This is a genomic window from Flavobacterium weaverense (assembly GCF_003688495.1).
GTDB classification, from domain to species: Bacteria; Bacteroidota; Bacteroidia; order Flavobacteriales; family Flavobacteriaceae; genus Flavobacterium; species Flavobacterium weaverense.
On the sequence record NZ_REFH01000013.1, the window covers coordinates 57,672 to 105,766 of the forward strand.

The following is a 48,095-nucleotide window of genomic DNA, read 5'->3' on the forward strand; positions in this document are numbered from 1 at the left end:
TAAAATGTACTTCCCATTCCTACTGTACTTGTTAGTTCTAACTGACTATTCATTAAACCTAATAGTTGGTTCGAGATTGTTAATCCTAATCCTGTTCCTCCAAATTTTCTTGTTGTCGAACTGTCTTCCTGTGAAAATGCTTTAAATATCTTCTTTTTATTCTCTTCAACAATTCCCATTCCTGTATCAATTACGGCAAATCGAATGGTTTCAGTTGTATCACTAGTGCGTTCAATTACGGATACTTCTAATTTGATCCAACCTATTTCAGTAAACTTAACAGCATTTGCTAAAAGATTAATTAAAATTTGCTTTAATCGAACGCTATCAATCCAAAAGTATTTCGGGATATCATCAGAAATATTTAGCTTTAAATTTAAATTTTTCTGAGAGGATTCGTATAGTATTAAGTCGATAACTTGAGTTAAAAGGTCTCTGATATTATGTTTCTCAATGTATAAATCTAGTTTTCCCGCTTCAATTTTCGAAAAGTCCAAAATATCGTTGATAATATCCAGTAACGAATGTGCTGATTGATTTATCGTAGTCATATACTTTTCTTGAATTTTTTCAAGATCAGTTTTCATCAGCAAATCAGTGAATCCAATAATTCCATTAAGCGGAGTTCTAATCTCGTGACTCATGTTAGCAAGAAATTCCGATTTAGATTTATTAGCAGCTTCTGCTAATTCTTTTTCTTTTACAATGGTTTCAGCGATTTTTCTTTCAGTAATGTCAATAAAAATACCTTCTAGAAATGCGATTTTACCGTCTTTGTAAATAGTGTCACCAAACTCTTCGACCCAAATTATACTTTTATCTTTATGAACAATTCGATACGTTAAATGTATTGGAGTTCTATTTTCAATTGCAGTTTTTTGAGCTTCAATTGTAAGCAACTTATCTTCTGGATAAATTAGATCAATAAATGAAATTTCATTATTTAGAAAAACCGATTTTGGATAACCTGTTAGTTTTTCGATTTTGTCATTGATATAAATCTTAGTATTGTTAGCATCGTAATTGGAAAGATAAACGGTTCCGGGAATATTATTTGCTAGCAGTCTGAATTTTTCTTCACTCTCGTAAATTGCAGTTTCATTTGTAATTCTATCGATAGACGAAGCAATATTACGCGCTAATGTTTGTAGAATGTTTACTTCGTCTTCGGTCCAAATTTTTTCTTCTTGCGTATTATCAAATCCTAAAAAGCCGTGAAATTTATTTTTGATAAAAATTGGAAAAAGAATTATAGAAACCACTTCAAGATTTTCTAATTTTTTTCGCAGAGATTCGTTCTCAATTTTTGAAATTATTACTTCAAATCTCTTATTATTCAATAATGGTGTTAAAAGTTCTTCAAAATAATTATAGGATATATTTTGTAGACCAGTATTATTCTCTGTTAACGTATCGTTTTCACTAATCCATCGGTATTTCTGACTTATAGTTTTTTCTTCACCATTGTTTTCATAGTAATACGCACGATGAGAATTTGTCGCTTTTCCCATGATAATCAGTACATCAGAAAATATGTCGTGAATATCATTACTGTTTAGAAACTTCTCAGTACATAAAGTCATTGCGGACAACAATTCACTTTTATATTGCAATTTTTTCTCTGCTTCATAACGACTCTGAGAGATAACAGTCAGCGAAATCAAATCTGCGATACTCCTAGCAAAAATAATATCTTCATTGTCCCAATCTCTTGTGTTTTCGGCATTTTCGAAAGCTAAAACACCCGTTAAATTTCCATTGATGAAAATGGGAATATCTAGTTGAGATTTTATATTATTAGTGCTGAAATAATCATCAGTAAATTCTGAAAACTCATAATTATTAAAAACATCTTTAGCACTGATGACAGAGTTTTTCTTAATGGCTTCAAAATAGATTGGATAATTCTTTTTAGCCAACTCTTCGCCTTTAGTGTAACTGTTCGTTGATAGAGTATATAAGTTTTCACAAATAATACTTTTGCCGGTGTATCTCCAGTATCCAACTCTACTACAATTTGTAACTTTTGCTGCAGTTTCAGTGATTTGTCTTAAACTGAGCTCTAAATCGTGGTATATACTATAATTAGTCGATGATATTCTTTTTATTGATTCATTGTAATTTTCTATTTTTTCGTGACGAATTTTTTGCGCTGTATCAATTGCTTTGTATTTTGAAATATCTCTAGCAATACCAGAATAACCGACTATTTCGCCTACATCATTTTTTCGAACAATAACTTTTTGGGAAATCCACAAGTAACTACCGTCCTTTTTTAAAATCGGAAATTCAATTGTTGGAAAAAATTCTTGATTATCTAATGGCTGTTGGAAAAAATTCATAATTCGATCCATATATTCTTCTTTAATAAAATCAGTATAGTTTTTATTTAAGATTTCATCATCCACATAACCCAGTGATTTCAAAGTATATTCATTTACAAACGTAAAGTAACCGTCGCAATCTACTTCATAAATGAGATCTATAGCATTTTGAACTAAATCTTTATATTGATTTTGGATTTGGATTTCTTTTGTTACGTCTTGACCTATACCAACAAGCAAATCTTCTGAAAATCGCTTGTCGTCCCATTGAATATATTTATAAAGACCGTTTTTACATTTTATTTTTCGAATGAATATTCGATCATCCTTAAATTTCTTATTATAATAATCGACATCAAAGTCATTTTCTCCCGAAATTTTCCAATAGCCGTAACCCAAAATTTCTTCGACAGTATATCCTAAAATTGAAGTTACATTTTCACTGCAGAAGACGACTTCTCCTTTTTGATTTGTTGCCAGTATAAGCGAATTTCCTTTATTTATGATTTGGTTATTGAATTTCGATTCATTGTTTCGATTCACCCATAATGTAAAATGGATGTAATTGATTAGCGTAATAACTAAAACATTGATTAGTAATACAATAATTACTCTTAATTCGACTAGGTTTAAAATATAAATAAGCCACAAGAAAACATAGACAGATGCTACAAAACTCCAATATAGTCGTATGGATTTAAGAGCATAATAAGCGAAGAAAAAGGTTACTGGAAATGCGACAATGGGAATGATGTCAAAAGTATGAACAACTACGTTTCTAGAAATAGATCCGAAATAAAGTAGAAAACATACAGTAAAAATTTTTTGTATGTGTTTAAAAACTAATGCTGATTTAGTACTGATGTAATAAATTAATATTAGAGTAAAACCGATAATAGAGTTGAGAAAAAGTAGGCTCTCTGGTCTTAATTTTAGGGATTCAAAAATAATTTCAATTATTAGCAACATCAGACCTAGAAAGAAAAGATAGATTTGATATTCCTTCTTTTTTGTATAAGCTCTATTTGTTTTTTCTAATAAATTACTTTTTAAACCAGTTCTAATCTTATAAATGCGATACACTAACGTGATAAATAATATAGGAATAGCAATTTTAAATAAAGCGCTTCCTATACCTGAATTAGGTATAATTGAGAAAATTAATTCTTCCACAGAAATATATAAATGGCTATAGTAGAATACCATAAATTAAAATAATTGATTTTAAAACTAAATTTGGGATTCTAATTTCGTTCAATTTAAGGAATAAATTTTAATAAAAAACTAAGTCTAATCTAAAATCAAACTTAGTTTCTTATAACACTATTTTACTAAAGAATTACGTCAACTTTATTTTCATTGTCAAATCCAATGATCTCGTTATAAATTGCGTAGTATAGAGAATACAAAAGTGGCAAAGTAAAAAATATACCAATACAACAACCAATAAATCCTAACATTGCTGCTATTACGCACACTACTAGTAATCCTAAAATTGTTAACGGCTGCTTAGACACAATTATCACACTCGCCTCAATTGCTTGAACAGCTTTAAGTTTTCCGAAAATAATAAGAGGAATCATGATAATTGTAAATAATGCTATTGCAACACTAATAATAAAATTTAATACTGGTATTTGAGCGTACGTAATTATAGAACTAATCACATTACTTACAAGTGAAACTAAAAAAGTAGCGATGAAAAGCTCTTTAAAATACGGAGCTTTGTAAAATTCGAACATAGTGGATACATGGAATTCCTCATCGTGCTCTGCGCAATATGCCATTTTTATTAAGCCAGCAGTAAGTGGACTAAGTAATGCTCCTAATACAATGGAAGCAGTTGAAACTATTAGTAACGAATTGAAATCAAAATTTTCTATTTTTAAATTCTCAGGTTGAAGAAAGGCCATCACTGCAGCAGCACCAAAACTAGCAATTACAACTCCAAATATCGCTATGCTGATAATAACGAAAAACACAAATAGTACTAATCCTCCATATAAAGCAATTTTTTTATAGTTTTTGAAAGCGTGCTCAAAGACGCGACCAAAATCTAAATCATATCCTTCTCTTCTTATTGTCTCTATGCGATTTTGTATGCTGTTGTTCATTTGGTTTGGTATTAATTAGGTGGTTATTTATTATTATTTAAATATTTTCAATAGTATAAAAATTCCTGCTTGTCAATCTCTTTTGGTTTAACTAGTTTTTTTTAATAGGTGGTAAATGTAATATTTTTTTTAATTAACATTCAATCAAATTAATCTGTAAATATCTGTGAGATTTTTTATCAATATTTTACAGCTTCTCCTTGGTTTTAATAGTACTTCTAATAAAGTAAAGTAGCGAATAGTTAAGATTTGTTACTTTTTAATTCTTAAATCCATTTTAATAACTGTCGTATTGTTTTCAGTTTATCATTGTAAGGAGCATAACGTAAAGGAACATCTAGCCAAGTTCCTCTTTTTACGATAGACTTTTGATGAGAAAAGATGTCGAAGCTTAATTTTCCATGATAGGCGCCCATTCCGGAATTTCCAACACCTCCAAAAGGTAAACGATTGTTGACTAAATGCATTACTGTATCATTTATGCAGCCTCCTCCAAAAGAATATTTCTTTAAAACTTCATCAATAAATGATTTGTTTTCAGAGAATAAATAGAGCGATAGTGGCTTGTCAAAACTAGAGATGATCTTTTCGATGTCATTTTCCGACTCATAAGAAAGGATGGGAAGGACCGGTCCAAAAATTTCTTCTTTCATCACTAAACTATCCATACTAGGATTATCAAGTAGTGTAGGAGCGAGGTATAATGAATCTTTATTTGATTCTCCTCCAAAGAGAATTTTTTGTCCTTCGAGTAAACTTAATTGGCGTTCCCAATTTTTTAAATTAATTATTCTCGCATAATCTGGTGATTCTTCTGGATTGGGTCCAAGAGCTTTTTGTATTTCCTGAATCAGAAATTTGACAAAAGTATCTTTCATTTTATGGTGAACTAAAATATAGTCAGGAGCAACACAAGTTTGTCCTGCATTTATTATTTTCCCCCAAGCAATTCTTCTTGCGCTTAATTCTAAATTTGCAGTTTCATCAACGATGCAAGGACTTTTACCTCCCAATTCTAACGTAACTGGTGTTAGATTTTCTGCAGCTGCTTTCGCAACTATTTTCCCAACGCCTACACTTCCCGTAAAAAAGATATAATCCCATCGTTTTTTTAATAAATCTGCTGCTATAGTAGCATCGCCTGTTATTACAACAACATCTTTAACAGGGAACGTTTCGCTTATAATTTTTGAAATTATGGCTGAAGTATTAGGTGTCAGTTCAGATGGTTTTAACGTCACTTTATTTCCAGCAGCAACTGCCGCAACGAGTGGACATAATGCTAATTGAAAAGGATAATTCCAAGGTGAAAGAATCAGCACGTTGCCATAAGGTTCGCTATAAATAAAATCAGAAGAAGGGAAATTCAATAGCGATCCCCAAACTTTCTTTGGCTTTGCCCAAGAACTAATATTTTTAATAGTTTCTTTTAAATCACTAATAACATAGTTCGTTTCTGTTAAAACAGCCTCAAAAGCTGGCTTTTTAAAATCATCGTACAATGCTTTTATAATTGCGTCTTCATTTTTAGTGATGACGTGTAATAATTTCTTCAGTGATTCTTTTCTGTAATTTATGTCGGTTCTATGGTTCATTGGATAATTTTAATTTTAAAAATACATAATATTATCTTAATCCTACTTTCAACACCGAATAAAATAAAAAAAAACAGGATTGATTAGTCCTGTTTTATTAGTAGTAAGTATGTAGAATGTTATTTTTGTTACAGTAGCAGTGTAGAAATAAAGAATTTTTAGATTGCATTCCAAATCACATCGTCTGGAGTGGGAGCGGTGATAGCAATGTTTTCTTTAGTTACAGGGTGAATAAATACTAGTTTCCTCGCATGTAAATGGATTCCGCCATCTGGATTACTTCGATCAAAACCATACTTTAAATCCCCTTTTATAGAACAACCTATCGCTGAAAGTTGCGCTCGTATTTGATGGTGTCTTCCCGTATGCAAATTAATTTCTAAAGCAAAATAGTTATTGAGTTCTTTAATTATAGTGTAATCTAAACTGGCTAACTTACTATCGGGTACTTCTTTTAGATGCGCTTTTGAACTATTATTTTTCTCGTTTCGTTTTAAATAGTGCACTAATTTATCGTGCGATAAAGGAGGTTTGTTTTTAACAACGCACCAATACGTTTTTTGAGTTTCTCTGTTGCTAAATAGCTCATTCATTCTAGTTAATGCTTTGCTAGTGCGAGCAAAAACTACAATTCCGGTTGTAGGGCGATCTAAGCGATGTACAACTCCCAAAAAGACTTCGCCAGGTTTATTGTATTTGTCTTTGATGTATTCTTTAACCACATCAGATAATGGCTTGTCACCCGTTTTATCGCCTTGAACAATGTCACCCACACGCTTGTTAACCACAATTAGGTGATTATCCTCGTGTAGCACTTGGAGATTTGATTTATTAGATAGTATTTTCATAGAACTTACCCTTAGAAAAAGGAAAGGGTTTTAATATTGTTCATTAGAATTTGGGAAGTCACTTGATTTAACATCTGCTACATATTCACCTATAGCTTTAGTCATATCATCGTATAAATTCATATATCTTCTCAAGAAACGCGGACTGAATTCGTTGTTCATTCCTAGCATATCGTGAATTACAAGAACTTGACCGTCAACGCCACCACCAGCACCTATTCCTATTACTGGAATCGAAATGCTTTTAGCAACTTTCTCTGCTAAGTGAGCTGGAATTTTTTCTAATACTAATGCAAAACAACCTAAACTTTCAAGCAATTTAGCATCTTCAAGAAGTTTATCGGCTTCCTCTTCTTCTTTAGCTCTAACCGTGTAGGTTCCAAATTTATATATCGATTGTGGGGTTAAACCCAAATGTCCCATTACTGGAATTCCTGCGTTTAATATTTTTTTAATGGAATCTTTTATTTCTTTTCCACCTTCTAATTTAACTGCGTGTCCGCCACTTTCTTTCATAATTCGAATAGAAGAGCGCAATGCTTCTTTAGGATCTGACTGATAGCTTCCAAAAGGTAAATCCACAACAACTAAAGCTCTTTCAATTGCTCTAACAACAGAAGAGGCATGATAAATCATTTGGTCTAAAGTGATTGGCAAAGTCGTTTCATGACCTGCCATTACATTTGAAGCAGAATCACCTACAAGAATGACATCGATTCCAGCGCTATCAACAATTTTTGCCATTGTGAAATCGTATGCCGTAAGCATCGAAATTTTTTCACCATTAGCTTTCATATCGATAAGCGACTTAGTGGTAATTCTTTTATAATCTTTTTTAGCTACAGACATATTTCCTTATTTAAGGTTGCAAAGGTAGTGAAATGTATATTCGATGATGAGAATTGTAGGAGTAAAATTATCTTGGTTTTAATTTGGTTCGAAAATTTTAATGCCTTCAAAAAATGTCCTTGTTATTTATCAGTAAATCCAAAGTTAAAAGTCCAAATTTGCTCTTGTTTTTAATGTATATTTTAAGTGAAAAGAAGTGGGAAAATATTATTTCAATTCCGTCACAATCAATTCGCCATCGTCAGTTTTATGAACAATAATAGCAAAAAAAGGAACTGTCTTGTACGATTGTTTATCGCCTATCTCAATTTTATATTTTAGTGCAATTTCACCTTTTTTATTCTTTTTTAAACTAACTGGCTCGACAGTTGTTTTTAGATCAGTTTCCGGTAAAATAACTGCGATAACATATTTCTTAGCAAAATCAATTGCAGTGGGTTTTCCATTTATTCCCATCGTTGTCGCCATTCCAAAAATTTGATTGAATTGTTCAGCAGTTTTAATTTTAGGATTTTGTATTTTTTTTACTGTGCTTTTTACAAAGTAGTTTTTAGCTAAATCGTAATGTATTGCCGTTGGCTGCTGTTCTATCACTTTGTCTGAATTAATTGTTGTATTCTTAATTTTTGATTGACATGATACTAGAATCAAAAATAGTAACGTCGCAAGTCCAAATATCTTCTTAATCATTTAATCGATTTTTTTTAAATTTCAGTAACTGTTTCATTTAGATATATTTAAATAGAAGATATTTAAGTTTCCACTATTAATGCTTACACATTAGTATCAAATTTTAAATCTTCTCCTTTTAGATTCGAAGAAAAACGGGGTAGTAACTGATTTCGAATCATAAATTTTGCGTTTAATATCAAGATTTTTCTAAAATTTTAATAGTGTTGCGATCACTTTCTCCATTGTAATATTTTTTTATTACATCTTCAAAACAGTTAAAATCAATATGATTCTTGAACTGTTCGCTGGATGAAACAACAGATTTAAAAAGTGTCATTGACGAGTGAAATTTCATGTAATCTGGAAACCCAAAAATCTCCTCGGCAGTTTTACCATCAATGTGGTAAGCTAAAATTTTAGTAAGTTCAAGTAGTCTTTTCGAAAGTGTTGAATCAGAAAGATAAGCTTGAGCTTCTTGTAAATTGATAATTTCATATTTTACAGCGGTACTAGATCTACCTAATCCAGCAATTTGAGGAAAAATAAACCACATCCAGTGAGTTCGTTTCTCACCATTTTTGATTTCTTTCAAGACATGCTCATAACAGCTGTTTTGTGCATCTATGAACCTATCTAAATTGTAGCTTTTATCCATTCTTTTATTTTAAAATTGTACTCAAATACTATTCTTATTTCTGAAAAATTATAAACAAAAATCTATATTTTTTAATTAAATAATCGATAAATCAATTAGTGAGAATCGTAATTGACAAAAAAAATAAGTAATATAAATGTTTTCAAAATCTATTATTCGAACTACAAGTACATCCTTTTTGCACTATTTTATTTGCAGTTTTTTATAGATATAGTCATCAATTTTTTTATCACTATTTAGAATTATTTTCGCCAAATTAAAATCATTCAACTTTCTGTATTCTGTTTTTTTATTTATCACCAAATGATGCGGAATTCCACTTATATTAAATAAATTTCTTGTTTTTGCTTCATTATTTGACAACAATTGAATTCCTCCTGGATTATGTTTGTTGAGAAAGTTTAGCCATCTCGCTGTGTCTTTGTCGATAGAAACATCTACAAAGATAATACTAAGGTTATCTTTAAATTCTCGTTTTAGTGCTTCTAACTGTGGCTTCTGTTCAATACAAGGCTTACACCAAGTTGCCCAAAACGATAAGTAAATTGTCTTATTTTTAAAATCTTTTAACTGAACTATTTTATTATTGAGATCTATAAAATTATCATCTGGTAACTTGTTTATTTTCTCCATATTAAAGTTCCAAATGGTGGTTCCATTTTTAATTCCGTCATATATGTCATGTTCTACAACATTTCCTTCTCTTAAAATTAGAGGTTGCGATAATAAAAAATAGACAAAAGTAAATGTCATAAGTACAAATGAATATCGCTTTATAGTTTTGTTATATTCCGTTCGAGTCAACAGTAGACTTATTGTAGCGTATATAAAAAGGTAAAGTGATAATGGAAAGTAAAAGTAACGAAGCGGTATAAAAATTAATAATGCTAAATATAAAAATGGAATGAATTTTAAAGGAGTTTTTATATTAATTAAACCTGAAATGTAAAAACCTAAAGAACATATAAGAATGGCAACCCATTTTAAAAGTGCGTATTCGTGAACTTGGACTACTTCGTTAATTAGGAAGCCAACAGCCAGTAAGGGAATAATTATAGATATGATACCAAGAAATAGTCTTAAAAATATTTTTTTAGTCATTAAATTAGAGCTTTCGGTTAAATTATAATTTTTAATCTTAAAATTAAATTACCAATTTTTTTTGCAAACTAAAGTAATGAAAAAGTTAGTAATATGAGTTCATTGTTTTGTATGCGATTGACACAAAATATTTTTAATTTGCTTATTAGCTATCTCTTAAATGAGATTTAGTAACTTAAGATTTTAAATGTTGTCAAATGAAAATATTAATTACCATCAAGAACTTATTCTTCGTCGTTCAGCATTTTTTTTAAGTCATTACTGTACGAAGGATAAGTGAAAATTTGCTTTTTAAATTGAAGAACCGTCATTTTCTGTTGGATAGCTATTGAAAATAAGTTGATTGTTTCATTAGCTTCAGAACTTAATAAATGGGCACCAATGATGACACTTGTTCGCTCATTCACTAAAATTTTGTAGGCGTAAATTGGGTTGTTTTCTTTTTTTGCATTGTACCAATGACTTGCATCGCCTTTATAAATCTTAATTTTTTTGAATTGTTTTTTAGCATCTTCTTCAGTGTAACCAACACTTGATAGCTGAGGATTTGAAAATACGGTCGAAGAGATTGCGGGAACTTCAAATTCTTTAGAATTTTCTTTAACAACATTATTGCCAACTATATAACCTTGTAAACCGGCTAACGGCGATAAAGCCAGCGATTTACTGCTAACATCTCCGCAGGCATAAAAATTTGGGTTGGAAACGCTTTGAAGAAAATCGTTGACAAGAACCCCGCTTTTATCAAACTTTACATTAGCATTGTCTAAAGCTAGCATTTCAATAGATGGAACGCGACCAGCGGTGTTGTAAACTTTTCTCGATTTAACAGATAAACTTTCACCATTTAAAACGTAATTAACTTTTAAGTTTTTTGTTAACTTTTCTATTGATAATACTTCGGCCTTAAATATGAAAGTGATACCTAGCGTTTCAAGATGGGCAACTAATTTATTAACTAAATATTCGTCAAATTGTATTAATGCTTTTGGACCATTCTCGATCATAGTTACTTTGCAACCCATTGTGGCTAACATACAAGCGAACTCAATTCCAACATAACCCGTGCCAATAAATGTTGCTGTTTTAGGTATTTTTTCTAGATTTAAAATATCATCGCTAGTATCAAGAAAAGCACTGCCTTCCATATGCAATTCGCGAGGAATCATTCCCGAAGCAATTACAAATTTATCAGCTGAAATCAGTTTTCCCTCAACTAGAACTTCATTCCCATTTTGGAATATAGGAGATTGATGGTAATAATCTATCCCTAAATCAGAAAAGTTATTCTCAGTACGTGAAGGAATATCATCGGTATAGATTCTTTTAAAGTTTTGAACGTCTTTCCAATTAACTTGTAGTTTTTGAGAAATTCCTTGATTGACCAAAAGTTGACTTTTGGCGACCATTTCTGTGAACTGCAATAAGATTTTTTTTGGATCACAACCTCTTGTGGAGCAAGTTCCACCAAATTCTCTGTTGTCAGCTATTGCAACCGTCAAATTGTTTTTCACACAAATTTCGGCAGCAGTTTGACCTGCAGTGCCAGTTCCAATTATGAAAACATCATAATGTTTTATTTCTTTCATCGAGTACTAATCTAAATAGTTTAAGCTAAGATAATACTCTAGATTTATAATTTATTAGGTTTTTTTCTGCTTTGTGTTTTAATTTGGATTAACGCAGCGTATTATTTGACTGAAAACTTGTTGAATATTATTAGACTGCTTTTTATCTAAATAAAAATATCATAAACATGATAATTCTTTTAATCTATACTATTGAGATCAGGCAATGAGTTCGATATCTCCAAATTCTTTCAGCCGTTTCTTTTCTATTTTATTTCAGTGTAGATTTTGACAATATAAATATTTAGATATTCAATAAAACTATGGTAATTCCCCAATATTTCATCAGAAATTAGATTTACTTAAAAAATGTGTATTCTTTACTAACATTTGAAGTAGAATCATTCATTTGTATGTAAGTCATATTGTTTTTTTTAAACAACTTTTAGTTTTTGCACCTAACTTATTATAATTTCAAGTTATTTAAAGTAATAATTGCGCTGTTGCTTATATTAAATTTGTTTACAGCTATTTTATAATTCATACCTCCATTTATTAGTATCCAAATCATAAAAAATCCAAATATGTCTTATGTAAGGAACTTTAATTCCTGTGAGTTGGTGCTTTTTAATTTCCCATATTTTAACTTGAGTAACTAATTCAATTGCATCTTTTTCAAATTCAGTAATTGGTTTTTTATTCGAATCTCCAATTTCTGTTATCAAATCAAAAATAGAATCTTTCTTTACAATTAGTTCCTTTCTTCTGATAACTGATTTTAATTTGCCATCGGTGTCAATCGAAACATTTAGTAATGTAATTTGGTTTTCGTAATTTTTTATTTTTCCGCTCTCCAGAATAGTATTTATATCTGTTATATTTTTACAGTAATTAAATCCACTTTCATTTTCAAAAATATAATTTTCAATCTTAAATGCTTTTGCATGATCTAAAATTGTTTGCTCTCTTAAACTAATTGGTGCATATTCCGTGATTTTTTTTGAATTAGAACATACACCGCTAAAAGATAAAGTTCCTCCTAAATTGCGGGCGTAAACTAACCAATTTTGATTTTTTTTAGCGCTCCAATCGCAAGAATCAAAGATTCCAGTAAGTTCTCCTTCAGAGGTAACAGTAAATTCAAGTGTTTTAGGGGCATCGCCTTTTTTATAATGTTTTGAAATGTCAAAAGTAACTTTGTAAGTCAAACTGTCTTTTGAATAAACCTTTGAAATAATTTTTCCTTCAAATACATATTCTGAAGAATGGAATTCTATCATTGGATGAATTTCATCGCAGGAACAAGCAAAAGCTAAAGCTGAGACTAAGAGTGTTAAGAGTGTGATAATTTTTTTTTTCATATTTTTGGTAGTAATACAGCGTGTAATTAGAATTTTCTAGTGGCAAGGGAAATGGAGCTATTTCTTGAAAAATAGTAATTTTTCAAGAACAATTTTCATCTTTTTCTGTAAATGTTGTTAGTTTAGTTATCTTCTTTTTTCTGGAAATTCTTTATTAAAGTATTTGTTCCATCTGTTATTTTTAAAGTAATTTCTTTATCATTTTCTGAAATGTACCAAACATTTTTAATATCCCAATTTGAAATGCTCAAACTGTCGTTCACTTTCAATTCTGAATCACTGCTACTAATTTCTTTTTCGAAAACACCAAGATTTCTAATTACTTGCAGGGGAGCATATCTTGCCATTATACTGTAAGTTGCAATTTGAACACGGTATTCTGGCGTTATTTCCTTTTCGAATCTAAGTCCTTTTCCTGTAATCGAAAGATATATTCCCCAAAAAGGAACTCCCATTGGTATTATGCTTAATATGATTGTAAAAATGAGTAGTGCAAAGTATACTTTTACTAATTTCTTTTTCCAAAATAATATAATAATGATACAAGTCAAACTAAGCCAAATCCAAAATAAAATTCTGTCACTCCAAAATCCTACAAAAGTTATATTGTACTTTATATGTAGAAATATAGTTGCCAATGAGATGAAGCAAACTAAAATGTAAACTATAAATATTTTCTTCATTGGTTGCTATTAACTATTGAACTTTTTCAATTTTTTGAAATTAGATTTATTGTTTTTCAAATTCGCAGTTCGATCGGGATGTGAATTTCGAAGCTTTATTCTCCAATATAACTTCAATTTAATGAATCAACTTTATCTAAGAGTCAAATGCAATGTGGATAATAATATCAAGAGCGCTGCGGTATTTCTAAACTAAATTTTAGAAAATATTCTATTAATCTTTTTTATATTACTAATCCGAACGTATAATAAAAAGTTGGCTTTTACATTATAAACACCTTTTTTAAATTTGCGAACAGTAGAGTTAATATGAATATTAATTTTAGGTGCCAATGTAAAAAAAACTGCGAGCTGCAGAGTTATTAATAAACTTATCAATAATAGTACAGAGTTAGATAACAGGAAATAATGACTATAAATATTATTTACAACAATTAAATCACTTGTTCCATGGCAAATGTCTTAACGTAGTTTGTACTTTGAAAGAACTAAGGTATCATATCTAACTTCCTTTTTTGTCAACATTCGAAAGGTTTTGAATTTGATTATTGTATCTTTCTTCAGTACTGCTTTTTGATTTATATATTCTCCGCCGCCATATTGCTCGTAATACTGATACTCCAATTTATCATCGATCGTTTTAAAGTATCCTATTCTTGATGCATTTTTCCATGAACTAATACTATCTATTTTTGAAACATTGGAATCTTCTATTGCAAACAAAATCATCCTACCATCTGGATAAAAGCCTATAAAAGATTTTAAAGTAGAATTTTCATATTTTGATTTTCCGATATACGTATATAAATACTCTGTATTCAACAATGGAGTTGGAGTAAAATTCTCTTTCGACATAGTGAATTTGGGGTTTTTAGGTCTAAGAACTCCATTTGACAACCATATATTTTTAGTACAACTCACTAAAAGTAAGAACGTAAGTACAGAGAAGATTTTTAAGTTTACTTTAATCATTGACATCTGTTTTGATTTTTCATAGCAATGTTTCGAATAGCAGAAATGGTTTGTATTTCTCACTTAATGGTTTTTATACTCTCGATGTTTCGGAGATTGAGGCTCCAGAATTAGAAGAATTTCCAAGCAGAAAATTTTAATAATTCCTAAACTTTGTAAGAAGCACAAATCTTCGAGTTACAACTAAACGCGCGATTTTTTTAAAAAGATATTATCTAGTGTTGTTATCTTCTACCCATGATAAAAATTCTTTAAAAACGTCTGTCCAATGCGACTCCCAATTTTCGTTTTCATTCATAGGAACTTTATTAAAAGAATGGTCATAATCAGGATAAAGTTTAAAAGTTAAGTTTGTTTTTCTATGATTCAAAAACTCTATTGGAATTAATAGACCTGATTCAACTGGAACAGATTCGTCTTTTGCACCTAATGCAACAAAAAGTGGTTTGTCAATTTTTAACAGGTTGTCGATTGCTGGTTCAGAAAACTGACTCCATCTTCGATACGTATTTCCTTGCCATATGTTAGTTATCGAATTAGCATTCGCTTGAATATTTTTAATTTCATTAAATAAAGAATCCATTTTGACTTTTGCTGTTTTCTCATCAATTTTGTTTTCACTTACTTGCTTTCTTATGAATAAAGCAAAATCATAAAATTGTGTATTTCCGCCGCCTGACCAAAATCCAATGTGAGTGATTTTTTTATTAATTGTGCCCAGTTTCGCTACAACATCACTCCCTTCAGAATGGCCAATTGTTAGAATCTTTTTGACATTTTTAATTCGTCTGGAAATAATATCATTTATAACGGCATCATTCTGCCAAACTCTATAATTTAGACCTTCGTTTTCAAAGAAGCATTTTGGAGCTTTAAATTCTTCATTTGTAATGGAGAACGGGATACATTTTTTCGAAACAACTACAAATGCATATTTTTCAGGAATTTCATCTAAATTAAAAGGTATTTGACTAGCTATGCTTGTTGATTTGCCGTCTTGATTTATCGTAAACAGAGGTTGTGAACCTGAACCATGGATAAAAAGGATGAAATTATGCACTTCGTACAAATTTTTCTTAGAATAAATATGATAGTTAATTGTATCGTTATTCTTTTTAATAGAAAAATGTTTATACTCATCCGGCTTTGGATAGAATTGGCCAAACGTCAAATTTGCACAAAGGAAAACAAACAGAAAATTTATAAAGTTTTTTTTCATACAATATTTATTTTAAAAGGCATGTAAACTCTGGGCGATTGCCATGTGGTGGCAGTGGGAGCATAGATTTGAAACAAAACCTTCACAATTATATTCAAAAGTTCTTTGTCCATTCTTATATTCAACAAACCTATTTTAATTCCGGTAAGTTTCTAAAACCTCATCAAATGTTCCAGATATGATTTCTTTGATTAAGTTACCAGATTTGTCAAATGATGTTTCTCGCATTTTTATTATGCTATCTTTTTCGTTTTTGAATTCGGTTATTGTTTTGATCTTTTGGCCAAAATTTAAAATAGAAAATAGAAGTACGGATATATAGATGGTTTTTTTTGCATTCGCTGTAACGTTGAGTTGCTTGGCGTCTTTGGCTAATAAGTATGCGCGATTTTTCTACTATCACAAATTTTCCTGTCACAAACCATTTTTAAATTAATTCTAAAATCTCAATCTTGCTAAATTGTTTTTAGCCTTAATTTTTTGCTAATAATAGGTGATTTTTCTTTTGATTAAAGTTTTAGATTCTTTTGTTGATTTATCATCAGTCGAAATGTTATTATTTTCCTCTGTTTTTTCTATCCAGTTGTTGTTGCAGTCATATTTGTATGTTATCAATGTGATTTCATCCGGATTTGAAACAGCTGTCTTTTTTGTTACATTGCCATTTTGATCATACTCATAACGAAATTCGTAGGCGCTGTAACTACCTTCATGTGAATGTCTAACAAGTTGATTTTTACTATTGTATTCTAATTTGTTTTTTTCGTAAATTTTATTTTCATTATCTATTGAAATCTCTTCAGTTACTTTGTTATTCTGATTTAAGATGTTCTCTACACGATGCGAAAAATTGAATGTTTTACTATCTTCATCATAACGAAAAATAGTTTGTATTTCTTTATTAGTTTCGTACGAATAGTCTACGTAAAAGCAGGTTTTATCTAGAATTTCTTTATCATTTTCAATGTTTTTGAAGATTTCTTTTTTCAGTTTATTGTTGTTTTCATATTCGTAAATCCACTCTTTATTTTTCACACCACCTCTCAAAGCACTGAAGCGATTGTTTTTTACCAAAAGATTATTTTTATAAAAAAGTTGACTTACTACAATTGCTGTGTCTTTTTCATTATTATTTAAGACAACTGATTCTTTGATGAGATTTCCTTTGGAATCATATTCGCAGATTCTATCTTCTCCAAAAATATAATCTCTTTCAGGCTCCGATTCGATATAACTATAATGAGTTATTTCTTCAATTTTAATTTGAGATTTTCCTTTAATGGGTATGCAATCTTTTTTTTCTTGTCCATTACATGATAGTATAAATGAAATAATAAGCAGTATTAAAAGTTGTTTCATCATTTATTTATTGTTTTGAAATTGATATTTTGGTTGTTGTAAATATCAGGATAATTATATTACGCATTAAAATTACGGATAACGTTTTGTGGTTTCCCATTCCAGCGGATAAATATGCCAAAACTTTCTATAGTAGTTAGACTTTTAAGTCTTCGAAATCTCTGATTTAGCACTATTAATTTCCTCTTGCCAAATTGATGTTAGCAGTAGGCGTTGTCAACCTATTTTTTTTGTTATAAAAAATACTAAAATTTTATTTTAATTCTGATTTTTTATCAAAAAAATCCTATCGAACTCTTTAAATGGAGCTTTTCTTTTCGATAATCAGTGTTCAATTTTATCTCTGAAAAACTATAATTTTTAAATTAGATAAGTTTGTTAATTGGTCCAAAACTAATTCTTCAACTATTAGCGGATTTATTGCTTTTTAGAAAGAATTTAAATTTTTAGTGATCAAATCTATTTATTCCTGCTCATTGCAAAAAATCATAAACAACAAAATTGGAATTGGCACAAAATTTTTGTCATGATTTTTACAGTAGTTGTAATTGTAGTCTTGCCCAATTAATTAGAAAAAGTAAAATCAAACTTCCCAAAATAATAAATTGAACTTTATTTACTTTTTTAACTCCATATTTTCTAATCAAAAATCTGTCAATAATTAGTACTATTACAACAGGTATAATACCAAGGATCATAAAAATGCCTAAAATCCCGTCTGCTGCGGAATTCCCATTTATTAACCAAATACAATAAGGTAATCCAAGGAGAATGAGTAAGATTCCAATTGTAAAAAATAGAGTCACTTTTTGTAAAAATCCTTTTATCATCTATATTTTGTGTTTACTGCGCTAAATTTTCCGCAAACGATTTTATGCTTGACGATGCAGCGAATTAAAAAGCATATTGTACGATATGATACTATTTCTTGCAAAAGAAAAACTTCGATTTAGCGCATTTCTCGCTATAAAGTCAAACCGCTTTGGTATACGTTTTTTTTTATTTCTCAACCTCCGTAGATAGCTTTCCCGTCTTGTTGGATTACATAACCTTTCCAAGCGATGAGTTTATAATTTCCATTACTCCAGTTACCTTCAGCAGTTTTGGTTAATATTATGCCTTTATCTTCAAAACTAAAAAATACCTCTGCTTGTTTGCGGTTGTTGTCAAATAATATCTACGCAAAGCTCCCTTTTGTTTTAGCGTCGTCTTTTAAAGGATTCAGTTTAATGTTTAGGGTATTTAATTCTAAACAAGTCTGTTTTAACTCAGAAAAAGATTGACCTTTTTCAAACAAACAGTCAGATCTTCATTTAGTACAATCTACCTTTGTTAAAGGCATAGTAGATGTATATTGAATTGTTTTTACATCCTTAAATTTAGTGCCATCTTCATTTAAGTCTCCGTAACCTTCGATTAGTTGGTTCTCTTTAATCATAAATGCTAATTCTCTTAGGCTCTCTTTTCCTTCAGAATTAAATGTGTAAGTTCCTAGAAGTTTGTCGCCATTTATGGTTCCAACAAATTTTCCTAGACTAGCATCTTTTTCGACGTAGGCAATTTTTAAGTCTGCAATTACATTCTTGTTTACCTCAGTAATTTCCATTTGAATGATGTTTCCATCGCTCTTGTACTCGTAACAACCAACTTCTACCAATGCAGTTTTAGCTGCTTCTTCTACTTTGACTTCTTTTACTACCGTTTCACTTTCTGTTTTTTCATCTTTTTTACATGCTACCATACTAACAATTGCAAGTATTATAATGGTCATTTTTTTCATAATTGGTATTTTTAGATTATTCTATTTTTTTTAATATTAATTATTTTTCAGAGGGATTCGAAAGCCAAAGCTTTTTGTTTTCTATTTTATTTATTTTCTTAATTATTTGATTGGCACATTATTTTGGTGTTACTAAACTCTTGGCTCTTAGTTAGGTTGGGGACTTAATATTAGAGTATTTTCTGCCACAATGAAGATATATTAAAAAACAGTAATTTTTATAACTTTTTATCGTGCTAAATAGCTATTGTTGATAGTTTAAAAGTCAATAAAATTTCTTGATTATTAAACTTAAATAATAGTAGGGCGCGTCATTTCAAAAATAAAACATCCAAAAATTATCGCAAAAATAATAACGTTAACAAATCCTTTTTTATTGGTGCCTTTTACAAAAAAAAACTATTGATTCTATCAATATCCAACATGACCAAATAATCATAATGATATAACCCAAAGAAGAGGTTATCGTAATGCTGGAAAAAAAACTATCAGGTCCATTTCGGTGAAATGTTAGTATATTATACAACATTAAGAGTAGTGGTACCATTCCAATTAGAAATCTTAGCAAAAAGTGTTTTCTCATATTCAATATTTTCTTTAACTATTTTCGACTTTTATTTCTACAAAATTACTGTTAACCGTTTCTCAGCTTGGTGATGTTGCGTTAAAAAAATTGAAATCTTCCTTTTTCACTTAACGTAAAGGATAGAACTATTGTTCGATTTAGCAGAAAACCCACCATAATGCCAAATCAACTTTGTAAGTTGTTATTTCTCGATTTTGATAGTGATACTATTACTTTCGATTTTGTGTATATACAAACTATTAAATTTAGCAATAATTAAATTTAGCTCTTCTGGAGTAGCGTTAATTATATTTGCTTTATAATCTTTTTCATAATTCTCTAAATATATTTTTTGATCTGCAATTTTCTTGCTTTCCACACTAGGACTTGTTGCTAGACCCTTAATTTCTTTTTGCAGCGTAATTTCTTGTTCTTCAGTTAATTTAGTTTTGTAATTATTTAAAATAAAGTAGCTATTATTCGTGTAATTATATTTTTCTTCATTACTATTATAAATTAAATTCAATTTAATTTTACCAATATTATTTGTTTCATCGCTATAAAATTGCGTCAGATACGCATCTCCATTGATATATAGTTCAATAGTTTGATTAGGTAGTAATGTGATAAAGTCATCACTTTTTCTACTTTGTGGTTTTTCTGGATTTCCTTCAAAATTAAGTTTTCTACCCTCAAGGAAATTTACAGTAAAGTAATCAGTATTTATTTTTGAAAATCCTTTTGGTTTTAGGATTGTAATGGGATTTAATGATTTATTAGTTAGAACCGCCTTTAAAGATAAGAATTCGCCTTTTTTCCATATAAAATTATCTTTCGGATTAATTAAAACTAATTCTATACTATTCAAATTATCTGTTGAAATTTTAGATTTTTGATTGCCGATATTTTGTGTGGCACAGCCTGTAAAAATTAGGATTATTGTAAAAAGTAATAGTATTTTTTTCATTTTTAAGTGAGTTTTGTTTTTAGAATGTACAAGCTTTTATCGCTTTGTGTAGTAAGGGATTAAATAAGTGATGTCTGACAATTTAAAACAAATTTTACAAGTACAAAACCATTTTTAAATGCAGCAAAAAAACACAATCGTGCTAAATCGCTGGAATCGTTATTTTTATTTCATTTTCAGACTTATTCCTTTTTCATCACATTCATCAAAAATAATGTAGTTATTCATAGCGTTGCCATAATTCTGAAAATATAAAGTTTTTTCTTCGATGTCAAATGACATATCAAATTGCTGTGGTTTTTCGACAGTATATTTTTCATAATTATTTTGAGTCATATCGCCTTGATAATCGTCCCACTCAATGGGAAAAATAATAAATATGAAACCGTTTTCCTCTATTGACATTTTTGCTATGCCGCTAATTTTTCTCTTTTCTGTTTCTATATAATATTTTAATTTTTCGTTTTTTACACAGAGAGTGAGTTTGAATTTACAATGAGAACCTTCTTCGTCATTTGTATAGTTTCCAACAATAAAATTACGGAGTTCTTTTACTGTGAATTTTTCAATAGATTTAGTAGATATAGCTGAAACGTTGTCATCATCATTTTGAATTGTTTCGCTTTTTAGTTGAAGATTCGTTTTGTTTTTAATACCTAAGCTCTCTTTTATAACCAATTGGTTTTTCTCTTTAATTTCGGCATTTTTACAAGAAAAAGCAGAAATAAGCACTAGTACTAATATACTAATTTTATTCATTTGAATATTTTTTCATGTGTTAGGCAAAATTACTGCTGAACGCTTCTTAGCTTGACGATATGAGGGATAAAAAACCCTAAACTTTCTGTAAAAATTGAAATTTAAAGGAAATATAAATCTTATCTCGATAACTACCCACATAGCGCGAAACCCCAATTTTCCACACCTTTCTTAAAGGTTCTTTGTTTTAAAGATTCTTATTTTTTATCCATTTTTATTTTAGTTTTCTTACTTTCAATTTTTATTGATGTTAATTTTTCTAAGATTGATTTTTCATCAAATGTTAACCTGTCTTTCTTATCATCTTCTATTAGTTCAGAAATATCATACTTGAGTTTTACTTCAAATTGGTCAGACTGACAACTAAGAGAATTTGTATTTAATCGACCATTTACTTTAATAATTAATTTAGATTTTGCTGCAATTAGTAATAAATCTGAATCGTTATAATTGATTTTTTTAGTTTCCATCGCAAACCACGGCGATCTGATTTCACAATCCATTTCAGAAGTGTAATATCTCCATTTTTGATTAAAATCTGTAGAAGGTTTTAAGATCGTAATATCGTTTGTAGATTTATTAATGACTTCAGCATACAATGTGACAAAACCTTGTTTGTCAACTTCAGTTTTATCTTTTAATATTTTGAAATTTACCTTTTGAGCAAACGTCAAATTTGTTACTAAAAGTAGTAGGGAAAAAATAAGTGTTTTCATTTTATTTATAATTAATTTAGTATTCGAATAGTTTTGTTATGATTGTTAACGTCTAGTTTCTTTGCGTGGTTACGGACTTTAGAAAATAAGTTCTTTCGGCTGAAGATATGTGTGTTAAAAAAACGGTAATGCCACTAAATCCCCAATTTTGGTAAACGACGGTCAAATGCTGTATTTTAGTTTTTAATCACGTTATTTCTCTCAAAAGCAGGATTTTCAAAATCTCTTTCCAATCCTTTTTCTATTAATTCTTTATGCAACTCAGAGTTATGTTTTTGTATTTCTAAATGTTCACTCTCTGTTTTTTCAGGATCATCTGGATAAATAGTTCTCCCGAATTGTCCTTTGTAATTATTTAGTTCTATTATATTTCCATCTTTTTCAATTCTCTTATGAAAACTTGAATAGTCGTCAGAGCCAAAAAGGTCAATATAGAATTCTTCAAGTTCGTTTTTCTTTACAAAAAATCTAACCTTATGTCCGCCTCTCATTCCTTCGGAATAAAATTCGATTTCTGTTATTTTTTCTAAACTAACTACTTTTGGTAGATTTATAAAACCAGATGTTGCAATTTTAAATGCTTTTCTGAAAATAATTAATTGCTCTGATGTCATTTTTAAAATTTCTGTTTTTCCGTTTTTTTGTAATATAGTAGTAACGTTTGCTATAAGAATGTTGTACGGGTTAAACACCTAAAATAAAAAATTAACCGAATCTATGAAAATTCTTCAGAAATTTTCAAGCAGGCGTGAACTAGCAATTTTTTTTACACAGTGTTGTAAACCGTTTTATTTCACGTAATCTTTGTTTTCAATATCTAGTGAATTCAGTTTTATTTTAAGCACCCAAAAAGATTCCTTACTATATTCTATGTCAATAATATCTCCAATCTTAATTTTGTCAAAAACACTTTGTTTTACTTGATAATGCTTTATATCATTATTTCCCTCAAATTCTAATTCATAATAATTCGTTGCATCTCTACCTCGTGTCTTAATATTTTTATTTAGGACTATTACTTTTGTAACAATTTTAATTCTATTTTTTAAATCTTTCCTCGAATTGTTTCCAAATATCATATGAAAGACCGTATAACCAGTTATAGCAAAGAAAAAATATGCAATAATCTTTAGAAATAGTGGAGTCGAAGATTCCATAAAGTAAACAATAAGGGCAAGAATAAAAAAGGCAATAAAAAAAGCTATATTGGACTGATTTCTTTTGGACTTAATTTTATTAATGTCATCTTCTGTAAAATTCAATTCAAATTTCTCCATTTAATTTATATTCGATTTCTTTCAGGAAAGTTTAGATTTTTTAATGATTTACAAAGTTTCTCGGCATAAAGATGTGGCGGATCAGGAAGCCCAAACTTTCTATTATCACTAAGCTTCAATGAAAGCAAAAATCTTTGATTTTGCATTAAACCCGCAATTTTTCCAAACTGATGTTGTGAGACTGTGCTTATTCTTCTGTTACTTTATCAAAAATAGAAATATTTACAAGTATTTTAGTTTCCTTTTTCATCCCGTTTGGCATTTCAAATTCGATAATTATAAATCCATTCAACTTTTCAAATTTTCGATTTAGTGTTATTTCAATTCCTACATTATGAAATAGAATGCCATTGTATTTCCATAAAGCAAATTTTTGCAGATAATCTCCAATTGCGTTTTCTACTAAATTTACCTTTTCCTTTTTTTCGTTTACAAGTTCGTAGCTTTTGAAAGTAAAGGTTGTAAAATCAGGCAAATCGTTAAAGGTGTTTTTAATAGTACCATTTTTATTATATTCTTCAAGGTGCTTTTCCGATAATGGAAATCTAGAAACAAGTAGAAAGTTATCAGTAGGTTTTTTTTCGTTTTCTGTTATGAAACTAATTTCGGTCTTTGCATTTTTAGCAATAGCAATTAAAAATTGTTCTGTTTCTTTGTCTGAATATTTAAATTTATCTTGTCCACAAGATTGTAGAGATAAAGCTATGAATAAAAGTGTGAGTACGTTTTTCATCTGTTTTTCTATTATTTAGTTTTGTGCGGAATGTTGGTTTAGCATATCGCATAACGTGTCGCTGCTTTTAGATGCTGGGGAATTCGTAATCGCTCAATTTTCCACTTAACGAAAACTTTATGCGATACTTTAATTACACTAAACTCCAGCTAGCTCAGAACAGCTGTTGTGCCATCGGCATATTAGTGATAGTTATAGAATTCGATTTCTTTTGAAACTTTTTCCAAGCGTAAACCATATTCTTTTAAGTCATTAATTAATTCGGGTAACGTACCTTTTCTAATTATAAAGTCTAAGTTCTTATCTTGTTTTGTTTCATCAAATATTATGATTTTATGATAATTAGCAACATCTCTAATTAGTGTTTCAATATTAGAATTTGAAAAAATAAAATGTGTTGTGTTGCTACCACTATGTTTTTGTTTCTCCTCTTGATCAAGGGAAAAGTTTAATTTTCCAGTATTTTCTACTTTTAGATTATAAACTTCTACTTTTTTAACTTCTACTTTTTCTTTTAAGTTTAACGAAGTTAATAAGTTGTTTTTTAATACTTTACTATGTTCGTTTATCTCGATTTTATTTAAATTTTTGTAGAAAATATTATATTTATTTTCAACTAACTCCTCTGGAATAGTAATTTGATATTCAGGTTTTTTGATGATTTTTGAAATCATGGACTTTAAATTATTATTTAAGTCAATATATTTTCCTTTCCATAAGGCATCGAATGCCATTACATCTTCATTTTCAGCTGCATTTATTACACTAAAAATATAATAAGCTTTACTGTCTTTCAAAATTTCTAAAGTGGCATCTGTACTGTTTGTTGGTTCTTGTTCTTCGGTTACTTTTTCTTGCTTCTTTTCTGTTGGTAAAGTTAAATTTCTATTTGAAATGTTTCTTCCGTTCAAAAAGTTATCAATTATTGCACTATTTAATTCTGTTGGTACCCCAATCCATTTGATGATTCCTTTATTATCTATTAAGACAGTATGTGGTATTTCGTCAACATTAAAATTAGCTTCATTTAATTTTGTTTGATCAGAAACGACTATCGTTTTAAATGGTATTTTTTCGAGTGTTCGTTTTGTTTTTTCTGGTTTTTCGTAAGTCATAGAAAGAAAAAGTAAATCTTTTCTATTTTTAAAATTATCATTTAATTCATTTAAATGCGGCACAGAGCTTAAACAGGGTGCACACCAAGTTGCCCAAAATTCAAGTACTATAAATTTACGGTCAATATTTTTATCTTTTGGAGTATTTAAGATATAATCTGTGATGATTATTTTTGGCGCTTTATCACCAACTTTTAAAGTGTTTTGCGAATACATGTTTCCGGTTAATAAAATAAGAAGGATTAGAACATTGATTTTTTTCATTATTTTGGTTTTGGTTATTTTTTTTCTCTAGCAAAAAACTGTCGTACGACGTTAGTCTGTGAAGAAACCACCGTATCGTTCTTCCAAAAATAGTTAAATTATTTTAGCAAAAGGAAGAAAAGTTGTATAATTAATATTGTAAAACATCACAGGAATACCGTGCAACCGAATGTGTTTTTCTATCTAAGGTTCGGTATTAGAAGACAGCATTTCCTTAGAAAATTCTCCTAGAACTTCGGGATCGCTTTATAAATGCTTTTGTAGGAGCTGTATCTTTAGAAGCGTTGGGTTTTCGGTTTAAACGATTAAAACCTAATGTCGTCGTAGTTTTGATACTAAAATCTACCTTGTTATAAAAAAGGCAATTTGCATCGGTTATCAGTATTTGATCAGCGTGGTCTGCCTCCTGAAGCGTCGGGATGGTATCTTGGCAGTAGCCATAGTTCTCCCGAAAGCTATATGGACCCCAAAAATTAAATTTATCGGTAAGGTATCTAATAACCAATCCCGAAGCTTGGAGTGAAGGAAATAACTATAAAAGCAATTATGTTTATACTGCAAAAAAAAAGAGGCGTTTTAGCCTCTTGATCCCGACCATTCGGGACTCTAATCATTTTACGGTAACTCGATAGTGTTGACGGCAAGTAAGGGGTTCCAGCTTGTCCGCTTTGGAGGATTCAAGCGCGGCTTCATTGTTCGTCTTTCAGACGCAACGAATCCTTAGCTGTTAGCCGTAGTTTTTTTCTTTATTCCGCTTTTCTTGTTCGTTTTCTAATTCTCTTAATTTTTCAATATAACCTTTTCGATTTTTCTTATATAATTCTGTAAAATCCATTTCGTTATAATGTTTAATTAGCAGTTCAAGTTCATTTTCGTTTAGATCGCTTGGCTTTTTGAATTTAATTATCATAATCATCTTCGTATTTTTCATTCAATATTTCTGTTGCTTTTTCTTTTGCAGGAACATTATCTAATTTAACTACTTTGAACTTACTTTTAGGTAGTTCTGTTTCGTTAATTATTTTCAAATATTCTTCAATAATGCTTTCGTCAATTTCAATTAATCCTTTTCCAAATTTATGTCTATCAGTTCCATTTTTTTTAACTCCCGAAATCCAAAAACCATTTCCACTTTCAATATCAAAATAGTTACTTGAAAAACCTTTACTTTTTCGGTAAACATTTCCATTAAAATAAATTGTTTGTTTAGTCTTTGAAAAGAAACATTTACCAATCCAAGCTTTTCCGTCGTGATTTGCCTCATTTTCAATTTCTACATAAACAATATCTGTTTTTATTTTAATTTCTTTAACTACAAGTAGTTAAATGTCTGTTTTTTAGTTCTCTACGGTAAAATTACGGCTAACGTTTCGCGACTTTGCGAGGTTGCGAACTTCGTAACCGATATTTTTCTGCTAAGATAAAATTTCTTGCGAAAGATAAACTTGAATTTACCACATATTTCGCAATCTCGCAAAACCGCTGTTAGCAGAAGCATTTATAATAAAATTTTGTTTAACCAATCAATTGATTTCAAAACACAACCTCCACCATAATTTGCCAGAGTTTTAAGCTTTTGTGTGTGTATATTATTTTCTTCACAAAACTTTTAGATTTCTGTCCAACTGTTTGCTATTTGGTTAATTCCATTCAAAGTTGAACATGTAAGATAAACTCCTTTTACTGTTTTTATATTTTTCAAAATCAGCTTTTTGATATTCTCAACATTAAATTCTAACTGATAATTATTTAAAACATTATCTGAAAATCTAGTTGTCAAATTTAAAACATCAGCTTGGTTTTCTATTTTTGCGTTTTGAACTACTTTTATTAAAATAAAAAATTAACGTATCGTTCAGAAAATTTATTTATTAATTCCTGAAAGAACCGATTTTGGGGTTCCAAAAGAACCGATGAATGAAATCCAAAAGAAATTTCCTTTTCCATTTAAAGAAATTAACGGTAACTATGGAATGAACATTGATAATGAAACTATATCAATTGCAAGAGTTACTAACGCAATTTCTTTTTGGAAAGATAGAATTATGTTTATGAATTCTTTAAAACAAAGCAATCTAATAAAGATTTAAACTATTTATTATTACTAAAAATACTTCCAATAACTTTAGGCACAACAAATATCCCAAAAAAAAGTACCATACCCACAATAAAATCTGCTGACAAAATAACTATAACTAGCATTACACCAAACATTAAAAATATTAAAATGTTGCTAATGATTTCATTTTTAGAGTTAACAGCTAAAAGTAATAAAACCCAATATGCTACTAAAGCCTCAATTGCTAGTTCTATTCCAATTTTTAATTCATCCATATTCTGTAATTATTATTAATGTTCTGTAACACCATATTGCATAAGGTAGTAACACGATGAAACTCTTGCCATACCGCCTTTTTCATTATTCCACATCATTAATGCTAGATCACGATCATCATAAATATGTGGGATTAGTGTAACACTATTACCATAAAATTCTTTATAATTTTTAGTCAAACAGAATTCCAAGTTCTTCTGCATTTCATAAGTATAACTTGAAATTGAGTATAATTTAGAATACTCATTTTCTTTAATTCGTGGCATACCTGATATGTTATCACTAAAGTCATATCTGGTGGAACTTGAAAGGAAAGTAAAATAAATCCATTTGACTTCGTTATTAATTTTTTTTGCTGGTTTAGTAGTTTTTTTAGCAGTCTTTTTATTAGCTACACTAGTATTGCTAGCATTAGAGCCAACTCGAATTTTTAAATTACCTCTATTACTATAACCATCAACTATTTTATTAGTAAAACTAACGCTACTGCTTCCATACATAAAAGTTGAATAATTGCCCGTTCTCATAATAGAACTTGGTTGTCCTTGCACTTGTAGAACTTTGTCTTCTGAAGACCCTATTGTAAAATAACTATTCTGAGCTTTTAAGCCCGTACTAAAAACTAACCAAAATATTAATAATAAATTTTTCATAGAATTTTTTTTATTGTTTATAAATTTATGTTACTTGCTAAACTTGTATTCGTACTTTAATAAAGAAATTAGTTTGTCATTTTTATCTAATGTTTTTTCTTGTATTAAAAGACCTTTTTCATTGTAATAGAAGTATTGTCGTGTTGTATTTGTTTTTCTATTCGAGGTAATATTTGTTTCTTCATTCCAGCTTGATGAAACTTCTTGTGTGAATGTTTCAGTTACTTTCTTATTATATTTATCATATGTGTATTCAAATTTTTGGATAATATCTTTATTATCATCAGTTAATTTGCTCGGTAATTCCGATTTTATTTCTTTCTATGTAATTTAATTTTACAATTAAGTTTTGGTATTTCAAGTTTTCACCACCAAAAACTATTGGCAAAATGCACCAGAAATTATTTCTTATTCTCCCATAAAAATAGTCAGCTTGCACTGCATTGTTTAAATTCCAGCTTGGATTGAATGTTCCAATAAAAAGATATTCAATTTTCCATTCAGGAATTAATTGATTTTCAAATCTGTGCGGACACGGCATATTTGTATTTTTACTTTGGTTGTTGCGGTGGAAAAATGTTTCTGCTAACGTTTGGTCGCTTGGCGATGTGGCGGATTAAGGAAGCCTAATCTTTCGGTTAATGACCAATTTTCCAAGTACAAAACCATCTTCAAATTAAGCCTAAACCCGCCATATTGCCAAACGACGGTTATGGGCTGGTTTTAATACATCAGATGTTTCTTTTTAGATTCTTTCCAACCTGCTTGATTCTCATATTCTACAAAATATATTTTCAAGTCAGCTTGATTTTCATATTTTACAAAATATATTTTTTTCTTTGCTTGATTAGCATATTCTGTAAAAAACCACTTTCCATCGTTGTCACCTGATTGGTTTTGGTTTTTTATCTTGAAAACGTTTAAATCTGCTTGATTTTCATACTTAACTACAAAAACTTTAACATCAGCTTGGTTTTCATATTCGACAGTGAATACCTTTTGTGCCAACGAAATGTTTGAAAGAACTAAAACAAAAACCATTGTTAAAATATATTTCATTTACATTTTTATTTATATTAAAAATAGTTGTTTAATTTTATCTTGTCAATTTATATAGACCACGTGCAACGCGAATAAAATATTCAGTGTATTTTCCATTACCAACAGCGTGTTTTGAAATAAAACTTGGACTACTACTTAAAAAATGAAAGTCAGAAGATTTGAAAGTTTCTTTTACTTTGCCACTTCGAACAGCATCTGTGATTTGTTGAACTAAATTACTTTGTCTCATAGGTCAATTTTGCTTATTATTTCGTCAAGTTGAAATTGAAAATTTTGCTCCATCCAGTCAAGAAGTTTATTTAGGTTATATAGGTCTCCTTTTAGATACTCTTGATTTGTATTTGAATGTGTGGGAAAAAACTTTGTGATTTTAATTTGATGAACCTTACTTATTACTCTTACATTACCTGTAATTGTTATGATGAATAAATCTTCCTTCTCGGCTAGAGAAGTCGAAGAAGTATTAAACTCTTTTTGATACAATGGATTGAATTCACTTTTCCATTCCTCAAGTCTTTCAATTACACTCATATTATTTTAGTTTAAAGATTTATCTTGTGGTACCATATTTTCAACGATAATTCTGTCGCTTGTTACTTTGAAGTTTTTCATCGCATCAACAAACTCATTAACAGATTGCTTTAATTCGCCAGCTTTACCAATTGGTTTAATCATTAAGTAGACATATGTGAGTATCACAATTAAAAAAAGTGGTCCGTTATCTTCTTTTGATAATATATTTTCTGGAATAGTGGCAGCCAAAATTATTGTAATTAGCAAAGCAGCGCCACCAATAATATGCATTTTATTTACTGATGATTTAATTTCACTCCCGTCTATTTCTCTTAATTTTAGCATATGTGCTTCAAGTTCTTTGAATTGCGGAATTGAATTTTCGATACCTAATATTTTTGAGAGGTAAATAAATTGAGTTGCTTCAGGCGCGGTCACCATATTGATTGAAGCTTCTCGAAATGATTTAGTAAAGACGTTTTTCTTTTTAAGTTCTTCACCGTAAACAAGTAAATTCTCTATTACTTGTTGATATAGGAAAGCAAGAGTATTTATCCAGTTTTTAAGTGTCGTAGTTGCTTCATCACGAACTGCGAAATCGAGTTCGTTTAAATTTCTTTTTAGTGTCATTGCACTACCAACAGTCATTGAGATATTAGCTACTGCAACGCCAAAAACACCTTTGGAAGCACTATTTAAAAGTTCAGCGTTAGAATTAAAGTGAGAACTAGCAGCAGCGCCTGCAATAGCACTGCCATAACCAAGTATTTTTCCAACGTCAGATTTAGATTGACTTCCAGCATAAGCACTCATTGCAGCGCCAATAGCCGCAGCTCCTGCTTTAGTTTTTTCAGCCATTGCTTTTCGTCTTAATTCTATGACTTCTTCAATTCTTTCTGTAACTAATGTTATTGTTCTGTCAAGCACTGTTGTTACAAATATTGCTTCTACTGCCATTATCTCTTTAGATGAAAGCGAAGTCTTAGATTTAAATTCATCCAATGAAGTAAGAGACGACTTGAGGAAAAATAAGTTGTTGTTGTAATCGAATAAATGAGCTTGTGATAATGCTTTTGTGGCCCAGCCAACAGAGTCATTAATATCTTTTTTGATTAGCTCCTCACTTAAATCAACAGCTTTAGGGAAATTGCCAGATGATAGTTCGGTAATGCAAAGTTCAACTGTCGAACGATTGTTTTGACTTGAAGCATTTACAAAATTGTCTTTTAATGTTTTGAATATTGATGAATTCATTTTATTGGTATGTTCTACTTATTTTGCTTTTCAGTGTCCGCCCCGTTTTTTTTGTGGTTGCTGGTCTCCATATTATTTCACTTGCATAAAAACCTTCTACAAAGGAAGTTCTCTTGTCTGCCGTTTTCCTTTTGGTTGTCGGCTCATAAACTTGCCCATAACTAGTATATATGCGAAACAAACCTTCGCAAATACACCCATTTTTAGGTTGATTGGCGAATGTTTGTTTCGCTTTGTTACAATTTCAAAACTATCGTTTTTTTTCTATAAATCATCAAAAGGACTTTTTATTTGTTGAATACTTTTGGTGCTTACATGAGTGTATATTTCAGTTTTTTTACTGCTATTGTGTCCTAATAATTCTTGAATATATCTTAAATCGGTGCCGCTTTCTAGTAAATGTGTAGCGAAACTATGCCGCAACCAATGAAGTGTAACTGGCTTTTTGATTTTGACTTTTGCTATGGCTTGTTTTAGGATTACTTGCAAGCTGCGTGCATCATAAGGATTGCCTTTAATTTGCCCCTCAAATAAAAAGGTTTTTGGCTTATACAGGATGTAATATTCTCGTAACATTTGAAGTATTTTCGGACTCAACGGGACTATTCTATCCTTTTTTCCTTTGGAGTTCTTCAGTAAAACTATTTTCGCTTGGAGTCTATATCTAATGGTTTTAAAGCTGATAATTCTCCGCATCGTAAGCCACAACTGTATATAAGGCATAGCGTCATTTTGTGTTTTAAATTGCTATGCGCTTCTAATATTGCTTTTACTTCTTCCTTACTCAAAACATTAGGTAAAACTTTGGCTCGTTTTGGACGATGAATTTTGTCAACCATCATTTTGTTAGCGCGAATGGTTTGGAAAAATAATTTAATAGCATTTACCCCGTAGGATTTAAAAATAGACGTAGTCTACTTCTAAGATATATTTTTCCATTCCCCGATTTTAAATATTTTTCTCTTCTTGTGCCATCTTTTTGATTAAGACAGCCTTCAAAATAAATTAATTTTATTGGTAATCGATATTTTGTAGAAGTTACTTTTCCTGTTTGATGCTCCTCTAAACGTCTTCGTAGATTAGAAGTGTAACCAGTGTAAAATTGATTGTCTTTTTCGCTTAATAAAACGTTTGCATAATAATACATAATAATTAATTTGAGTTATTGAAAATTCTTCTTGACGCTGAATCCAACGGGGTAAATAACTTGATTCTGATACGAAGCTGAAAGATTGTTTTTTAAAATGTGTTCATTGTTATACACAATCACATCTTCATTAGTAATGTCGGCAATTGGCTTTTCTTTATAAAATACCAAAAAGGATTTTAAAGCTTCGCTGTAGGTCACAACCGTGCTTTGGCTATACCGTTTGGAACGCAACCATTGTCTGAATTTTTCGATTTGCTCAACTCCTTCGTATGACGGAAGGTTATTTGATTGTGGCGCTATTTTAAATCGATTTCGGTTTTATATGGTGTCAGGAAGATGCCAAAAGTTTTTTTGGGAACTCCATCTTGCATCCTTAAATTCTTTTATATGTTAGATTAGTCTGTCGTTTTTTTCGAATTGTACTGCAATTCTGTTTTCGTTCTTGTGTTTTATCACTTTTGCCGTCCAGATCGTAATGAATTGATTTAGTGGCTTAAAGATAATTATATTTTGTTTTGAAAGCGTTTTTGTGATTGTAAAAAGGAAGTGATTTCAGCTGTTTTTGCGTAAAGGATAGTAGTGAAAATCCTTTTTTTTTATGAAGCGATAGCGCAATAAAGAGAAAGATTGTAGCGAATAGCCTGACCCCGCTGAAACGTCCCGACCGTTCGGGATGTTTTAGCGGGGATACGCCATTGTGATTTAAGATTTTAGAGTATTGATTTTAGATTGCAGATTTAAAACTTAACATTTAGGAATTTGATGATGCTTAAACGAGTTTATCATTAACAATCAGCCATGTTTACGGCGATTGCAAGTCCGCCTTCTGAGGTTTCTTTGTATTTGTTGTTCATATCTTTAGCAGTTTGCCACATGGTATCAACAACTTTATCTAAGGGTACTTTAGCATTTTTAGGGTCGGTTTCTAGTGCTAATTCGGCTGCATTGATAGCTTTTATCGCACCCATAGTGTTGCGCTCGATACAAGGGATTTGGACTAAACCACCTATAGGGTCGCAGGTTAAACCTAAGTGGTGTTCCATTGCAATTTCGGCAGCCATTAAAACTTGAGCTGGAGTTCCACCCATTAATTCGCATAAAGAGGCAGCAGCCATTGCTGATGAGACACCTATTTCTGCTTGGCAACCGCCCATTGCTGCTGAAATTGTAGATCCTTTTTTGAATATACTACCTATTTCTCCGGCAACTAATAGAAATTGCTTGATTTCTTTAGGTCCTGCAGCGTGGTTTTCAATTACTAGATAATACATTAAAACTGCTGGAATCACGCCAGCGCTTCCATTAGTAGGAGCAGTTACGACTCTTCCTAAAGCGGCGTTTACTTCATTTACCGCAAGGGCAAAACAAGAGACCCATTTTAGGATTTGGCGGAATTTAACTTCTGTTTTTCTAATTTCTTCAAGCCAAGTTTGTGGCGTGTCATAATTAGCTAAACCAATTAGGTTTTGGTGCATATCAAAAGCACGTCGACGCACGTTTAATCCTCCAGGAAGAATCCCTTCAGAATGACAACCGATGTACATGCACTCAAGCATTGTGTTCCAAATGCGCGTTAGCTCATGATCAATTTCAGCTTCAGTGCGCATTGATTTTTCGTTTTCAAGAACGATTTCTGAGATTGATTTATTCTCATTGACGCAGTATTCTAATAATTCTGCTGCTTTTTCAATAGGATAAGGAAAAGCACATTTTATTTGGATTTTCTGTTTGGCATTTGCGCGTTCTTCTTTAATTACAAATCCTCCACCTATAGAATAAAAGGTAGATTCATAATTACTTCCATCAAGCATGTACGCTGTAAAAGTCATTCCATTTGCATGATAGGGTAGGAAGTTTTTATTGAAAACAATATCTTGTAGAAAGTGAAACGGAATTATTTGTGAGTTTCCTAAATTGATTTCGTTTTTTGATCGAATCGTTTTAATAATTGAATCTATGTTTTGAATAGGAATGTATTCTGGATCTTGGCCGCTCAGTCCAAGCATAACAGCTAGGTCTGTAGCATGTCCTTTTCCAGTTAAGGAAAGCGAACCGTATAAGTCGATTTGTACTCTCTTTACAGTTGCAAGTATGTTTTGATTTCTTAATTCTTCGAGAAAACGTTCAGCGGCTCTCCACGGGCCAAGTGTGTGCGAACTTGAAGGTCCAACACCAATTTTTAGCATGTCAAAAACTGAGATACATTCTTCCATCTGTAAGGTACTTTTTGTTATCCGCAAATATAGCAGAATGTTATTAGGATACGAATTATAAGGTGAAGATTATTATTTATATATAATTTAAGAGGTTGATTTTTTACTATTCTGCAATTTTAAGCAATTACTGAATGCATAAATAACACATAAATAATTTAGTATTAATACAATAGATGTGTTGTGCAATAAATGGTAAAAAGCTATTTTTGAGCTGTAACTAACCCAACATAAAATGAAAAAAATATTTTTCTCTTTTTGCATACTGCTAAGCGCACTATTTAATGTTCAAGCTCAAGTGCAAAGTCCAGCAGAATTCTTGCCTACTTATGGAAAACAAATAACGTATTACCACCAAGTAGAAAATTACTTTAATCAGCTGACTGAAAAATCAACTCTTATTAAACAGCAGAAATATGGAGTGACTGCAGAGCAAAGAGATTTGAATGTATTTTTTATTTCGACACCTGAAAATTTAGAGAATCTCGAGCAAATTAGAAACAATAATTTGGCTGCCATTGGTCTTTCTAAAAATGGAAACCAAATGATAGGTGATAAGTTAATTGTCTGGTTGAGTTTTAATGTTCACGGGAATGAATTTGCGGGAACTGAAAGTGCAATGACTGTAGCATACGAATTAGTAAATCCTAAGAATGCAGAAACCAAAAAATGGTTGGAAAATACTATTGTGATTTTAGATCCATGTATCAATCCTGACGGATATTCAAGATACGGAAACTGGTTAAGAGAGATTTCAGGTAAAAAAACACATCCTGGATTATCAGATAGAGAGCATATGGAGCAATGGCCTGGAGGTAGATTTAATCATTATCTTTTTGATTTGAATAGAGATTGGGCTTGGCAAACGCAAATGGAAAGTCAGCAGAGAGTTGCTTTATACAACCAGTGGATGCCACAAGTCCATACGGATGTGCATGAACAAGGTTACGATTCTCCGTACTTTTTTCCTCCATCAGCAGAGCCAATTCATGAATATATTGAAAAATATCAAAAGGATTTTCACAATGTTTTAGGTACTAATATCTCTAAGAAATTTGATGCTCAAAACTGGTTGTACAATACTAGTGAGCGATTTGATTTATTTTATCCAAGTTATGGTGATACGTATCCTGCTTATAATGGCGCTGTGGGAATGACCATTGAACAAGGAGGAATAGGAGCGGGGAGAGCTGTTACAATGAGTAATGGAAATATCGTTACGATACAAGATAGAATTGACCACCATGCTACTACTGTGCTTACTGTAGTAGAATCGGCAGCGTCACAAGCTGATGTTTTGCTAAAAGGTTTTAGAGGATTTATGAATAATTCTCGAAAAACAGTCAAAGGGAGTTACAAGATGTATGTAATGAAGAACAACCCAAAGCTGATTCAATTAGCGGAATTATTGAAAAAAAACAATATTGAATACAGTTACGCTGACGCCAATGTAAAAGCTTCAGGATATAATTACAGTACCAAAAAAGAAAAAGGATTTACAATCGAAACAAATGACTTAATTGTAAAAGTAGACCAACAAAAAGCTGTTTTTACTCAAGTGCTTTTTGAACCCAACCAAAAATTGAATGATAGTTTATCGTATGATATTACTGCTTGGGCTTTACCATTAGCTTATGGAGTAGAAGGATATGCTTTGAAAAATAGTGTAGGATTAAAAACTAAGGAGTCAATTGAAATGATTGAAAAAGTGGCTCCGCAAAAAGTGTATGCGTTTCACATTCCTTGGAATAATAGAATATCAGCTCGAGTTTTATCTGTTTTGCACCAAAATAATATCAAGGTTCGATCTTCGATGGGGAAAGCTGTTTTTGGCGATGTTTCAATTGAACCTGGTGGTTTATTAGTTACCAAAGGTGATAATCCAAAAGTAGTTGATTTCGAAAAAACAGTATCTGATTTAATTAAGACAAAAACAGATTACAATTATATCACTTCTGGTTTTTCATCGAATGCTAAAGATGTAGGTGGAGAAAATTTTAATTTATTAAAGGCGCCAAAAGTTTTATTGCTTTCAGGAAAAGGCGTTAGTTCAACTGAGTTTGGCGCTGCGTGGTATTACATGCAGGAAACCATTGAATATCCAGTGAGCGTTGTAGAGGTAAATAACTTTAACAGAATAAGTTTTTACGATTACAATACATTAATTCTAGCTGATGGTGAATATGAATTCACAGAAGATCAGCAAAAGAAGCTTACGGAATGGGTTAGAAATGGTGGTAAAGTTATTGCCATGAACGGAGCACTATCTATTTTTGAAGGTAAAGAAGGATATGCGTTGAATCCTTACGCATCTGAAGAGGATAAGTTGAATGCAGAAAAGGAAAAAGATTCTTTAGCCTTAGATGAACGTTTTTTAGATTACCAAGAAACAGAACGTCGCGATATATCTAGATCAATTCCGGGAGCAATAATCGAAAATGTTTTAAATAAAACACATCCATTATCTTTTGGTTTGGGCGAAAAATATTTTAGTCTTAAAACAGATGATAGAACGTATTCTTTACTGAAAGATGCTTTAAACGTTGCTTACATTCCTAAGGATTATAAGAGTTATGGTTTTATAGGTAACGGAATAAAAAAGAAATTGAGTAATACCGTTAGCTTTGCAGTCGATAATAAAGGAAAAGGAACGGTGATTTATATGGTAGACAATCCTTTATTTAGAGGTTTCTGGGAAAATGGTAATTTACTTTTTAGTAACGCCTTATTCTTAGTGAACTAAGATAATGAGTTTGAACCAATAAAAAAGAGCACTTTATAGTGCTCTTTTTTATTGGTATTAGCAGCTAATTCTAAATTATTTTTAACCATTAAGCACATTGAATAAATTAAGCTTAACTATGCTTAACTTTCTTAATGGTTTAAAGAAACTCAATTGTCTTTTATAATTTAAACCATTAAGCACATTAAGTAAAAAAGCTTAATTTTTCTTAATTGTTTAAAGAAACTTAATAGTAAATTTTCCCAATTATTTTTTTCCAGCAACTTTGCTGATGATAAAAATAATTATTGCGATAATCGCAACAACTATAAATATTCCAACACCCATTCCGGCTTTGAATATTCCTTCTACTAGTGAACAGCTTGTAAATGAAAATAATACTACGAAAAGCATTAAAATACGAGTTATTTGTTTTTGCATGATTTTTATGTTTTGGTTACAATGTAAAATTATAGTATTACCATTATTGGTTTGTTACATAATTTTTTGCTTTTATTATGTAATTTAGATGGAGTGTTAATCTCACTTAATTAGATTAAAGCTGATATTTAATTTATATTTTAGAGGTCAATTTTCGGAATTTGAGATAAATTCTGTTTATAGCACTTTATCTTTTGCTGATCGTTACGATGAAATTGTCATTTACCAATAACGTCTCTCAGTTGCTCTAAAACTTCTATTTGAAAAACTGAATAAGAACTGTTGATTCATTTTATTTTTCGAATAGTACACTTATTTAAAGACTTAAATTTAGTGATGAACTGCCATGTTCTTATTTCTCTATTTTAAATTATTAAATCATAAATTTGAATTCGTATATTTGCGCAACCAAACAATATAAAGCACTATGAGTCTAAAAGTATTACTTACTGCAAAAGAAGTTACTATCATATTACATCGTTTGGCTTGTCAATTAATTGAAAAACACTTAGATTTTTCAGATACAATTTTAGTTGGAATTCAACCTAGAGGCGTTTTTTTAGCAGAGCGGTTGAAATCAATATTAGAACAAGAATACCAAACTCCTGAAATTCAATTAGGTTACCTTGATATCACCTTTTTTAGAGATGATTTTAGACGCACCGAAAAACCATTAGAAGCAAATAAAACAAAGATTAATTTCATTGTCGAAAATAAAAAAGTTATTTTCATCGATGACGTTTTGTTTACGGGTCGCAGCATTCGATCGGCTTTGACAGCTATACAATCTTTTGGAAGACCTTCAGAAATAGAACTTTTGGTTTTAATCGACAGGCGTTTTAGCCGCAATTTGCCCATTCAACCTGATTATAGAGGAAGACAAGTAGATGCGATTAATAACGAAAAAGTGAAAGTGAGTTGGAAAGAAAATGACGGTGAGGACGGCGTATATTTAATTACAAGTTAGAACGTAGAAACGTTAAATATTAAAAAGTAATAATCGTAAAAAGAAATGAAAGAATTAAGCGTAAATCATTTGTTAGGCATTAAATACATTACTAAAAATGATATTGACCTAATATTTGAAACAGCCGATCATTTTAAAGAAGTCATCAATAGACCGATCAAAAAAGTGCCTTCGTTACGAGATATTACTATTGCCAATATTTTTTTCGAAAATAGTACCAGAACTAAACTCTCCTTTGAATTAGCTCAAAAAAGACTATCAGCTGATGTTATTAGTTTTTCTGCAGCACAATCTTCCGTAAAAAAAGGAGAAACATTAATCGATACAGTTAATAATATCCTTTCGATGAAAGTTGATATGGTTGTAATGCGTCATGCTAATCCTGGAGCTGCTTATTTTTTATCTAAAAATGTAAAAGCAAGTATTGTAAATGCAGGAGATGGAGCACATGAGCATCCTACGCAAGCATTATTAGACAGTTATTCTATTAGAGAAAAATTAGGAGAAGTAGGAGGTAAAAAAGTAGTAATTGTAGGTGATGTTTTGCATTCTAGAGTGGCGCTATCAAATATATATGCGTTGCAAATGCAAGGTGCTGAGGTGAAAGTATGCGGACCAAGGACGCTAATTCCAAGACATATTGAATCGCTAGGAGTTACCGTAGAATCCGATTTAAGAAAAGCATTAGAATGGTGTGATGTAGCAAATATGTTGCGCGTACAAAATGAAAGAATGGATGTGAATTACTTCCCATCGACTAGAGAGTATGCACAGCAATATGGAGTTGACAAACCACTATTAGATTCACTTAGTAAAGAAATTGTAATTATGCATCCGGGACCTATCAATCGTGGTGTGGAAATAACAAGTGAAGTAGCTGATTCCAATCAATCAGTGATCTTAAACCAAGTAGAGAATGGAGTGGCTATTAGAATGGCAGTTATCTATCTTTTAGCTTCTAAAATTCAATAACATACAAGAAAACTATGTAAATTAGCTACTTATGTAAACAGACTGCTTTTATTCAGTCCTTGAAAAGTAAAAAAAATGAAAGTAGATCAAAAAGCACACACGGTAACAATACGCGATACGCAAGGCGATTTAGCTTCCTTTTTATTGAAGGTGACGCAACAATATAAAACTTTTGAAAAACACAATATTGTTATTGACCTCTTGATGTATAAAGAACTTTCAGCGAGTGATATTAAATTATTCATGCCGTTGTCGAAACAACATAGAAAAGCAAAAAAATCTTTTATTGTGGTAACTTCTGATTTTGATTTCAATGCTGTTTCAGATAAGTTGATTGTTGTTCCTTCTTTATTGGAAGCGCATGATATTATAGAAATGGACGAAATTGAAAGAGACTTAGGTTTTTAGATAAAGTAAGCAAAGCACTTACAAGGCAAATAATTTTATTATGGCGTTGTTAATTGTTGTTTTAGCTTTGATATTAACCAATTTCTATTTTTTTATTTGAAAAGATAATTCTTGTAGTATTTATAGAACTGTTATAAAATTTCATTTTCAAATAACCAATTTTTGCAAAGTTGAAAATGCAATAAGAAAAATCAAGTTGATTGTTTATAATCCAGTTTCAAAGAATCAATTGTAAATGTTCAACTTTTATAAATCGAATGTTTTAAATGAAATTATAAATTGAAATTAACTATACTTGGTTGCTATGCAGCCACACCTCGAACTTTTACAAATCCTACTTCGCAGATTCTTGATATAAAAAACCGACTTTTCTTAATCGATTGTGGTGAAGGTACACAAGTACAATTGCGTAAAAACAAGATTAAGTTTTCTAAAATCAATCATGTTTTTATTTCGCATTTACACGGCGATCACTTTTTTGGATTAATTGGTTTAATCTCTACCTTTAGTCTGCTGGGTAGAAATACTGATTTGCATATTCATGGTCCAAAAGGAATAAAGGAGATTATAATGCTGCAACTTCGTTTGTCTAATTCTTGGACTAATTATGACTTATTTTTCCATGAACTAGAATCCACCGAATCTCAAATAATTTATGAGGACGATAAAGTCATTGTAAAAACGATTCCTTTAAAACATAGAGTGTATACGAATGGTTTTTTGTTCCAAGAAAAAATAGGAGAACGCAAACTTAATATTGAAGCGGTTCAAGGATTCAAAATAGATTCTTGTTATTTCCAAAATATTAGAAATGGGAAAGACATACTTCTAGATTCTGGCCAAATTGTCGAAAATCATAAATTAAGCTTTGATCCAGTTGCCGCAAAAAGTTATGCGTTTTGCTCTGATACTTCATACAACGAATCTATTATTAAAATTATCGAAAATGTAGATGTATTGTACCATGAATCTACCTTTTTACAATCCGAAGAAAGTTTAGCTAGTAAGACACTACATTCTACTGCAAAGGAAGCGGCTACTATAGCGCTTAAAGCAAATGTCAAGCAACTAATTCTTGGACATTATTCAACTCGTTATGAAAGTATCGATTTGTTTAAAGAAGAAGCACAAACTATTTTTCCAAATGTACTTTTAGCAGATGATGGCAAAAGCTTTGATCTATAAAGAGCTAGAACAAAATCAACGCAAGAATTTGTCTGAACGCTCAAATTAACTTCTACATTAAAAACGAACTTTTAAATTATAATAACATGAACGACTTAAGTAATTATAGAAAATCCTATGAGAAAAGTGAATTGTTAGAATCTAACATTCCTGAAGACCCAATTAACCTTTTTAACAGATGGTTTCATGAAGTAGAAGACTTTGGTGGAGACAGCGAAGTTAATGCGATGACGGTATCTACAATTGGATTAGATGGCTTTCCCAAGTCTAGAGTAGTATTGCTAAAAAAGTTCACAGAAGAAGGTTTTATTTTTTACACGAATTACAATTCGGAAAAGGGTAAGGCTATAGAGGAAAACGCTAATGTGTGTCTTTCGTTTTTTTGGCATACTTTGGAACGTCAAGTAATTATTAAAGGAATTGCAACTAAAACGCCAGCTCTCACTTCAGATAATTATTTTGAATCAAGACCACATGGAAGTAAGTTAGGAGCGATTGTATCAAACCAAAGTGAAGTTATTCCCTCGAGAGCTTTTTTAGAAGAAAACCTGAAGCAATTAGAAGGTGATTATGAAGGAATTGTTATTCCGAGACCGGATCATTGGGGAGGATTTTTAGTGACTCCTTTAGAGGTTGAATTTTGGCAAGGACGACCTAATAGATTACACGATAGAATTCGATATAAAAGTCAAGAAGATTTTAGTTGGAAAATTGAGCGATTATCTTCATAATGTAGGAAATATATATGTGTTAACATTTTATTAGTGTAGTTCATCGATTATTTTTGGTAGTTTAACGATGTTTTGATTATGTTTGATCTAAGAAAGAAACATATTATATAAATATTAAAGTTGTTTGCCCCACAATCTACTTTAAACTTAAACTACTAAATTATGAAGCTAACATTACTCCGTACATTATTGCTTGCAGCAGTAATCTGCACAATGAATTCTTGCTCTGCTGATAGTTCAGAAAACGAAACAGTAAGTACTACTGTAGAGAAAGTAGTTAGTTATAATTATAATACTATCGAGCTTGAAACTATGGAATTGATAAATGAACATAGAGTAAGCGTAGGACTTAACCGTCTTGAGAAAATCAATCACATGTCTTACAAATCAGAAGAGCATGACAATTATATGATTGCTAACAATGTTGTTAATCACAATGATTTCACTGCACGTTCAGAAAATATAATGAAAACTTTAGGAGCTAAGTCTGTAAGTGAAAATATTGCTTACAACTTCAACACTCCAGAGTCAGTTTTGAAAGCGTGGTTAGCTAGTCCTGGTCACAAAGAAAATATCGAAGGTAACTTCACACATTTTGGAATTGCAATAAAAGAAAACCCTGCTAATGGCAAAAAATATTATACTAATATTTTTGCAAAGATTTAAGTTGAATTTTTTATTATTAGAAGGTTGTCTTATCCCCAAAAGACAGCCTTTTATGTTTTATAATGTTTCTTAATTTCATATAACAAGATGTTGTTTAACAAGATATTGTTGTTAGTTGGTACCTTGATAATTTTAAAATACTAATCTCATTTTTGTAAACTGCAGAAAACGATTTCTTCTAAATTAAAACTTTCATTTCCACCCTCATTTTACTCCTGAGTACTATTTTGTAAACTTTGAATTAAAAGTGCGGCATTGAGCTTACTAACTAGTTTAAACATCGTGTATCACTCCTATTATAGTTGCACAATTTTATCTTCTACATTTTTAACTAGACGATTTTCACAACTTCATGAATATGTCGAAAAAGTAGTTTTTTAAAATTATTTAGTTTTGACTAATATTAATTTTTATATCGTTTCGAAATATCAAGTTTTGGCGCATAAATTTCATACTAATATTTTTTCACGTTGAGGTTTTATTGGTTTGATAGACTAATGTTGTAAAGATTGAAATAGCACTCGGTTTAAATAGAGTAGATGTGGTAGCTTTATAATTTTTGTGCCTCTAGTACATCTTAATTGAAAGTGTAAGGAAGTTTTATTTAGAATAGATGTTGGTCTTGATCTTTCTTCAAAATGAGTTGTAACGCTTCAATTAAATTTTATAGAATATTAAATGCAATAGTATTATTTAGCAATAACATTTAAATAGCAGAATAAGAAAACTGCTTGATTTGTAGAATAAGAAAAGGCTGTCAATACTGACAGCCTTTAGCTTTTGATAATGAATTTAATTTATAATGCGATTATAATAAATTCACTTCTTCTATTCATTTGGTGTTCCTCTTCAGTACAATCTACGTTATCAGCACATCTATTTACTAATTGCGTTTCTCCGTATCCTTTTCCAGTTAACCTATTTGAGTTTATACCATTTTTAACTAACCAGTTAATTGTAGATTTAGCTCTTCTGTCAGATAGATTTTCATTGTATTTAAATGTCTGTCTACTATCAGTGTGAGATCTAATATCTAATCTCATAGTTGGATTCTGATTTAGTACATCTAAAATTTTCTCTAAATCTAAGGCTGCTTCTTGCCTGATGTTTGATTTATCAAGATCAAAGTAAATCATTTTTATATTGAAACATTTACCTAGATCATCACCAATAGTAACTACACATTTAGAACTTTCTAATGCTATCGGTAGATACGTTTTTCCATATTCTGTTCCAACAGTTACTTTTTCTTCTTTAGTAGTGTAGTCAGTTTTTTGAGCTCTTACATAATATGTTTTACCACATTCAACGTCAAATGAATATTTTCCTTCACTGTCAGATGTTGTTGTGCTAACACTATTAAAGCTTTTATCAAATAAAGTAACTTTGGTATCAGGAAGAATCTTTTTAGTAGCTAAATCTGTTATTTCTCCGTAATGCACTTGTTGACAAGTAATTTTCTTTTGTTCTAAGAATTTATAGATATCATCATAACCCATTCCACCATCTCTATTAGAAGTGAAAAAACCTCTTCTCGATTTTGTATCTATTAGGTAAGCAAAATCATCCATAGGAGAGTTAATGTCTGAACCTAAATTTTTTACTTCTCCAAAAGATCCATCTTTATTAATAGGAGCGACAAAAACGTCTAATCCCCCTAAACCAGGATGTCCATTCGAAGCAAAATATAGTTCATTTTCATCACTGATAAAAGGAAAAGTTTCTCTTCCTTCAGTATTGATACTTTTGCCCACATTTACGGGCGTACTATAGCTACCATCACTATTTATTTTTACTTTAAATAAATCAGACAAACCTATAGTTTCTGACATGTCAGAGGCAAAATAGAGTTCGCTACCGTCTGGAGTTAGGGCAGGGTGAGCTACACTATAATTGTCACTATTAAAAGGAAGTTCCGTAATATTTCCCCATTTACCGTTTTCTAATTTCGCTCTGTAAATTTTTATTAAAGTAACTTTATTTGCATCTTTTCCTTTTTTTCCATCTAGATAATTGTTTCTAGTAAAATACATTGTTTTACCATCTTTCGTAAAAATAGGAGTAGACTCATTGAATTTAGAATTCACATTTGAATCAAACTTCTTTGGTTTACCGGGAGTCATGTCGTCACTTAAAGTAGCCGAATACAAGTTAGTAAAATGTTGATTAGTCCATTTATGCTTTCTTTGCTCAACATTTCCTGTATCTCTTGCAGAAGCGAAAATTAATTCATTCTCGTATATTGCAGTACCATAATCAGAATACTGAGAGTTAATACCTGCATCTTCAATTTTATACCTGCCTGAATTAGCTTTTATTGCGTCAAGATAATTTACATTTTTTATAAATAACTGTCCGCGGCTATCGTTTCCCGCTTTTTGATTGAACATTTCTAAATATTCATTAGCCTTTTCGTTCTCACCAAGAGACCTCAAAGTATGTGCGTAACGGAAATAATATTCTGGATCGATATTAGGTACATTCATTGCAAATAACTCACCGTACCATTTTGCAGCTTTTTCTAATTCTGCATTGAAATAGTAAGAATTTCCTAATTTCTTAAAAATATCTTCTGATTTATATCCTTTCTCAGCAACCTTTTCATAGGTTTTTATTGCGTCGATATAGGCATATCTTTCATACTGTTTGTCTGCTGCTGCAACTCTGCCTTTCTGTGAGTGCACATTAAGGGAAAAAGCAGTGATTATGATTATATATAAGAGTATATTATTTTTCATACTATTTTTTTTTAGAAGAATCTTGGAGTTGTAATTTTGTCGTTGTTTTTGAATATCTCGTAACGTAAGAATATCTCATGAGAACCAGAATTATAATTATTCAATCTAGTAGTTTCATGATCATATCCATATCCTATATACATTCCATCAGAAACTTGAAATCCAACCATCGCACTCAATGCTGCGCTCCATCTGTAAGCAAGTCCAACAGTGAACTTGTCTATGAACATGAAATTTGTTGAAACATCTAATTGAAGTGGAGCACCAGCAACAACCTTCGTTAAAACAGCTGGTTTAAATTTAACATCAGGACTTAAGTCAAAAACGTAACCTGCCATTAAATAATAATTGATCTTTTCTTTGAAGATAGCTATTTCATTGTCATCATATCTTTTTGATTCAATGAAGTTAGGTATCGAGAATCCAACATAACCTTTATCAGAATGTAAATAAAGTCCAGCACCCACGTTTGGTGAGAATTTGTTATCTATATTTTGCATTGAAGGATCTAAAGGAAAAGCATCCACAGGATTCAATTTTGTAATATCTAAGTTGAAAAGGTTAGCTGTTCCTTTTATACCAAATGATAATTTGTAATTTTCAGAAGTTGGAATCGTATACGATAAATCTGCTGAAATAGTATTTTCATTTGTTGGTCCAATTTTATCATTTATCAACGATACGCCAAGTCCAAGATTAGTCCCGTTAAGAGGTGTGTTGATCGAAGCTACGTTTGTAACTGGAGCACCATCTAATCCTACCCATTGCGTTCGATGCATTGCAAAAATACTCATCGCTCCTCTAGATCCGGCATAAGCTGGATTGATATTGATTGTGTTGTACATGTATTGTGTGTACTGTGCATCCTGCTGTGCAAAAGTCACAACTGTTGTAAACATCAAAAAGATTAAAAATATTTTTGTTCTCATAGTAGTTTTTTATTACGTTTAAACTAGTTCTTTTAAAAGAATTGAATTTTCCGTTAGTACAATGTTACTACTAAATAATGGTTTCAATTCACTTTTTTATAATCCTGAGGCCATAATTAATGAACCTCAGGATTTAAAATTAATTAAATATTATTTAGTAAGATATAGGTAACCGTCTTTTTTGTTAGTTCTAAGATCTCCATTTCCATCAACAGAAGTGTAGTTCAAGATGTAGAAATACGTTCCAGTTGGTAAACCTTCTGACTTGCTAATTGTTGTTCTTCCTCTTGAGATTCCTTCGAAATTATTACTTTGGTTATTATAGTTTTTAGTTTCAAAAACTAAAACTCCCCATCTGTTATATATTTCAACTGTGTTCTCTGGGTAACAAGCGCTGTTGTCGATATTGTCTATTACAAAGACATCATTGATACCATCACCATTTGGAGAGAAAGCATTGTGAACTAATATTGTTCCACATCCCAGTACTAAAGATTTTTCAACCTCTACTTTATCAGAAGCACTTACTTCTGTATTACTTGGTGTAAATCCAACTGCATTAGCGGTATTGATAACTGAATTGTTTGTTAAATCAATTTTAGTTACCGTGTAGCTTTCAGCAAATTCTTTAGAAGCACCAGGAACCAAACTAGGGATTGTTGAACTTAATCCTGTTAATGGGTCAGTAACTAGTATTTGATATAGTGTTACATTTCCTGTGTTTTTCACTTGGATTGTGTAATTTATTATATCTCCTACTAAACTATAGCCTGTTTCAGAAGCTGTTTTAACAACTTGTAATTTTGGGCTCGGAGTTAATGGTGTAATTGTACAATCTCTACAATCAGGTTTTGCAGGTACATTGCTAGTAGGAGTAGGGTCTGTTGAAGTAGCAGTTACTTTGTCTCCAAATGGTGGAGTACCAGTAACAGTAGCTAAGTTATAAACCACACCTTTATCTATATCCGCTTGAGTTATAGAGTATGTTCCGACAAACGCATTTGCGTTAGAAGCACCAATGTTTAATGTTATTGGACTTCCTGACATTACTAATCCTGGTAAAGGATCCGTTACCGTTACATTCGTGAGAGTTACATTTCCAGTATTCGTTACTACAAATTTAAAGGTTACTATATCTCCTATGTTAGTGATTCCATCTTTGTTACTATCAACGTATACACCATCTTTTGTAATTGCAATTCCGGCTTTTTGAGTCAGTGGTGTTACAGTAGGAGTATTGTTATCAACTGAAGTACCAGAGATATCTGTTACGTCATTTCCTTTTGGATCTTTCGCAGTTGCTAAAGCAGTGTTCACTACTTTACCAGCATCGATATCCGATTGAGTAATCGTGTACGTTCCTTTGATAGCCGAGCTAGAAGCACCTACTGCAAGAGTTGCAATTGGGTTTCCAGTAATGGTTAATCCTACCATTGGATCCGTTACTACTACATTGGTAAGCGAAGTATTTCCAGTATTTGTTACTGCAAAAGTATACGTGATTACATCACCTAGTTTACCTGTTCCACTTACTACCGCTGTTTTCACAAGCGCAATACGAGGTGTTTGCGTTATAGGCGTATCAGTAGGCGTGTTGTTATCAACTGAAGTACCAGAGATATCTGTTACATCTTTATTATTTGGATCTTGCGCTGTTGCT

General features: G+C 30.8%; 50 protein-coding genes (1 of these 50 only partly in view). 9 read left to right on the forward strand and 41 right to left on the reverse strand.

The annotated features are described in order from the left end of the window. The 25 genes from BC961_RS14045 to BC961_RS14925 all read right to left on the reverse strand — a co-directional run. On the reverse strand, positions 1-3,530 hold the 5' portion of the coding sequence (locus BC961_RS14045) for a PAS domain S-box protein (RefSeq protein ID WP_121926497.1). The gene continues 481 nt to the left of window position 1, outside the view; the window shows 3,530 of its 4,011 coding nt (coding positions 1-3,530); it begins with the start codon at positions 3,528-3,530; its stop codon lies off the left edge, out of view. Between the two features lie 125 nt (positions 3,531-3,655). Then, complete coding sequence (locus tag BC961_RS14050; RefSeq protein WP_121926498.1) at positions 3,656-4,438, reverse strand: hypothetical protein; 783 nt, start codon at positions 4,436-4,438, stop codon at positions 3,656-3,658. 266 nt (positions 4,439-4,704) lie between these two features. Further along, entirely contained in the window at positions 4,705-6,033 is a 1,329-nt protein-coding gene (locus tag BC961_RS14055) for an aldehyde dehydrogenase (protein ID WP_121926499.1), read from the reverse strand. 158 nt (positions 6,034-6,191) lie between these two features. Beyond that, positions 6,192-6,881, reverse strand: coding sequence for an RluA family pseudouridine synthase (locus BC961_RS14060; protein WP_121926500.1), 690 nt, complete (start codon positions 6,879-6,881; stop codon positions 6,192-6,194). 30 nt (positions 6,882-6,911) lie between these two features. Next, complete coding sequence (gene panB, locus BC961_RS14065; protein WP_121926501.1) at positions 6,912-7,730, reverse strand: 3-methyl-2-oxobutanoate hydroxymethyltransferase; 819 nt, start codon at positions 7,728-7,730, stop codon at positions 6,912-6,914. Between the two features lie 207 nt (positions 7,731-7,937). Continuing rightward, complete coding sequence (locus BC961_RS14070; RefSeq protein ID WP_121926502.1) at positions 7,938-8,420, reverse strand: hypothetical protein; 483 nt, start codon at positions 8,418-8,420, stop codon at positions 7,938-7,940. A gap of 178 nt (positions 8,421-8,598) precedes the next feature. After that, complete coding sequence (locus BC961_RS14075; protein WP_121926503.1) at positions 8,599-9,057, reverse strand: DUF1810 domain-containing protein; 459 nt, start codon at positions 9,055-9,057, stop codon at positions 8,599-8,601. Between the two features lie 183 nt (positions 9,058-9,240). Beyond that, a complete protein-coding gene (locus BC961_RS14080; protein WP_121926504.1) occupies positions 9,241-10,158 on the reverse strand; it encodes a TlpA family protein disulfide reductase in 918 nt (305 codons plus the stop codon). A 224-nt stretch (positions 10,159-10,382) separates the two neighbouring features. Next, positions 10,383-11,747, reverse strand: a complete 1,365-nt coding sequence (locus tag BC961_RS14085; RefSeq protein WP_121926505.1) for a dihydrolipoyl dehydrogenase family protein — start codon at positions 11,745-11,747, stop codon at positions 10,383-10,385. Between the two features lie 512 nt (positions 11,748-12,259). Then, positions 12,260-13,087 carry a hypothetical protein gene (locus BC961_RS14090; protein WP_121926506.1) on the reverse strand — a complete coding sequence of 276 codons (828 nt, stop codon included), beginning with the start codon at positions 13,085-13,087 and terminating at the stop codon, positions 12,260-12,262. A 122-nt stretch (positions 13,088-13,209) separates the two neighbouring features. Further along, entirely contained in the window at positions 13,210-13,770 is a 561-nt protein-coding gene (locus BC961_RS14655; protein WP_147440548.1) for a hypothetical protein, read from the reverse strand. Positions 13,771-14,232: 462 nt separating this feature from the next. After that, positions 14,233-14,742 carry a hypothetical protein gene (locus BC961_RS14100; protein WP_121926508.1) on the reverse strand — a complete coding sequence of 170 codons (510 nt, stop codon included), beginning with the start codon at positions 14,740-14,742 and terminating at the stop codon, positions 14,233-14,235. 211 nt (positions 14,743-14,953) lie between these two features. Next, positions 14,954-15,961 (reverse strand): dienelactone hydrolase family protein, encoded by a 1,008-nt coding sequence (locus BC961_RS14105; protein ID WP_121926509.1) that lies wholly within the window; start codon positions 15,959-15,961, stop codon positions 14,954-14,956. A 483-nt stretch (positions 15,962-16,444) separates the two neighbouring features. Beyond that, positions 16,445-17,323 (reverse strand): hypothetical protein, encoded by an 879-nt coding sequence (locus BC961_RS14110; protein ID WP_121926510.1) that lies wholly within the window; start codon positions 17,321-17,323, stop codon positions 16,445-16,447. 530 nt (positions 17,324-17,853) lie between these two features. After that, positions 17,854-18,150 (reverse strand): hypothetical protein, encoded by a 297-nt coding sequence (locus BC961_RS14115; RefSeq protein WP_121926511.1) that lies wholly within the window; start codon positions 18,148-18,150, stop codon positions 17,854-17,856. Positions 18,151-18,629: 479 nt separating this feature from the next. Continuing rightward, a complete protein-coding gene (locus BC961_RS14120) occupies positions 18,630-19,100 on the reverse strand; it encodes a hypothetical protein (RefSeq protein ID WP_121926512.1) in 471 nt (156 codons plus the stop codon). A gap of 767 nt (positions 19,101-19,867) precedes the next feature. Beyond that, complete coding sequence (locus BC961_RS14125; protein ID WP_121926513.1) at positions 19,868-20,632, reverse strand: hypothetical protein; 765 nt, start codon at positions 20,630-20,632, stop codon at positions 19,868-19,870. A gap of 165 nt (positions 20,633-20,797) precedes the next feature. Next, positions 20,798-21,391: a hypothetical protein gene (locus BC961_RS14130; RefSeq protein WP_121926514.1), complete on the reverse strand. Its 594-nt coding sequence runs from the start codon at positions 21,389-21,391 to the stop codon at positions 20,798-20,800. 197 nt (positions 21,392-21,588) lie between these two features. Then, positions 21,589-22,107 (reverse strand): hypothetical protein, encoded by a 519-nt coding sequence (locus tag BC961_RS14135; RefSeq protein ID WP_121926515.1) that lies wholly within the window; start codon positions 22,105-22,107, stop codon positions 21,589-21,591. 176 nt (positions 22,108-22,283) lie between these two features. Next, positions 22,284-22,721, reverse strand: a complete 438-nt coding sequence (locus BC961_RS14140) for a hypothetical protein (protein ID WP_147440549.1) — start codon at positions 22,719-22,721, stop codon at positions 22,284-22,286. A 174-nt stretch (positions 22,722-22,895) separates the two neighbouring features. Continuing rightward, positions 22,896-23,384: a hypothetical protein gene (locus tag BC961_RS14145; protein WP_121926517.1), complete on the reverse strand. Its 489-nt coding sequence runs from the start codon at positions 23,382-23,384 to the stop codon at positions 22,896-22,898. Between the two features lie 187 nt (positions 23,385-23,571). Next, on the reverse strand, positions 23,572-24,117 hold the full coding sequence (locus BC961_RS14150; RefSeq protein ID WP_121926518.1) for a hypothetical protein: 546 nt from the start codon (positions 24,115-24,117) through the stop codon (positions 23,572-23,574). Between the two features lie 182 nt (positions 24,118-24,299). Continuing rightward, positions 24,300-25,496 carry a TlpA family protein disulfide reductase gene (locus BC961_RS14155; protein WP_121926519.1) on the reverse strand — a complete coding sequence of 399 codons (1,197 nt, stop codon included), beginning with the start codon at positions 25,494-25,496 and terminating at the stop codon, positions 24,300-24,302. A gap of 727 nt (positions 25,497-26,223) precedes the next feature. Beyond that, the gene (locus BC961_RS14160) at positions 26,224-26,412 is read right to left on the reverse strand and encodes a hypothetical protein (RefSeq protein ID WP_147440550.1); all 189 of its coding nucleotides are present in this window, start codon (positions 26,410-26,412) and stop codon (positions 26,224-26,226) included. Continuing rightward, on the reverse strand, positions 26,396-26,524 hold the full coding sequence (locus BC961_RS14925; RefSeq protein WP_262706570.1) for a hypothetical protein: 129 nt from the start codon (positions 26,522-26,524) through the stop codon (positions 26,396-26,398). The genes BC961_RS14160 and BC961_RS14925 overlap by 17 nt, the downstream gene beginning before the upstream one ends. An 885-nt stretch (positions 26,525-27,409) precedes the next feature. Here BC961_RS14925 and BC961_RS14760 point away from each other — a divergent pair. Next, positions 27,410-27,586 carry a hypothetical protein gene (locus tag BC961_RS14760; RefSeq protein ID WP_170151326.1) on the forward strand — a complete coding sequence of 59 codons (177 nt, stop codon included), beginning with the start codon at positions 27,410-27,412 and terminating at the stop codon, positions 27,584-27,586. A gap of 1 nt (position 27,587) precedes the next feature. Here BC961_RS14760 and BC961_RS14170 read toward each other — a convergent pair whose 3' ends face one another. From BC961_RS14170 to BC961_RS14965, 11 genes are all read right to left on the reverse strand, one after another. Further along, a complete protein-coding gene (locus BC961_RS14170; protein ID WP_121926522.1) occupies positions 27,588-27,830 on the reverse strand; it encodes a hypothetical protein in 243 nt (80 codons plus the stop codon). Positions 27,831-27,845: 15 nt separating this feature from the next. Then, a complete protein-coding gene (locus BC961_RS14175) occupies positions 27,846-28,484 on the reverse strand; it encodes a hypothetical protein (protein WP_121926523.1) in 639 nt (212 codons plus the stop codon). Positions 28,485-28,767: 283 nt separating this feature from the next. Continuing rightward, entirely contained in the window at positions 28,768-29,025 is a 258-nt protein-coding gene (locus BC961_RS14180) for a hypothetical protein (RefSeq protein WP_121926524.1), read from the reverse strand. Positions 29,026-29,207: 182 nt separating this feature from the next. Next, on the reverse strand, positions 29,208-29,543 hold the full coding sequence (locus BC961_RS14185; protein ID WP_121926525.1) for a DUF6150 family protein: 336 nt from the start codon (positions 29,541-29,543) through the stop codon (positions 29,208-29,210). Positions 29,544-29,580: 37 nt separating this feature from the next. Beyond that, positions 29,581-29,775, reverse strand: coding sequence for a hypothetical protein (locus tag BC961_RS14190; protein ID WP_121926526.1), 195 nt, complete (start codon positions 29,773-29,775; stop codon positions 29,581-29,583). Next, positions 29,772-30,077, reverse strand: coding sequence for a hypothetical protein (locus BC961_RS14195; protein ID WP_121926527.1), 306 nt, complete (start codon positions 30,075-30,077; stop codon positions 29,772-29,774). The genes BC961_RS14190 and BC961_RS14195 overlap by 4 nt, the downstream gene beginning before the upstream one ends. Positions 30,078-30,083: 6 nt before the next feature. Next, positions 30,084-31,313, reverse strand: a complete 1,230-nt coding sequence (locus BC961_RS14200; protein WP_121926528.1) for a hypothetical protein — start codon at positions 31,311-31,313, stop codon at positions 30,084-30,086. A 264-nt stretch (positions 31,314-31,577) separates the two neighbouring features. After that, positions 31,578-32,036, reverse strand: coding sequence for a tyrosine-type recombinase/integrase (locus BC961_RS14205; protein ID WP_121926529.1), 459 nt, complete (start codon positions 32,034-32,036; stop codon positions 31,578-31,580). Beyond that, on the reverse strand, positions 31,955-32,155 hold the full coding sequence (locus BC961_RS14210) for a site-specific integrase (protein ID WP_121926530.1): 201 nt from the start codon (positions 32,153-32,155) through the stop codon (positions 31,955-31,957). The genes BC961_RS14205 and BC961_RS14210 overlap by 82 nt, the downstream gene beginning before the upstream one ends. Before the next feature lie 41 nt (positions 32,156-32,196). Then, positions 32,197-32,460 carry a GIY-YIG nuclease family protein gene (locus tag BC961_RS14215; RefSeq protein ID WP_121926531.1) on the reverse strand — a complete coding sequence of 88 codons (264 nt, stop codon included), beginning with the start codon at positions 32,458-32,460 and terminating at the stop codon, positions 32,197-32,199. 15 nt (positions 32,461-32,475) lie between these two features. Continuing rightward, positions 32,476-32,715: a phage integrase N-terminal SAM-like domain-containing protein gene (locus BC961_RS14965; RefSeq protein ID WP_394345456.1), complete on the reverse strand. Its 240-nt coding sequence runs from the start codon at positions 32,713-32,715 to the stop codon at positions 32,476-32,478. Here BC961_RS14965 and BC961_RS14970 point away from each other — a divergent pair. Next, positions 32,666-32,857: a BPTI/Kunitz-type proteinase inhibitor domain-containing protein gene (locus BC961_RS14970; protein WP_394345455.1), complete on the forward strand. Its 192-nt coding sequence runs from the start codon at positions 32,666-32,668 to the stop codon at positions 32,855-32,857. The two genes, BC961_RS14965 and BC961_RS14970, sit on opposite strands and share 50 nt — an antisense overlap. 391 nt (positions 32,858-33,248) lie before the next feature. Here the strand turns inward: BC961_RS14970 and BC961_RS14225 are convergent, their stop codons facing one another. After that, positions 33,249-34,676: an L-serine ammonia-lyase gene (locus BC961_RS14225; protein ID WP_121926532.1), complete on the reverse strand. Its 1,428-nt coding sequence runs from the start codon at positions 34,674-34,676 to the stop codon at positions 33,249-33,251. 235 nt (positions 34,677-34,911) lie between these two features. Here BC961_RS14225 and BC961_RS14230 point away from each other — a divergent pair, with 235 nt between their 5' ends. After that, positions 34,912-37,419: a M14 family zinc carboxypeptidase gene (locus tag BC961_RS14230; RefSeq protein ID WP_121926533.1), complete on the forward strand. Its 2,508-nt coding sequence runs from the start codon at positions 34,912-34,914 to the stop codon at positions 37,417-37,419. 246 nt (positions 37,420-37,665) lie between these two features. Here the strand turns inward: BC961_RS14230 and BC961_RS14775 are convergent, their stop codons facing one another. After that, positions 37,666-37,839 (reverse strand): hypothetical protein, encoded by a 174-nt coding sequence (locus BC961_RS14775; RefSeq protein WP_170151329.1) that lies wholly within the window; start codon positions 37,837-37,839, stop codon positions 37,666-37,668. 427 nt (positions 37,840-38,266) lie between these two features. Here BC961_RS14775 and pyrR point away from each other — a divergent pair, with 427 nt between their 5' ends. The 6 genes from pyrR (at position 38,267) to BC961_RS14260 (ending at position 42,768) form a co-directional block, all read left to right on the forward strand. Beyond that, entirely contained in the window at positions 38,267-38,806 is a 540-nt protein-coding gene (gene pyrR / locus BC961_RS14235) for a bifunctional pyr operon transcriptional regulator/uracil phosphoribosyltransferase PyrR (protein ID WP_121926534.1), read from the forward strand. A 45-nt stretch (positions 38,807-38,851) separates the two neighbouring features. Then, a complete protein-coding gene (locus BC961_RS14240) occupies positions 38,852-39,778 on the forward strand; it encodes an aspartate carbamoyltransferase catalytic subunit (RefSeq protein WP_121926535.1) in 927 nt (308 codons plus the stop codon). Between the two features lie 75 nt (positions 39,779-39,853). Further along, positions 39,854-40,186: a ribonuclease Z gene (locus BC961_RS14245; RefSeq protein WP_121926536.1), complete on the forward strand. Its 333-nt coding sequence runs from the start codon at positions 39,854-39,856 to the stop codon at positions 40,184-40,186. 279 nt (positions 40,187-40,465) lie between these two features. Continuing rightward, the gene (locus BC961_RS14250) at positions 40,466-41,371 is read left to right on the forward strand and encodes a ribonuclease Z (RefSeq protein ID WP_121926537.1); all 906 of its coding nucleotides are present in this window, start codon (positions 40,466-40,468) and stop codon (positions 41,369-41,371) included. Between the two features lie 86 nt (positions 41,372-41,457). Beyond that, entirely contained in the window at positions 41,458-42,102 is a 645-nt protein-coding gene (pdxH, locus tag BC961_RS14255; RefSeq protein ID WP_121926538.1) for a pyridoxamine 5'-phosphate oxidase, read from the forward strand. A gap of 162 nt (positions 42,103-42,264) precedes the next feature. Beyond that, entirely contained in the window at positions 42,265-42,768 is a 504-nt protein-coding gene (locus BC961_RS14260; RefSeq protein WP_121926539.1) for a CAP domain-containing protein, read from the forward strand. Between the two features lie 797 nt (positions 42,769-43,565). Here BC961_RS14260 and BC961_RS14265 read toward each other — a convergent pair. From BC961_RS14265 to BC961_RS14275, 3 genes are all read right to left on the reverse strand, one after another. After that, positions 43,566-45,506 (reverse strand): OmpA family protein, encoded by a 1,941-nt coding sequence (locus BC961_RS14265; protein WP_121926540.1) that lies wholly within the window; start codon positions 45,504-45,506, stop codon positions 43,566-43,568. An 11-nt stretch (positions 45,507-45,517) separates the two neighbouring features. Next, positions 45,518-46,435 carry a PorP/SprF family type IX secretion system membrane protein gene (locus tag BC961_RS14270; RefSeq protein ID WP_121926541.1) on the reverse strand — a complete coding sequence of 306 codons (918 nt, stop codon included), beginning with the start codon at positions 46,433-46,435 and terminating at the stop codon, positions 45,518-45,520. A 150-nt stretch (positions 46,436-46,585) separates the two neighbouring features. Beyond that, a partial coding sequence (locus BC961_RS14275; RefSeq protein WP_121926542.1) for a gliding motility-associated C-terminal domain-containing protein occupies positions 46,586-48,095 on the reverse strand: 1,510 nt, incomplete at its 5' end.

Excerpts from the sequence above, each read along its gene's own strand:
- BC961_RS14050 (WP_121926498.1), bottom strand. The coding sequence starts at position 4,438 with ATGAACAACAGCATACAAAATCGCATAGAGACAATAAGAAGAGAAGGA.
- BC961_RS14055 (WP_121926499.1), bottom strand. The coding sequence starts at position 6,033 with ATGAACCATAGAACCGACATAAATTACAGAAAAGAATCACTGAAGAAA.
- BC961_RS14060 (WP_121926500.1), bottom strand. The coding sequence starts at position 6,881 with ATGAAAATACTATCTAATAAATCAAATCTCCAAGTGCTACACGAGGAT.
- panB (WP_121926501.1), bottom strand. The coding sequence starts at position 7,730 with ATGTCTGTAGCTAAAAAAGATTATAAAAGAATTACCACTAAGTCGCTT.
- BC961_RS14070 (WP_121926502.1), bottom strand. The coding sequence starts at position 8,420 with ATGATTAAGAAGATATTTGGACTTGCGACGTTACTATTTTTGATTCTA.
- BC961_RS14075 (WP_121926503.1), bottom strand. The coding sequence starts at position 9,057 with ATGGATAAAAGCTACAATTTAGATAGGTTCATAGATGCACAAAACAGC.
- BC961_RS14080 (WP_121926504.1), bottom strand. The coding sequence starts at position 10,158 with ATGACTAAAAAAATATTTTTAAGACTATTTCTTGGTATCATATCTATA.
- BC961_RS14085 (WP_121926505.1), bottom strand. The coding sequence starts at position 11,747 with ATGAAAGAAATAAAACATTATGATGTTTTCATAATTGGAACTGGCACT.
- BC961_RS14090 (WP_121926506.1), bottom strand. The coding sequence starts at position 13,087 with ATGAAAAAAAAAATTATCACACTCTTAACACTCTTAGTCTCAGCTTTA.
- BC961_RS14655 (WP_147440548.1), bottom strand. The coding sequence starts at position 13,770 with ATGAAGAAAATATTTATAGTTTACATTTTAGTTTGCTTCATCTCATTG.
- BC961_RS14100 (WP_121926508.1), bottom strand. The coding sequence starts at position 14,742 with ATGATTAAAGTAAACTTAAAAATCTTCTCTGTACTTACGTTCTTACTT.
- BC961_RS14105 (WP_121926509.1), bottom strand. The coding sequence starts at position 15,961 with ATGAAAAAAAACTTTATAAATTTTCTGTTTGTTTTCCTTTGTGCAAAT.
- BC961_RS14110 (WP_121926510.1), bottom strand. The coding sequence starts at position 17,323 with ATGATGAAACAACTTTTAATACTGCTTATTATTTCATTTATACTATCA.
- BC961_RS14115 (WP_121926511.1), bottom strand. The coding sequence starts at position 18,150 with ATGATAAAAGGATTTTTACAAAAAGTGACTCTATTTTTTACAATTGGA.
- BC961_RS14120 (WP_121926512.1), bottom strand. The coding sequence starts at position 19,100 with ATGAAAAAAATGACCATTATAATACTTGCAATTGTTAGTATGGTAGCA.
- BC961_RS14125 (WP_121926513.1), bottom strand. The coding sequence starts at position 20,632 with ATGAAAAAAATACTATTACTTTTTACAATAATCCTAATTTTTACAGGC.
- BC961_RS14130 (WP_121926514.1), bottom strand. The coding sequence starts at position 21,391 with ATGAATAAAATTAGTATATTAGTACTAGTGCTTATTTCTGCTTTTTCT.
- BC961_RS14135 (WP_121926515.1), bottom strand. The coding sequence starts at position 22,107 with ATGAAAACACTTATTTTTTCCCTACTACTTTTAGTAACAAATTTGACG.
- BC961_RS14140 (WP_147440549.1), bottom strand. The coding sequence starts at position 22,721 with ATGACATCAGAGCAATTAATTATTTTCAGAAAAGCATTTAAAATTGCA.
- BC961_RS14145 (WP_121926517.1), bottom strand. The coding sequence starts at position 23,384 with ATGGAGAAATTTGAATTGAATTTTACAGAAGATGACATTAATAAAATT.
- BC961_RS14150 (WP_121926518.1), bottom strand. The coding sequence starts at position 24,117 with ATGAAAAACGTACTCACACTTTTATTCATAGCTTTATCTCTACAATCT.
- BC961_RS14155 (WP_121926519.1), bottom strand. The coding sequence starts at position 25,496 with ATGAAAAAAATCAATGTTCTAATCCTTCTTATTTTATTAACCGGAAAC.
- BC961_RS14160 (WP_147440550.1), bottom strand. The coding sequence starts at position 26,412 with ATGATTATGATAATTAAATTCAAAAAGCCAAGCGATCTAAACGAAAAT.
- BC961_RS14760 (WP_170151326.1), top strand. The coding sequence starts at position 27,410 with ATGAATGAAATCCAAAAGAAATTTCCTTTTCCATTTAAAGAAATTAAC.
- BC961_RS14170 (WP_121926522.1), bottom strand. The coding sequence starts at position 27,830 with ATGGATGAATTAAAAATTGGAATAGAACTAGCAATTGAGGCTTTAGTA.
- BC961_RS14175 (WP_121926523.1), bottom strand. The coding sequence starts at position 28,484 with ATGAAAAATTTATTATTAATATTTTGGTTAGTTTTTAGTACGGGCTTA.
- BC961_RS14180 (WP_121926524.1), bottom strand. The coding sequence starts at position 29,025 with ATGCCGTGTCCGCACAGATTTGAAAATCAATTAATTCCTGAATGGAAA.
- BC961_RS14185 (WP_121926525.1), bottom strand. The coding sequence starts at position 29,543 with ATGAAATATATTTTAACAATGGTTTTTGTTTTAGTTCTTTCAAACATT.
- BC961_RS14190 (WP_121926526.1), bottom strand. The coding sequence starts at position 29,775 with ATGAGACAAAGTAATTTAGTTCAACAAATCACAGATGCTGTTCGAAGT.
- BC961_RS14195 (WP_121926527.1), bottom strand. The coding sequence starts at position 30,077 with ATGAGTGTAATTGAAAGACTTGAGGAATGGAAAAGTGAATTCAATCCA.
- BC961_RS14200 (WP_121926528.1), bottom strand. The coding sequence starts at position 31,313 with ATGAATTCATCAATATTCAAAACATTAAAAGACAATTTTGTAAATGCT.
- BC961_RS14205 (WP_121926529.1), bottom strand. The coding sequence starts at position 32,036 with ATGCCTTATATACAGTTGTGGCTTACGATGCGGAGAATTATCAGCTTT.
- BC961_RS14210 (WP_121926530.1), bottom strand. The coding sequence starts at position 32,155 with ATGATGGTTGACAAAATTCATCGTCCAAAACGAGCCAAAGTTTTACCT.
- BC961_RS14215 (WP_121926531.1), bottom strand. The coding sequence starts at position 32,460 with ATGTATTATTATGCAAACGTTTTATTAAGCGAAAAAGACAATCAATTT.
- BC961_RS14225 (WP_121926532.1), bottom strand. The coding sequence starts at position 34,676 with ATGGAAGAATGTATCTCAGTTTTTGACATGCTAAAAATTGGTGTTGGA.
- BC961_RS14230 (WP_121926533.1), top strand. The coding sequence starts at position 34,912 with ATGAAAAAAATATTTTTCTCTTTTTGCATACTGCTAAGCGCACTATTT.
- BC961_RS14775 (WP_170151329.1), bottom strand. The coding sequence starts at position 37,839 with ATGCAAAAACAAATAACTCGTATTTTAATGCTTTTCGTAGTATTATTT.
- pyrR (WP_121926534.1), top strand. The coding sequence starts at position 38,267 with ATGAGTCTAAAAGTATTACTTACTGCAAAAGAAGTTACTATCATATTA.
- BC961_RS14240 (WP_121926535.1), top strand. The coding sequence starts at position 38,852 with ATGAAAGAATTAAGCGTAAATCATTTGTTAGGCATTAAATACATTACT.
- BC961_RS14245 (WP_121926536.1), top strand. The coding sequence starts at position 39,854 with ATGAAAGTAGATCAAAAAGCACACACGGTAACAATACGCGATACGCAA.
- pdxH (WP_121926538.1), top strand. The coding sequence starts at position 41,458 with ATGAACGACTTAAGTAATTATAGAAAATCCTATGAGAAAAGTGAATTG.
- BC961_RS14260 (WP_121926539.1), top strand. The coding sequence starts at position 42,265 with ATGAAGCTAACATTACTCCGTACATTATTGCTTGCAGCAGTAATCTGC.
- BC961_RS14265 (WP_121926540.1), bottom strand. The coding sequence starts at position 45,506 with ATGAAAAATAATATACTCTTATATATAATCATAATCACTGCTTTTTCC.
- BC961_RS14270 (WP_121926541.1), bottom strand. The coding sequence starts at position 46,435 with ATGAGAACAAAAATATTTTTAATCTTTTTGATGTTTACAACAGTTGTG.